General features: G+C 59.6%; 52 protein-coding genes (1 of these 52 only partly in view). 8 read left to right on the forward strand and 44 right to left on the reverse strand.

Annotation, left to right across the window (positions count from 1 at the left end; translation table 11 throughout):
* Positions 1-1,333 carry the 3' portion of an NAD(P)(+) transhydrogenase (Re/Si-specific) subunit beta gene (locus ACYQ54_RS26520; RefSeq protein ID WP_460087804.1) on the forward strand. It extends 101 nt beyond the left edge of the window, so 1,333 of the gene's 1,434 nt are visible here — the last part of the coding sequence; its start codon lies beyond the left edge, outside the window; it ends in the stop codon at positions 1,331-1,333.
* Positions 1,334-1,653: 320 nt separating this feature from the next.
* On the opposite strand, the gene ACYQ54_RS26525 is transcribed toward ACYQ54_RS26520, so the two are convergent.
* The 6 genes from ACYQ54_RS26525 to ACYQ54_RS26550 form a co-directional block, all read right to left on the reverse strand.
* Positions 1,654-2,652 (reverse strand): ABC transporter ATP-binding protein, encoded by a 999-nt coding sequence (locus ACYQ54_RS26525; RefSeq protein ID WP_460087806.1) that lies wholly within the window; start codon positions 2,650-2,652, stop codon positions 1,654-1,656.
* Positions 2,649-3,683, reverse strand: coding sequence for a Gfo/Idh/MocA family protein (locus ACYQ54_RS26530; RefSeq protein ID WP_460087808.1), 1,035 nt, complete (start codon positions 3,681-3,683; stop codon positions 2,649-2,651). The genes ACYQ54_RS26525 and ACYQ54_RS26530 overlap by 4 nt, the downstream gene beginning before the upstream one ends.
* Positions 3,680-4,519, reverse strand: a complete 840-nt coding sequence (locus ACYQ54_RS26535) for a carbohydrate ABC transporter permease (protein ID WP_460087809.1) — start codon at positions 4,517-4,519, stop codon at positions 3,680-3,682. The genes ACYQ54_RS26530 and ACYQ54_RS26535 overlap by 4 nt, the downstream gene beginning before the upstream one ends.
* Positions 4,520-4,532: 13 nt before the next feature.
* Positions 4,533-5,447: a carbohydrate ABC transporter permease gene (locus ACYQ54_RS26540; protein WP_460087812.1), complete on the reverse strand. Its 915-nt coding sequence runs from the start codon at positions 5,445-5,447 to the stop codon at positions 4,533-4,535.
* A gap of 103 nt (positions 5,448-5,550) precedes the next feature.
* Positions 5,551-6,804 carry an ABC transporter substrate-binding protein gene (locus ACYQ54_RS26545; RefSeq protein ID WP_460087813.1) on the reverse strand — a complete coding sequence of 418 codons (1,254 nt, stop codon included), beginning with the start codon at positions 6,802-6,804 and terminating at the stop codon, positions 5,551-5,553.
* A gap of 898 nt (positions 6,805-7,702) precedes the next feature.
* Complete coding sequence (locus ACYQ54_RS26550) at positions 7,703-8,473, reverse strand: GntR family transcriptional regulator (protein ID WP_460087816.1); 771 nt, start codon at positions 8,471-8,473, stop codon at positions 7,703-7,705.
* A gap of 236 nt (positions 8,474-8,709) precedes the next feature.
* Here ACYQ54_RS26550 and ACYQ54_RS26555 point away from each other — a divergent pair, with 236 nt between their 5' ends.
* From ACYQ54_RS26555 to ACYQ54_RS26570, 4 genes are all read left to right on the forward strand, one after another.
* Entirely contained in the window at positions 8,710-9,687 is a 978-nt protein-coding gene (locus tag ACYQ54_RS26555; protein ID WP_460087817.1) for a sialic acid TRAP transporter substrate-binding protein SiaP, read from the forward strand.
* Positions 9,684-10,292 carry a TRAP transporter small permease gene (locus tag ACYQ54_RS26560; RefSeq protein ID WP_460087818.1) on the forward strand — a complete coding sequence of 203 codons (609 nt, stop codon included), beginning with the start codon at positions 9,684-9,686 and terminating at the stop codon, positions 10,290-10,292. Before ACYQ54_RS26555 ends, ACYQ54_RS26560 begins: the two co-directional genes overlap by 4 nt.
* A 13-nt stretch (positions 10,293-10,305) precedes the next feature.
* Positions 10,306-11,583: a TRAP transporter large permease gene (locus ACYQ54_RS26565; protein ID WP_460087820.1), complete on the forward strand. Its 1,278-nt coding sequence runs from the start codon at positions 10,306-10,308 to the stop codon at positions 11,581-11,583.
* Between the two features lie 110 nt (positions 11,584-11,693).
* Entirely contained in the window at positions 11,694-13,106 is a 1,413-nt protein-coding gene (locus tag ACYQ54_RS26570; RefSeq protein WP_460087821.1) for a metallophosphoesterase, read from the forward strand.
* Between the two features lie 99 nt (positions 13,107-13,205).
* Here ACYQ54_RS26570 and ACYQ54_RS26575 read toward each other — a convergent pair whose 3' ends face one another.
* From ACYQ54_RS26575 to ACYQ54_RS26735, 33 genes are all read right to left on the reverse strand, one after another.
* Positions 13,206-14,267 (reverse strand): ABC transporter ATP-binding protein, encoded by a 1,062-nt coding sequence (locus ACYQ54_RS26575; RefSeq protein WP_460087823.1) that lies wholly within the window; start codon positions 14,265-14,267, stop codon positions 13,206-13,208.
* A 12-nt stretch (positions 14,268-14,279) separates the two neighbouring features.
* Positions 14,280-15,122 carry a carbohydrate ABC transporter permease gene (locus tag ACYQ54_RS26580; RefSeq protein WP_460087824.1) on the reverse strand — a complete coding sequence of 281 codons (843 nt, stop codon included), beginning with the start codon at positions 15,120-15,122 and terminating at the stop codon, positions 14,280-14,282.
* 9 nt (positions 15,123-15,131) lie between these two features.
* On the reverse strand, positions 15,132-16,064 hold the full coding sequence (locus ACYQ54_RS26585) for a carbohydrate ABC transporter permease (protein ID WP_460087826.1): 933 nt from the start codon (positions 16,062-16,064) through the stop codon (positions 15,132-15,134).
* Positions 16,061-17,317: an ABC transporter substrate-binding protein gene (locus ACYQ54_RS26590; RefSeq protein WP_460087829.1), complete on the reverse strand. Its 1,257-nt coding sequence runs from the start codon at positions 17,315-17,317 to the stop codon at positions 16,061-16,063. The genes ACYQ54_RS26585 and ACYQ54_RS26590 overlap by 4 nt, the downstream gene beginning before the upstream one ends.
* 44 nt (positions 17,318-17,361) lie before the next feature.
* Positions 17,362-18,525 (reverse strand): aminotransferase class I/II-fold pyridoxal phosphate-dependent enzyme, encoded by a 1,164-nt coding sequence (locus ACYQ54_RS26595; protein ID WP_460087831.1) that lies wholly within the window; start codon positions 18,523-18,525, stop codon positions 17,362-17,364.
* Positions 18,518-19,246, reverse strand: coding sequence for a FadR/GntR family transcriptional regulator (locus ACYQ54_RS26600; protein WP_460087834.1), 729 nt, complete (start codon positions 19,244-19,246; stop codon positions 18,518-18,520). The genes ACYQ54_RS26595 and ACYQ54_RS26600 overlap by 8 nt, the downstream gene beginning before the upstream one ends.
* A gap of 304 nt (positions 19,247-19,550) precedes the next feature.
* A complete protein-coding gene (locus ACYQ54_RS26605; protein ID WP_460087836.1) occupies positions 19,551-19,946 on the reverse strand; it encodes a RidA family protein in 396 nt (131 codons plus the stop codon).
* Positions 19,947-20,047: 101 nt separating this feature from the next.
* Positions 20,048-20,449, reverse strand: a complete 402-nt coding sequence (locus tag ACYQ54_RS26610) for an acyl-CoA thioesterase (RefSeq protein WP_460087838.1) — start codon at positions 20,447-20,449, stop codon at positions 20,048-20,050.
* Between the two features lie 3 nt (positions 20,450-20,452).
* On the reverse strand, positions 20,453-21,142 hold the full coding sequence (locus tag ACYQ54_RS26615) for an ABC transporter ATP-binding protein (RefSeq protein WP_460087839.1): 690 nt from the start codon (positions 21,140-21,142) through the stop codon (positions 20,453-20,455).
* Positions 21,139-21,888, reverse strand: a complete 750-nt coding sequence (locus ACYQ54_RS26620) for an ABC transporter ATP-binding protein (protein ID WP_460087840.1) — start codon at positions 21,886-21,888, stop codon at positions 21,139-21,141. Before ACYQ54_RS26620 ends, ACYQ54_RS26615 begins: the two co-directional genes overlap by 4 nt.
* Positions 21,881-22,864, reverse strand: a complete 984-nt coding sequence (locus tag ACYQ54_RS26625; protein WP_460087842.1) for a branched-chain amino acid ABC transporter permease — start codon at positions 22,862-22,864, stop codon at positions 21,881-21,883. Before ACYQ54_RS26625 ends, ACYQ54_RS26620 begins: the two co-directional genes overlap by 8 nt.
* Positions 22,861-23,781, reverse strand: coding sequence for a branched-chain amino acid ABC transporter permease (locus ACYQ54_RS26630; RefSeq protein WP_460087843.1), 921 nt, complete (start codon positions 23,779-23,781; stop codon positions 22,861-22,863). The genes ACYQ54_RS26625 and ACYQ54_RS26630 overlap by 4 nt, the downstream gene beginning before the upstream one ends.
* Before the next feature lie 57 nt (positions 23,782-23,838).
* On the reverse strand, positions 23,839-24,975 hold the full coding sequence (locus ACYQ54_RS26635) for an ABC transporter substrate-binding protein (RefSeq protein WP_460087844.1): 1,137 nt from the start codon (positions 24,973-24,975) through the stop codon (positions 23,839-23,841).
* Between the two features lie 136 nt (positions 24,976-25,111).
* Positions 25,112-26,731, reverse strand: a complete 1,620-nt coding sequence (locus tag ACYQ54_RS26640) for a benzoate-CoA ligase family protein (protein ID WP_460087846.1) — start codon at positions 26,729-26,731, stop codon at positions 25,112-25,114.
* A gap of 3 nt (positions 26,732-26,734) precedes the next feature.
* Positions 26,735-27,889 (reverse strand): acyl-CoA dehydrogenase family protein, encoded by a 1,155-nt coding sequence (locus ACYQ54_RS26645; protein ID WP_460087848.1) that lies wholly within the window; start codon positions 27,887-27,889, stop codon positions 26,735-26,737.
* A complete protein-coding gene (locus tag ACYQ54_RS26650) occupies positions 27,889-28,689 on the reverse strand; it encodes an enoyl-CoA hydratase family protein (protein ID WP_460087849.1) in 801 nt (266 codons plus the stop codon). The genes ACYQ54_RS26645 and ACYQ54_RS26650 overlap by 1 nt, the downstream gene beginning before the upstream one ends.
* Positions 28,679-29,161, reverse strand: coding sequence for a MarR family winged helix-turn-helix transcriptional regulator (locus tag ACYQ54_RS26655; RefSeq protein WP_460087851.1), 483 nt, complete (start codon positions 29,159-29,161; stop codon positions 28,679-28,681). The genes ACYQ54_RS26650 and ACYQ54_RS26655 overlap by 11 nt, the downstream gene beginning before the upstream one ends.
* Positions 29,161-29,904 carry an SDR family NAD(P)-dependent oxidoreductase gene (locus ACYQ54_RS26660; protein WP_460087852.1) on the reverse strand — a complete coding sequence of 248 codons (744 nt, stop codon included), beginning with the start codon at positions 29,902-29,904 and terminating at the stop codon, positions 29,161-29,163. The genes ACYQ54_RS26655 and ACYQ54_RS26660 overlap by 1 nt, the downstream gene beginning before the upstream one ends.
* On the reverse strand, positions 29,901-32,195 hold the full coding sequence (locus ACYQ54_RS26665) for a bifunctional salicylyl-CoA 5-hydroxylase/oxidoreductase (protein ID WP_460087853.1): 2,295 nt from the start codon (positions 32,193-32,195) through the stop codon (positions 29,901-29,903). Before ACYQ54_RS26665 ends, ACYQ54_RS26660 begins: the two co-directional genes overlap by 4 nt.
* A gap of 148 nt (positions 32,196-32,343) precedes the next feature.
* A complete protein-coding gene (locus ACYQ54_RS26670; protein WP_460087854.1) occupies positions 32,344-33,333 on the reverse strand; it encodes a LacI family DNA-binding transcriptional regulator in 990 nt (329 codons plus the stop codon).
* Between the two features lie 79 nt (positions 33,334-33,412).
* The gene (gene rbsK, locus ACYQ54_RS26675) at positions 33,413-34,339 is read right to left on the reverse strand and encodes a ribokinase (protein WP_460087856.1); all 927 of its coding nucleotides are present in this window, start codon (positions 34,337-34,339) and stop codon (positions 33,413-33,415) included.
* Positions 34,336-34,746 carry a D-ribose pyranase gene (rbsD, locus tag ACYQ54_RS26680; protein ID WP_460087858.1) on the reverse strand — a complete coding sequence of 137 codons (411 nt, stop codon included), beginning with the start codon at positions 34,744-34,746 and terminating at the stop codon, positions 34,336-34,338. Before rbsD ends, rbsK begins: the two co-directional genes overlap by 4 nt.
* Positions 34,743-35,741: an ABC transporter permease gene (locus ACYQ54_RS26685; protein ID WP_460087859.1), complete on the reverse strand. Its 999-nt coding sequence runs from the start codon at positions 35,739-35,741 to the stop codon at positions 34,743-34,745. Before ACYQ54_RS26685 ends, rbsD begins: the two co-directional genes overlap by 4 nt.
* On the reverse strand, positions 35,738-37,306 hold the full coding sequence (locus ACYQ54_RS26690) for a sugar ABC transporter ATP-binding protein (protein ID WP_460087862.1): 1,569 nt from the start codon (positions 37,304-37,306) through the stop codon (positions 35,738-35,740). The genes ACYQ54_RS26685 and ACYQ54_RS26690 overlap by 4 nt, the downstream gene beginning before the upstream one ends.
* Positions 37,307-37,383: 77 nt before the next feature.
* Positions 37,384-38,304, reverse strand: a complete 921-nt coding sequence (locus ACYQ54_RS26695) for a substrate-binding domain-containing protein (RefSeq protein WP_460087863.1) — start codon at positions 38,302-38,304, stop codon at positions 37,384-37,386.
* A gap of 334 nt (positions 38,305-38,638) precedes the next feature.
* Complete coding sequence (locus tag ACYQ54_RS26700) at positions 38,639-39,028, reverse strand: GFA family protein (RefSeq protein WP_460087864.1); 390 nt, start codon at positions 39,026-39,028, stop codon at positions 38,639-38,641.
* 84 nt (positions 39,029-39,112) lie between these two features.
* A complete protein-coding gene (locus ACYQ54_RS26705; protein ID WP_460087867.1) occupies positions 39,113-39,853 on the reverse strand; it encodes an SDR family oxidoreductase in 741 nt (246 codons plus the stop codon).
* 213 nt (positions 39,854-40,066) lie between these two features.
* Complete coding sequence (locus tag ACYQ54_RS26710; RefSeq protein WP_460087868.1) at positions 40,067-41,521, reverse strand: aldehyde dehydrogenase family protein; 1,455 nt, start codon at positions 41,519-41,521, stop codon at positions 40,067-40,069.
* 11 nt (positions 41,522-41,532) lie between these two features.
* Positions 41,533-43,122, reverse strand: a complete 1,590-nt coding sequence (locus ACYQ54_RS26715; RefSeq protein WP_460087918.1) for an ABC transporter ATP-binding protein — start codon at positions 43,120-43,122, stop codon at positions 41,533-41,535.
* Positions 43,123-43,133: 11 nt separating this feature from the next.
* Entirely contained in the window at positions 43,134-43,964 is an 831-nt protein-coding gene (locus ACYQ54_RS26720; RefSeq protein ID WP_460087870.1) for an ABC transporter permease, read from the reverse strand.
* The gene (locus ACYQ54_RS26725) at positions 43,964-44,911 is read right to left on the reverse strand and encodes an ABC transporter permease (protein ID WP_460087873.1); all 948 of its coding nucleotides are present in this window, start codon (positions 44,909-44,911) and stop codon (positions 43,964-43,966) included. The genes ACYQ54_RS26720 and ACYQ54_RS26725 overlap by 1 nt, the downstream gene beginning before the upstream one ends.
* Before the next feature lie 101 nt (positions 44,912-45,012).
* A complete protein-coding gene (locus ACYQ54_RS26730; protein ID WP_460087874.1) occupies positions 45,013-46,497 on the reverse strand; it encodes an ABC transporter substrate-binding protein in 1,485 nt (494 codons plus the stop codon).
* A complete protein-coding gene (locus ACYQ54_RS26735; RefSeq protein ID WP_460087876.1) occupies positions 46,484-47,809 on the reverse strand; it encodes an acetylornithine deacetylase/succinyl-diaminopimelate desuccinylase family protein in 1,326 nt (441 codons plus the stop codon). The genes ACYQ54_RS26730 and ACYQ54_RS26735 overlap by 14 nt, the downstream gene beginning before the upstream one ends.
* A gap of 86 nt (positions 47,810-47,895) precedes the next feature.
* Between ACYQ54_RS26735 and ACYQ54_RS26740 the strand changes: the two genes are divergently transcribed.
* Positions 47,896-48,450, forward strand: coding sequence for a helix-turn-helix transcriptional regulator (locus tag ACYQ54_RS26740; protein WP_460087877.1), 555 nt, complete (start codon positions 47,896-47,898; stop codon positions 48,448-48,450).
* 75 nt (positions 48,451-48,525) lie between these two features.
* Here the strand turns inward: ACYQ54_RS26740 and ACYQ54_RS26745 are convergent, their stop codons facing one another.
* The 4 genes from ACYQ54_RS26745 to ACYQ54_RS26760 all read right to left on the reverse strand — a co-directional run bounded on the left by ACYQ54_RS26745 (position 48,526) and on the right by ACYQ54_RS26760 (position 52,929).
* Complete coding sequence (locus tag ACYQ54_RS26745) at positions 48,526-49,677, reverse strand: ABC transporter permease (RefSeq protein ID WP_460087880.1); 1,152 nt, start codon at positions 49,675-49,677, stop codon at positions 48,526-48,528.
* Positions 49,674-50,597, reverse strand: coding sequence for an ABC transporter permease (locus ACYQ54_RS26750; protein WP_460087882.1), 924 nt, complete (start codon positions 50,595-50,597; stop codon positions 49,674-49,676). Before ACYQ54_RS26750 ends, ACYQ54_RS26745 begins: the two co-directional genes overlap by 4 nt.
* A 2-nt stretch (positions 50,598-50,599) precedes the next feature.
* Positions 50,600-51,688 (reverse strand): ABC transporter ATP-binding protein, encoded by a 1,089-nt coding sequence (locus ACYQ54_RS26755; RefSeq protein WP_460087884.1) that lies wholly within the window; start codon positions 51,686-51,688, stop codon positions 50,600-50,602.
* Positions 51,689-51,789: 101 nt separating this feature from the next.
* Positions 51,790-52,929 carry an ABC transporter substrate-binding protein gene (locus ACYQ54_RS26760; RefSeq protein ID WP_460087886.1) on the reverse strand — a complete coding sequence of 380 codons (1,140 nt, stop codon included), beginning with the start codon at positions 52,927-52,929 and terminating at the stop codon, positions 51,790-51,792.
* 260 nt (positions 52,930-53,189) lie between these two features.
* Between ACYQ54_RS26760 and ACYQ54_RS26765 the strand changes: the two genes are divergently transcribed.
* A complete protein-coding gene (locus tag ACYQ54_RS26765; RefSeq protein ID WP_460087887.1) occupies positions 53,190-54,671 on the forward strand; it encodes an aminotransferase-like domain-containing protein in 1,482 nt (493 codons plus the stop codon).
* Positions 54,672-54,710: 39 nt separating this feature from the next.
* On the opposite strand, the gene aptA is transcribed toward ACYQ54_RS26765, so the two are convergent.
* Positions 54,711-56,027, reverse strand: coding sequence for an omega-aminotransferase AptA (aptA, locus tag ACYQ54_RS26770; protein ID WP_460087889.1), 1,317 nt, complete (start codon positions 56,025-56,027; stop codon positions 54,711-54,713).
* A 188-nt stretch (positions 56,028-56,215) separates the two neighbouring features.
* Here aptA and ACYQ54_RS26775 point away from each other — a divergent pair, with 188 nt between their 5' ends.
* Positions 56,216-56,965 (forward strand): SDR family NAD(P)-dependent oxidoreductase, encoded by a 750-nt coding sequence (locus tag ACYQ54_RS26775; RefSeq protein WP_460087891.1) that lies wholly within the window; start codon positions 56,216-56,218, stop codon positions 56,963-56,965.
* Positions 56,966-56,999: the final 34 nt, after the last annotated feature.

Consider the following 56,999-nt stretch of genomic DNA (forward strand, 5'->3'; position numbering starts at 1 on the left):
CTGGTATGGCATCGCCGGCATGGGACTGGCCGTTGTCGCCACCCTGATCGGACCGGGCTCCGGCCTTTGGCTGCTGTCCCTCATCCTGATCGCCGCTGGCGGGATCATCGGTTATTTCGTGGCGCAACGCGTCCAGATGACCGAAATGCCCCAGCTTGTCGCGGCCATGCACTCGCTTGTGGGTCTGGCCGCCGTCTTCGTCGGCTACAATGCCTATATCGAACTCGGCAACGTGCTGGCGATGGGCGAAGAAGAACGCCATGCGCTTGAAGGCTTCGCCGCTATCCTGGCGCACAAGACACCGATCGAACAGTCGATCCTGAAGGTCGAAGTGTTCCTCGGCGTCTTCATTGGTGCCGTCACCTTTACCGGCTCTGTCGTCGCCTTCGGCAAGCTGGCCGGCAAGTTGACGTCCAAGGCAGAAAAACTGCCGGGCGGTCACATGCTGAACGCGAGTGCGGCAGCGCTCAGTGTCATTTTGTTGCTGATGTTCCTGAACGGCGCCGGCATCTGGACCCTGGTCCTGATGACGCTGCTGGCTTTCTTCATCGGCTATCACCTGATCATGGGCATCGGCGGCGCCGACATGCCGGTGGTGGTGTCGATGCTGAACTCCTATTCGGGCTGGGCCGCGGCTGCCATCGGTTTCTCGCTCGGCAACGACCTGCTGATCGTCGTCGGCGCGCTCGTGGGTTCGTCCGGTGCGATCCTCTCCTACATCATGTGCAAGGCGATGAACCGGTCGTTCGTTTCCGTCATTCTCGGCGGTTTCGGCAACACCACCGGTCCGGCCATGGAAGTGGAAGGCGAGCAGATCGCCATCGACAGCGACGGCGTTGTCGCGGCACTCGAAGATGCCGACAGCGTCATCATCGTTCCGGGCTACGGCATGGCGGTGGCCCAGGCGCAGCAGTCGGTCAGCGAGCTGACCAAACGTCTGCGGGCCAAGGGCAAGGAAGTTCGTTTCGCGATCCACCCGGTCGCCGGTCGCCTGCCCGGGCACATGAACGTGCTCCTGGCCGAAGCCAAGGTTCCGTACGACATCGTTCTGGAAATGGACGAGATCAACGAGGACTTCCCGTCAACGGATGTCGTGATCGTCATCGGCTCCAACGACATCGTCAACCCGGCGGCCCAGGAAGACCCGAACTCGCCGATCGCCGGCATGCCCGTTCTGGAAGTCTGGAAGGCAAAGCAGGTCTTCGTTTCCAAGCGCGGCCAGGGAACGGGCTACTCCGGTATCGAGAACCCGCTGTTCTACAAGGAGAACACGCGCATGTTCTACGGCGACGCCAAGGCCAGCCTAGACAAGCTGCTCACCCAGATCGGCTAAGGTTGAAGGCAGAAAAACCAAAAGCCGCTCCGGGAAACCGGGGCGGCTTTTTTCGTTGACTGAACCCCGCCCCCCCCCTCACCGTCACTCCGGTCGAGTGCCACCATAGTTGCCCGCTGATCCGGCAATCCAGACATCAGAGTGAGCGCAGCGAATTCATCCCCTCGATAGATCGGGTTCGGTGTGCTGTTGAAACGAGCATGTCCGGATGTCGGATCGACGTTCGATTTCACTTCAGCTGTCCGGAATGACGGCCCTTAAAGACAAAGGCCTTCCGGATCTCTCCGGAAGGCCTTCAGATCGTCGGGTTTTCCTGAAACTTAAGCCCGCAACCGGGCCCCGTCCTTGTCGAAATAGAACGACTTGTCTTTCGAGATACCGAAGCTCAGCTCACTGCCCGGCTTGATGGCGTGCTGGCCGAACAGCCGTGCGGTGATCTGGTGTCCGTCCACCTTTGCGATCACATTGGTGTCCCCACCCAGCTGTTCCACATGCTGGACCGCGGCCTTGAGTTGCCCCTGCTCGCTCACAAACAGATCCTCCGGACGGATCCCGAGCGTACGGCTATCGCCTTCGCGCACGAGACTGGCAGGAATGAAGTTCATGGCCGGAGACCCCAGAAAACCGGCGACGAACTGATTGACCGGATTGTTGTAGAGTTCCATCGGACTGCCGATCTGCTCGACGCGTCCCGCGCGCAGGACCACAATCTTGTCCGCCAGCGTCATGGCTTCGGACTGGTCATGGGTCACATAGATCATCGAGGTCTTGAGCTGCTGGTGCAGGTTGGCGATCTCGAGCCTTGTGTTCATGCGCAGCGCCGCATCCAGGTTGGACAGCGGTTCGTCGAACAGAAACAGCTTCGGGTGACGCACGATCGCCCGGCCGATCGCAACACGCTGGCGCTGACCGCCGGACAGTTCCGAGGGATACCGGTCGAGATAGTCCTCAAGGTTCAGCATGCGGGTCGCTTCGGCAACGCGCTGTTCGATAACCTGCTTGCTCTGCTTTTCCTGCTTGAGCGCGAGGGTCATGTTGTTGCGCACGTTCAGATGCGGATAAAGCGCGTAGCTCTGGAACACCATGGCGATGCCGCGCCTGGACGGTGGGGTCGTATTGACGACGTCCCCACCGATGGTGACCTCGCCGGAGGAGACGTCTTCCAGACCCGCGATTACCCGCAACAACGTGGATTTGCCGCAGCCGGACGGCCCGACGAAGACGACGAATTCACCGTCTTCCACCTCGAGATTGATGTCCTTCAGGACATGAACGTTGCCGAAAGACTTGTTGACGTTGGACAGGGTTAGCGCCGTCATGGCGTTAGCTCCTTTAGCAAGACAGAATGACCGGTGCGGATGCTCTCGTCGGCGGCAAGGCAAATTGCCAGCGACCGGACGGCATCCTGCATGTGCCGGCTGAGATCGATATTTTCGGAAATCGCACGGAGCATGAACGCCTGCTCGGCGTCGCAGAGTTCCTGGTGGCCGGGTTCACCCGGCAGATCGATGCGCCGGTCGCCTTCAGATCGGTGAACCAGAAGTCCGCCTACCCTGGTGTGGCCGTCGACATCGGCGGATGCGCCCTTGTCGTCCTCGACAATCGAGACGGATCCAGAGGGCGAGACGACATCCTTCACGAAGAAGGCGGTCTCCGACATCATTGGCCCCCAACCGGCTTCGTACCACCCGACAGAGCCATCATCGAAGAAAACCTGAAACTGGCCGTAGTTGTACATGTCCGGCGCAATTTCATCGGAAAGCCGCAGTCCCATGCCGTGAACCTTCACGGGTTCGGCATCGGTGATCTGGCACCAGACATCGACATAGTGCACGCCGCAATCCACAATCGGTGCCGTCGTTTGCATCAGGGCCTTGTGAGTCTCCCACTCAGCGCCCGAGCTTTGCTGATTGAGGTTCATGCGGAAGACATAAGGCCCGCCGAGCCCCCGCGCCTCCTCGATCAGCCGAACCCAGGACGGATGATGTCGCAGGATATAGCCGACAGCGAGCTTGCGGCCGGTTTCTTCGGCGCAAGCGACCACCCGTTTGGCATCTGCAACTGTTGTCGCCAGCGGCTTTTCGACAAAAACATGCGCCCCTGCCCGCATCGCTGCGACCGCGTAATCCGCATGGGTGTCCGAATAGGTGGAAATAACCACCAGATCCGGTTTCGCGGTTTCCAGCGCCTGCGCGTAATCCGTGAAGACCGGATAGCCGGCGAGGTCCGAATGCGTGATCCGGCCCGACCGGTTGACGAGACCGACGATCTCCGCATTTTCGTGTTTGTGATGAGCCAGAGCATGGGAAAGTCCCATGTTGCCGAGGCCGACGATCAGAACCCGGATCATTTAACTGCTCCCGAGGTGATGCCGCGGATGAGCTGGCGGGAAAAGATCACGTATAGAATGAGTACCGGCAGGATCGCCATGGAGAGCGCGGACAGGACCGCGTTCCAGTCGGTGACGAACTGGCCGATGAAGACCTGGCTGCCGAGGGTCAGCGTCTTGGTTTCTTCAGCCGGCGCCAGGATCAGCGGGAACCACAGATCGTTCCAGATCGGGATCATGTTGAACACGGCGACCGTCGCCATCGCCGGACGCACGAGCGGCAGAACCAGACGGAAGAAGATCGTGTATTCCGACAGCCCGTCGATACGTCCCGCGTTCTTCAGATCGTCCGAGACCTGCCTCATGAACTCGCTCAGGATGAAGACGGCCAGCGGCAGGCCCTGCGCCGTATAGACGAGGATCAGGGCCATCAGCGAGTTGACCAGACCGGTTGCGACCATCATTTCCAGAATGGCCACTGTGCCGATCCGGATCGGGATCATGATGCCGAGCGCCAGATAGAGGCCCATCAGCATGTTGCCCTTGAAGCGGTATTCGCTGAGGGCAAAGGCCGCCATTGCCCCGAAGAGCAGAATGAAGGTCAGCGACACCACGGTGACGATCATGGAGTTCTGGAAATAGAGGAAGAAGTCCCCCTGCTTCATGACCGTCTGGTAGCCGATCAGCGAGAAACTGTCGGCATTGGGCAGCGCCAGCGGTTCACGGAAGATCGCCTTGCGGCTCTTGAAGCTGTTGATCAGGATCACGAAGACCGGGAAGAGCGCGATCAGCGTGTAGAGGATCAGAGCGCCGTGCATGGCGGCGGTGTTGAGCGGGTTGGTACGCGCCTTGTTCATGTGACGACCTCCCTTACAGCTGATATCTGCGCATCCGGGTCTGGATGCCGAACAGGTAGAGACAGACGCCGATCAGGATGATCGCGAACATGGCGCTGGCAATTGCCGAACCCATGTAGGGATCGCCCAGCTGAAGCTGGAACCCGAAGAACGTGCGATACATGAATGTGCCGAGAATATCGGTTGAGAAATCCGGTCCGGCCAGCGCTCCCTGCGCCGTGTAGATCAGGTCGAAGGCATTGAAGTTGCCGACGAAGGTCAGGATCGAAATGATGCCGATTGACGGCAGGATCAGCGGCAGCTTGATTTTCCAAAAGGCAGACATGCCGGTGATGCCGTCGATCTCGCCGGCTTCCAGGATCTCTTCGGGAATGGACAGCAACGCGGCGTAGATCAGCATCATGGGTATACCCACGAACTGCCAGACAGATATGAGCGACAGAGTGGTCAGCGCATATTCTTCCTTGCCGAGCCAGGGAGCGAAGAGGGCTTTCAGTCCGACCGCATCCAGCATGGAAGGAGCGATGCCCCAGATCGGCGACAGGATCAGCTTCCAGGCGAAACCGACGATCACAAAGGAGAGGATCGTGGGAATGAAGATCGCCGAGCGATAGAAGGCCGCGAACCGCAGCCGCGGATGGCTGAGAATGGCCGCCAGTGCGATGCCGATCGGGTTCTGAACCAGCATATGAATGATGAAGAACCAGAAATTGTTCCCCAATGCGTTCCAGAACTGCTCCGACCACCGCGGATCGCCCAGAAGCGTGGTGAAATTCTGCAGCCCCACGAAAACGCGCTCCTGGTCAATCTTGCTGTAAAGGGCAAGGCGAAGCGTGTTGAAGAGGGGAAAGATCATCACGGCCGTGTAGACAAGGACCGCTGGGGCCAGAAACACGACGATATGCCAGCGGAAGCGAGGCCTGCTCATAAAAAGCTCCGGTCAAATGCCCCGGGCAGACTGAAACCTGTCCGGGAATAGAGTTCCCGGGCGATCCGAATGCCGCCCTGGGAACCGTTTTCATTTGTGCAGATTACTTCTGCGGCTCGTACCAGCTTGCAAGGCCGTCCTGCAGCTTCTTGCCGAGAGCTTCTGGCGTTTCCGTGCCCTTGATGGCGGCAGCAGATGCACCCCAGGTTTCGTTTTCCAGGTTCGGCGTGCCGCGGGACAGAATCTGGTATGTGGACCGGATGGTGCTTTCGCACTCATTGCGCCAGCTGGCGAATTCCTTCGCAAGCGGATCTTCCAGTTCAACCGGCGTCTTGGACAGCGGGAAGAAGCCCGGCAGAGCATTGCCGAAGATGGTGGCGAATTCCGGAGATGCCACCCATGCCAGGAATTCCTTGGCCTGTTCGGGATGCTCGGTCTTGGCGTTCATGCCGATGCCGATATCGGTGTGATCGGACATGTAGCACTTGTCGCCAGCGTTGCGGAGCGGCGGCTTGAAGGCACCCATTTCGAAATCGGCCTGGGTGTTGAAACCGGAGATTTCCCAGCTGCCGGCCGGATAGATCGCGGCACGGCCGAGCGTGAACAGGTTCTGGCTGTCCGGATAGGTCTGTGCCTCATAGCCATCGCCAAGGTAAGGCGCCCATTTTGCCAGCGTGGCGTAAGGAGCGACCCACTGGTCGTCGGTGAGCTTTTGCTCGCCTGCGATCAGAGCCTTGCGGCCTTCCTCGCCCTTCCAGTAGTTCGGTCCGATGTTGTTGTAGCCCATCGTGGCCGCTTCCCACTGGTCATTGGTGCCCATGGCCATCGGGATGTAGGTGCCGTCTTCCTTGATCTTGTCGAGAGCTGCGAAGAACTCTTCCTCGGTCGTCGGAACTTCGATACCCAGTTCGTTGAACGCGTCCTTGTTGTAGATGAAACCGTGGATCACGGCAGCCATCGGAACACAGAAGCTGGCCGAACCGTCGTCCGTCTGCCAGGCAGCCTTGGCAACGTCGGAGAAGTTGTTCATGGCATCCATGTCGGACAGGTCCACCAGGTGGCCGGCGTCATAGAGTGCCAGGGAAGCGTCGAACGGGCGGCAGGTGATCAGGTCGCCCGCGGAGCCGGCATCGAGCTTGGAATTCAGAACGGCATTGTATTCCGTCGGTGCGGAAGGGGTGAATTTCAACTTGATGCCGGGATGGGAGGCTTCAAAAGCCGGAATGATCTTTTCCTGCCACAGAGCCAGATCGTCGTTGCGCCAGCTTTCGATCGTCAGCGTGACGTCTTCGGCGTAGGCTGCGGATGTAAAGAGCGCAGTGCTGGCCATCGCCAGAGCGAGAATATTGCGTTTCATAAGACACCTCCGAAAAGTTCCATCCATTGCTGGACGTTCAAAATTGTTCGCTCACGGCGTTGGATCCCGTCCCGCTTCCCGGCCCGGCCTGCCCTAATGGGACCTGCCGTTGCCATTCGCGTTTTTGTTTTACCGCCAGATGCAGAACAACATGCGCCGGAGAGCATCAGCTCTCCTGCTCGTTTCATATAATACCTATTTGATACCACTTGTCGACCTATTAGTTTGAAATCGTGAAAATCATTTTTCGCAGGTCGAATCGCCCCCTCAAGTGGTTTATTGGTATTATATTGGAGTTGTTTTTGCGTGTTTTCAGGCTCAGAGGTATTACTTCGCCGCGTCCCGCAACCGCTGAAACGCGGCGGTATTCGGTCTGTCCGGTATTGCCTTGTAAATAACTGGCATTAGAAGGCGTGGAACAAATACTTTAGCCTTCTCGTAAGCTGAGCCACTCAACGCCTGTACCGCCTATCGACGGGAACGGCCTTACCTGAGCAACACATCACCTACTCAGGGTAAGATACTGACCTAAAACTGTATTTTCACTTTTCCCGTGACAACAACATCGAAGACCGGACCAGAGTACCGATTAAATTGCGACCACCGTCACCGTGGACAGATCACACCTGAAAACGAAGCTACAGATGCAGTCCGCCCCCCCCCCCCTGTGGTCTTGAGCGCATCACCCAGAAAAACGTGCTGAAGGCGCTCATGGACTATTGCACCTGACAAAGTCATCTCTTGCCAGCTGCCCTGCCTTCCTGCTCCTGCCGACCTGTCATGGGTGGGCAAAGCTACTGAAAGCGAGCGGAATCAATTCCGGTGAAACGTCACCTCAGCCGAAACATTCGGCATCCGGATAAATGATCCCGATAAGCCGGGGCGCACCCGGAGGTGATCATCCCCTGTCGAACAGGAAATAGTCCGGCCACAGATCCTGAAACGTGCCGATGTCGATTTGCAGCTTGTTGAGATGACTGTTCATATTGGCAACGGCGGCATCTGCGTCGCCATTTTCCATTGCTTCCAGAACAGCAGCGTGTTCGCTGACGATAAGCTCCATTCGGCCTTCTTGCGGCAACGTCAGCCTGCGGTAACGTTCCACCTGAAGCCTGATTTTCTCAATCATGTTCCAGATCCCCGGATAGCCGCTCGCAGCGGCAATACCGGAATGAAAGGCGTTATCCGCTTCGTGGAAGGCCTGTTCGTCGCCGTTGTCAGCAAGTTCCTGCTCGTGCTGGACAATCGCCCTCAGGCCCATCAACTGGCTCTTGCTCGCCTTCATCGTGGCCTCGCGAACGCAGACTTCCTCCAGCGCCTTCCTGGCAACGATAGCCTCATGCAATTCCGAGACGGGAATCCTGGCAACGAAAGTGCCGGATTTGGGGAAGACGTCGACCAGGTTTTCTTCCGCCAGCCGCAGGATCGCCTCGCGAATCGGAGTTCGGCTGATACCGTATTTTTCGGTCAGGTCCTTTTCCGCCAGCGGTGAACCGGGTGGCAGCGTAACGTTGATAATCGCGGTGCGCAGGTCCTGATAGACGATTTCGGAATTGCGGGCTGCCCGCTTGACAGCCCCCGTCACAGTGCCGCGCGGCGGTGCATTTTTCGCCCTCGGCTTACGCGTCTTGCCTCCCGCAGAAGGCGTTTCATCCAGTGTTACGGCCATCGTATTACCAGAAACCGTGTGGTTCGCGCATGCAGGCGCGCTGCACTTATCTGCTTCGAATCTCTACGGTTTCGCCCCTTCTTCTTCGGTTTACTAGCAATCCTGCAAAGGGATGACCAGCCGAATTCGGTTGCATTCTTACTATACGTCATATACGTAAAATAACTTGTATACCAGTTATACAAGATAGGCCGATGGAGTGGAGGAGCTCGACACCGGCCGACGGGAGGACAGACATGATTGGAAGAACGATGAAGCGCGGCCTTCTGGCCGCCGCGATGACATTTGCCTTGGCCGGACAATCCTGGGCGGCGGACCTGAAATGGGCGCATGTCTACGAGGAAGGGTCCAGCTACCATAAGTGGGCGCTGTGGGCAGCAGACCAGATCAAGGAAAAGACGGACGGCCGAGTGACCATTTCGGTCTATCCGGCATCGTCTCTCGGCAAGGAAGCCGAAATCAACGAGGGCCTGACTATCGGGTCCGTCGACATGATCTATACCGGTCCCAACTTCGCCGAACGTGATTATGGCCCGATCGCCATTTCCGATTACCCTTTCATGCTGAAAAACTACGATCACTGGAAAGCCTACCGGGACAGTGATCTCTTCAGTGACCTGTCCGACGGTTACAAGGAAGCAACCGGCCACACGGTGATGGCGATCACCTGGTACGGCTATCGCCATGTGACCTCGAAATTCCCGATTACCAAGCCGGAGGACATGAAGGGCCTGAAGATCCGCGTACCGGATTCACCACTGATGGTTCTGTTCCCCAATGCCGTCGGTGCCAATCCGACGCCGATCGCTTTTTCCGAGGTCTATCTGGCCTTGCAACAGGGTGTTGTCGACGCCCAGGAGAACCCGCTGCCGACAATCAAGTTCAAGAAGTTCTACGAGGTCCAGTCGAACATCAATCTGACCGGCCATATCGGCAATTCGCTGATCATTGTCGTGTCTGAAAACGCGATGGGCCAAATTGGCGACGACGCAGCCATCGTGGACGCTGTCCTGAAGGATGCCGCCGCGCAGAATGCGGACGAGATCTATCAGTCGGAACAAGACCTCGTGCAGTGGTTCGTTGATCAGGGCATCCAGATCAACGAAGTCGACAAGGCCGCATTCCAGGCTGCTGTCGAACCGATCCTCACAGATGAATCCAAGGTGCCCTACACCCAGGAACACTACGAGCGAATGCAGGCTCTCGCTCAATGACACAAAGCGACGATGCCGTGGCAGAACGACCCGAACCGGCCACCGCACAAACGGAGCAAGGGCGCGCGGACAGCGCGCCCGAGCTGCTCCATTTTGACGAGACCGAAACCGACCTCAGCGCGCTGAAATGGATCGATGCCCCCGGCATCCTGGTCTTCTGGATCCTTGCCGTGGTCGTTTTCCTGCAGTTCTTCACCCGCTACGTGCTGAACGACTCCCTTGCCTGGACCGAAGAGGTGGCCCGCTACCTTTTGATTCTGGTCTGTTTTCTGGGGTCGATCACCGCCACACGGCGGGGCGCTCACATCACGCTGGAATTCCTGATGCGCATGGTGCCTCCGCGCCTCGCAAAAGGGCTGACCGTGTTGTCCCAGACGATCACGCTCGGCTTTTTCGCGTCGATGACCTGGATCGGTATCGGGCTGACCCAGAAAACCCGGCAGAAGATGATATCCCTGCCAATCCCGAAGGCCTGGATTTACACGATTTGCGTCATCGCACTCGGGTTGATGGCCTTTTATTCGGCCATTTGGCTGTGGCGGCGCTGTCGCCAAAGCCCTGACGAGCTCGTCCGTTCTCTGGACGACCACCTGCCCACCGATTGAAGAGTTTCCGCTAATGGCCGTCCTGTTCATGATGCTGCTCCTGTTTGCCCTGATGATTGTCGGGGTGCCGGTTGCAGCAGCTCTTGCCCTTGCCTCGCTGGCCTTCGTGCTTGTGGAAGGCCTGCCGCCCATGATCGTGCTGGCAAACATGGTCAACGGCATCAATTCCTTTCCATTGATTGCGGTTCCTTTCTTCATTCTGGCCGGCAACCTGATGAACTCGGCCGGCATCACGACCCGCATCTTCGCCTTCGCCCGCGCGGCGGTCGGCTGGATGCACGGCGGACTGGGTCATGTGAATGTCGGTGCGAGTGTCATCTTTGCAGGCATGTCCGGAGCGGCAGTGGCGGACGCAGGAGGTCTCGGCAATATCGAGATCAAGGCCATGCGCGAAAGCGGTTACGACACGGACTTTGCGGTCGGGATTACCGCCGCATCGTCCACCATCGGGCCGATCATTCCCCCGTCCCTGCCTCTGGTGATCTATGGTGTCATCGCGGACGCCTCCATCGGCCAGCTTTTCATGGCCGGCATCGTTCCCGGTCTGATGATGGCGCTGTCTCTGATGGCAATGGTCGCCTGGTATTCCCGGCGGCGGAATTACCCGCGCGATCTCAATTTCCGCTTTTCGCGGCTTGGCCAGACCTTTCTCGACGCCCTGCTTCCACTCATGACACCAACGATCATCATCGGCGGCATCATGTTCGGTATTTTCACTCCGACGGAAGCGGCGATCGCTGCCGTCGCCTGGTGCATTTTTCTGGGTGTCGGCGTCTATCGGACGCTGAATTTCAGAAAGATCCTCAAGGTTTCATTCGAGACGGTGGAGACGACCGCAGCCATCATGCTGATCGTGGCCGCTTCCACGATTTTCGCCTGGATCCTGACTGCCAACCAGACCGCACGCCACTTTTCCGAGCTGATGGTGGCATTGACGGACAACAAGGTCATTCTGCTCCTGATCATCACGCTGATCGTGCTGGTAATCGGCCTGTTCATGGAAACTATTGCCGCTATCACCATTCTGACGCCGGTGCTGCTTCCGGTGGCTGTCGGCCTGGGTATCGATCCGGTCCATTTCGGGATCATCATGATCCTGAACCTGATGATCGGCCTTCTGACGCCGCCTGTCGGCATGGTGCTTTACGTGCTTTCAAAAGTGGCGCAGGTGCCTTTCGAGCGATGCGTGACGGCAACGGCTCCCTTCCTCATCCCGCTGATCACGGTGCTGCTGCTGCTGACCTTCGTTCCGGCCTTTTCGATGTGGCTGCCGACACTGGTCTATCGGTAGGTGCAAATCGGCTCAATTTTCGGAAGTGCGGTTCACATCCATTTACCGTTGCCGTGTTTGACTGTGCCAATATTCCGCAAGGGAATTTTTGGCACAGCTAGGGGGCCGGAATGTTCGACAGGTTGGCTTTTTCTTTTGCGGCATTTGCAGCCGTCACTTTGACGCTCGACGGCGTTCGCGCCCAGTCCACGGAACCGGTGTTCTACCCGGGAACGAACGAGGGTTTGTTTCTGATCGTCACCGACATCCACTTCGACCCGTTCAGTGATCCGGCCCTCGTGCCGGCGCTGGACAAGAGCCCAGTCTCCGGGTGGACAGAAATTTTCAAGGAGGCTGCCAAAAGCATCAAGAGTTACGGCAATGATGCCACCTACTCGCTGATGATCTCCGCCCTGGATGCGGCGGCAACCCAAGGCATGACCTACGACTACGTGCTTTATACCGGCGACTACCTGAGCCACCACTTCAATGACACCTACCAGAAGACAGCGGGCGACAATCCGCAGGGCGTAACCTCGTTTGCCATCAAGACCACACAATATGTTTCCCAGCTTCTGGGCGATACGTTCGGCGGCATCCCGGTCTATGGCGTTCTGGGCAACGAAGATTCAGCCTGCGGTGACTACCAGCTCGCTCCCGACAGTGCATTTCTTGAAGGTGTCGGCGAGCAGTGGGCAAAGCTGAGCCGTCAACCCGACGGATTCCAGGCGTTCAAGCACGACGGTTTCTACAAGGTTACCCATCCGACGGTTCCGGATCAGGACATCATCGCTCTCAGCAATGTTTACTGGGCCAGGCATTATTCGGACGCCTGCAATACCAAAGAAAGCGACCCGGGCAAGGACGTGATGACCTGGCTGGATGACCAGCTTGCAGAGACACAACAGGCGGGCCGCAAGGCGCAGCTCCTGATGCATGTGCCACTAGGCGCCGATGCCCGCGATACGGCTCGCCATGCGGACAAGGATACGTGTGACGCCAGCATCCACCTCTTCTGGAAAGAGCACTATCTGAAAGACTTTCTGGCGTTGATGACCAAATATGCCGGTATCATCGACTACACGTTTTCCGGCCACACCCATATGGACGGGTTCACCGTTATCAATGATGGCTCGGGCGCACCGTTGATTGCGAACCAGATAACGGCTTCGGTCAGCCCCATCTTCGGCAACAACCCGGCCTTTGCGGTCTTTCTCTATGACAAGACCAACGGAACGGTGAAGGACTCGGCGACCTTCTATCTGACAAATCTGGAAGCTGCGTCGGCAGGCGCGAAGCCGGACTGGCAGCTCGAATACGACTATCGCTCCACATATGCGGTTCAGGACCTGTCGGCCGCAAGCCGCGCTTCACTGGCCAAGACGCTTCAGAACGACGAACCGCTGCGTCAGCGGTTCAGCGATCTCTATGCGGTGCAGTCAGCGAACCCGGAAATCGATCCCGTCAATTGGCAGGCTTACGGCTGCGCGCTCGACGCCACCAGCCGGGATGCTTACAAAGCCTGCTACTGCGGTGGAAACTGACCGCGCACAGCGTAGTACAGGCCGTGAAGTCGCAAGAGCAAACCCAAGGTCTTGCCGTGGAACGCCCCCTTTGAGATTGCCCCGTTCAGGTGGCCAGACTCAGGCGGCCAGGCGTCGGCCATCCGCATCGAACAGATGGGTCTTGTCCAGATCGAGTGCAATCCCAACCGGATCGCCGGATTTCAGAGCAAAGTGTCCATGTTCACGCACGAGCACCTGGCCGATGCCGGGCACATTGGCGTGAATGTTGGTGTCGGAGCCCAGGTGTTCGACCAGTTCGGCCGTTCCTGAGATGTGCGCGGCTTCCGGGGCGACGATGTTGAGATGTTCCGGACGGACACCCAACTCCCTTGCACCTGCCTGTCCATTGGTCAGGCCGAGGACGAGGCTCGCACCGTTCTTCAGCGAGACCCCACCTTCTTTCGGTTCGATGTCGAGGATGTTCATGGTGGGTGATCCAATGAACTGGGCAACGAACTTGTTGGCCGGAGTGTCGTAGAGGTCCAGCGGTGTGCCAACCTGCTGGATATCGCCGGCATTCAGCACCACGATCCGGTCCGCCAGCGTCAGGGCTTCCACCTGGTCGTGGGTCACATAGATCATTGTCGCCTTCAGCCGCTGGTGCAGCCTCGCGATCTCCAGGCGCATCTCGACACGCAGCGCGGCATCCAGATTGGACAATGGTTCGTCAAACAGGAATGCGCTCGGATCGCGCACGATGGCCCGGCCCATGGCAACACGCTGGCGCTGCCCGCCCGAAAGCTGTTTCGGCAGCCGCGCCGTCAGATTGCCGAGGCCAAGCGTCCTGGCAGCTTCCTGCACCTTGCTTACCCGCTCTTCATTGGCGGCTTTGCGGATTTCCAGCGAGAAGCCCATGTTCCGGGCAACATCCATATGCGGATAAAGCGCATAGGACTGGAAGACCATCGCCATGTCGCGGTCACGGGGCGGCACTTCGTTCATGCGTTTGCCATCCACGGTGAAATCGCCACCGGAAATCGGCTCCAGCCCCGCAATCATCCGCAGCAAGGTGGACTTGCCGCAGCCGGACGGGCCAACCAGCACGATGAATTCGCCATCGTCGATGGTGAGGTTGATGTCGCGCATCACCTCGACGGAGCCATAGGCCTTGGCGATGTTTCTGAGTTCGATACGAGCCATGGTCTGGGTCTCCTACCCCTTGACAGCGCCAGAGGTGAGCCCCTGGACCAGATAACGCTGGATGAAGATGAAGAACAGGCAGGACGGCACGAGTGCGAGCACGCCGGCGGCCATCATCTGCCCCCAGTCGACAGAGAATTTCGAAACGAAAGTCAACAGCCCGACCGGGAAGGTCATGGTGTCGTTGGAGTTGATCAGCATGAGCGCGAAGAGCAGCTCGCTCCAGGCCGCGGTAAAGACGAAGCCAAGCGTCGCCCCCAAGCCCGGCAGTGTCAGCGGCAGGATGATCTTGCGGAGCGCTTCGAAACGGGTGCAGCCATCGATCATGCCCGCTTCTTCCAGATCCTTCGGAATGCCGTCGAAGAAGGACTGCATCAGGAAGGTGGCGAAGGGAATATTGAAGGCCGTGTAAACGATGATCAGGCTGGTGAGAGAGTTCAGCAGGCCGACCGCGGCGACGATCTTGTAGATCGGCGCAATGATCATCAGGAGCGGAAACATCTGGGTGATCAGCATCAGCGCGATGATCAGCCGTTTGCCGCGAAAATCGAACCGCGAGAAGGCATAACCGGCAGCGGCCGCAACGGCCGTGGTGATCGCCGCTGTACCGATGGAGACGATGACGCTGTTCTTGAAATAGGACAGGAAGTCCGTCGCGATCAGAACGGTCTCGAAATTCTCGAAGGTGAACTCACTCGGAAAGAGCGCCGTTCCTTCCGTGAAGATCAGCTTGTCCGGCGTAACCGCAATCTTGGCGAGCCAGTAGAGCGGGAAAAGCGCAAAGGCGACGTAGAGCCCTAGTGCCAGATATTTGCCGGTGACCGCCAGGGGCGAGCTTTTGCGAAGGGCACTCATGGAAGCACCTCAGATCTTGACCAGTTTCCGGCGCAGCACCAGAAGGATTGCGGCATAGATCAGCAGCAGACCCAGGAGCGCGACCGCGATTGCGGAGGCATAACCGAAATCGAGTTTCCGGAAGGCGGTGGTGAAAATGTAGGTCGACAGGATCTGCGTCGAATTTGCAGGTCCGCCGCCGGTCATGACGAAGATGAGATCGGCGAAGTTCGCGATCCAGATCGTCCTCAGCATGACGGTGATTGCGATCATCGGTGCCAGGAACGGCAGCGTGATCTTGGTGAAGGTCTGCCAGGCAGTTGCTCCATCGATTTCCGCAGCCTCGTAAAGCTCTCCCGGAATGGATTGCAGCGCCGCCAGCAACGTGATGGCGAAGAACGGAATGCCGAACCAGACATTGGCGGTCACTGGCCCCCACATGGCGAGGTTCTTGTCACCCAGGATGTTGAAAGGTTCCGACAGGATCCCGAGCGCGGCCAGCCAATGCGGCAGTGGTCCGATGGTCGGGTTGAAGAGCCAGGCCCAGGTGAGCGCCGACAGGAACGTCGGGACGGCCCAGGGCAGGAACACCAGTGCCTGAACGATACGTTTGCCGTGGAACTGGGTATTCAGAAGCAACGCGAGGCCAAGGCCCAGGAAAAACTGGAAGAAAATCGACCCGAGCGTCCACCAGAAGGTGTTTGTGAGCGCCAGCCAGAATTTCCGGTCCGACCACAACGCCTCGAAGTTGGCAAAGCCGACCCAGCCCGACTGAAACGGACGCAGCAGGTTGACGGACTGGAAGGCATAGGAAACGCCGATCACCAGCGGCACCAGCATCACCAGGGCAATCAGCACGATTGCCGGGGTCAGGTAGAGATAGGGCTCTACCATGTAACGGAAGTAGAAGGTGGGCCGAGCCCGGGATTTCTTCCCGGGCTCGGCGGTGTCGATTGTGGTCATTGAGCGGCTTTCCAGCGGGCATATTCTTCGGTCAGGAACTCGGCCCATTTGTCGGCCACTTCCTGAGCGGTGATTTCACCCAGGAGCGCTTCCTGGCTGGATTCCAGTGCGATGGAATCCGCGAAATAACCGAACTGCTCCAGATAGGTTGGCATGACCGTCGGGACGTACTGGTCGCCGTTCAGGGTGTCGAACCAGCCCTTGAACTGCTCGGTCTTGAAGTACGGATCCTGTTCGGCACCTTCATGGATCGGAATAACGCCAACGCGCTTGGCCCATTCCTTGTTGGTGTCCGGACTGGAGAGATGCGCAATCAGCTTCCACGAAAGGTCTTCGTTGCTGGTCGTGTCGAACATCGCCCAACCGGCGAAACCAATGGTCGGGAAGGCCTTGCCTGCCGGACCGACTGGCATCGGCACCACTGCGAAGTCTTCCGGTGCCATACGCTCGGCAACGGCGATAAGCGCATCCGGATCCTGGTCGAGGAAAGCGCAGGTTCCAGAATAGAAGCCGGCCACGATCTCGTTAAAGCCCCAGCTGACGGAGTCCTTCGGGGCGTAGCCCTTCTGGTACATGTCGATCAGGAACTGAATGCCTTCGACGGAGCCCGGCTGGTTGAGCGTGCTCTTGCCGTCCTCGTCGAAGAAGGTGTTGTCTCCGTTCATGGTGGCGGCCATCATGATCCAGCCGTTGAGCCCACCAGGTCCGCCACGCAGACAATATCCGTATTTTCCGTCCAGTTCGGACACGGCCTTCGCAGCGTCCATGAACTCCGCCATGGTGCTCGGCGGGTTTTCGACACCGGCTTCGGCCAGCAGTTTCTTGTTGTAGAACATGGCGCGCAGATAGAAGCCGTAAGGGATCATCCGGGCGGTCTTGCCGTCTGTCTGACGGCCCATGTCCAGTGCCTTCTGGGTCAGCGTGCCGCCATATTCCCAGCCTGCGATCTTGTCGTTCAGATCGACCAGCCTGTCCTTGTAGATGCCAGCCCAGCGGTCCGGCATTTCAACGACATCCGGAATATCGCCACCGGCTACCATGGTTGCCAGTTTTTCAAAGGCCTGGCCCCAGGGCAGCGACACGATTTCAACTTCCGTGCCCGGGTTCGCAGCTTCGAAGGCGTCCACTTGCTTCTGCAGCACTTCCGTGCGCTCCGGGCTGGTGATCACTTCCACCAGCTTCAGGGTTTCCGCGCTCGCTGCCGAGCCAGCCAGAAACGCCAACGCGCTAATTGCTCCTATCAGTCCCCTCATGGTTCAACTCCGCTTCTTTCAGGTTTGGTTTGAATTGCGCCGTCTTATGTCCGGGCGCTTTTGCTCAGGGCCGTTTCGAAATCGGCCCAAAGATCGTTGGGGTCTTCCAACCCGAGGCTGAGGCGTACGATCCGGTCGGAGACGCCAAAGCGTTGCATTGAATTCTGTTCACCCGCCTGATTGAGCCCGATCCGTGTCGGCAGGATCAGGCTTTCGAAGCCGCCCCAGCTGACGCCAAGACGGAACAGCTTCAGGCTGTCGGCAAGGTTCGGAATATCGACGTTGTCGTTCAGTGCGACAGACAGCAGCCCCGAACGGCCGGTCAGGCCGGGCACGATATTCGGACCGGGCGAATGCACCGCACTGACATGCGGGTGGTTCGCCAACCGATCGACAAAGAGGTTCGCGGTCGACTGATGCTGACGCATGCGAGGCCCGAGCGTGCGCAGCCCCCGCGTCAACAGGAAAGCCTCGAAGGGGGCAAGCTTGCCGCCGAGCAACGGCAGGGTCAGATCCCGGATCCTATCGATAAGGTCCTTGCTGGCCACCACCACGCCGGCAACCGTGTCGGAATGACCGGACAGATATTTGGACGCCGAATGCAGGACGATATCGATACCGAGGGTCAGCGGACGCTGAAACAGCGGCGTTGCCCAGGAGTTGTCGATAACGGTGATCGTTCCGTGTTTTTTCGCATGAGAGGCGACAAGGCCGAGATCCAGCGTCTGAAAGACAACGGAGGTCGGGCTCTCCAGATAGGCGAGTTTCACGCCCTTGAGCAGGTCAGGATCCGACTGGAACTCCTCTATGGAGTGATAGGTGACGCCAACGCCGAAGGGGCGCAGGAGACGTTCGAACAGGCGGTATGCGTCCGGATAGACATGTTCGATGCAGGCGATGCGGTCGCCCGGCTTGACGAAGGCAAGAACAGTGGAGGAGATCGCCGCCATGCCGGATGCAAAACCGACCGCTGCTTCACCCTCTTCCGCCTCAGCCATCAGGTTTTCGAAGGCAGCCACCGTCGGGTTCTGAACCCGGGTATAAAGCGGCTCGTTCGAGCGGCCCGACATGCGGTCTTCGAAGGCCTTGTAATTGTCGAAGGTGAAGAGAGACGTCTGCACGATCGGCGGCGCCACCGCCCCCCCGGTTTCGTAAGCCGCCGCCAGCAGCGTCTCGATCGAATATCCACCCGGCACAGCGTCAGCCATCGTGTTCCTCTGAAATTTTCTGGGTCTCGGCACAGACCATGTCGATGATCGTTTCGGTCAGTTCCGCGGCCTTGTTCTCGTCACCGGCGATGATCGCGTCGGCGAGCGGGCGATGCAGCGGGATCGTGTCCTGGCCAAGATGCGGCTTGCCGAACGGAGTTTCGTAAATGTCGTGAAAGGCTTTCTGGATCTGTTCAATGAATTGCCTGAACAGGGGATTGCCGGTCGCATCGTGAACAGCGTTGTGAAAGCGATGGTCGGCCGGGCGCCAGTCTTCGCCGGCTTCGAACACCGCCATCAGCTCTGCAGCACGGGCGTTGATGATGCGGCGTTGCTCGGGCGTTGCAGATCTTGTTGCGATACGCACCGATTCGATTTCGAGCGGACGCCGGACCTGCTGCATGCGCAGCAGGCTGTCGGCTTCATGTTTGATGGTGAGGGCCACGCGCAGTGTATTTTTTGAAATTTCCGCGATGAGCCTTGTGCCGGCTCCTTTGTTGCGGCTGACGACACCCATGCTTTCCCAGGTCTTGAGTGTCTCGCGAATGGTCGACCGGCCAAAGCCGAGACGGCGTGCCAGCTCCAGTTCCGGCGGCAGACGATCCCCGACCTTGAGGCCTTCCTGTTCGATGAGGCTGATCAGGGCGCGCGGTACATCCCGCGGCTCGCTCGCCACTCCAGACCCCGTTTCCGGTTTCGGCTGTTGTGCATTTTCCGGCATGGACTGATGTCGACCTTCCTTGTTTGCCAATTCACGTTACCACTTTGTCTGACATTGTAAAGACATTGTCTGACATAATTATCCGATCAAATTCATTTTCTAGTAATTGGTTGATTTTGTTATGTTTTTCGAAAATTTCAGAATGCACAAAGAAAGACTCAGCGTGGCTTCCTCGGCGTGTCACACCGGCGAGGCGATGTGCGAGCCAGGAGGAAGACGGTTCTGTTTCGCCAGTCACAAAAACAAAAAGCCCGGCACGAGGTGCCGGGCTGCTGACAGTTCAAACTGGATTGGCTGGTGAGTATCACCCCACCTGGGCGGTTGCCTCGATTTCGATCAGGGCGTCGTCTTCGATGAGACCGGCCACGACTACGACGGACATGGCCGGAAAATGCCGCCCCATGACCCGGCGATAGGCTTCGCCGACTTCCCTCTGGCGGGCGAGGTATTCGCGCTTGTCGGTGATGAACCACGTCAGACGGGCAATATCGGTCACGGCTCCGCCTGCTGCCTCGACAATGGCCACGATGTTGGCAAGCGTCTGTTCCATCTGGCCGACGAAGTCGCGGGTCTCAAAAACCTGGTCCTTGTTCCAGCCGATCTGGCCGCCGATGTGGAGCGTCTTGCCCTCCGTCAGCATGCCGTTTGCATAGCCTTTTGCCGGGGCCCAGCCGTCGGGTTGAATGCTTTTGACCGTCATTGATCCTGACTTTCCTTGTCTTCCGGATCAGCAGAAAATCAATCCGACTGGATTGAACCTCTCAAGGCTGATCGTTCCCTACCTGTTGAACCGATCGACGCTCAAGTGAGCGCCGACTGGTCCAGAAATCGTTGTTTGACCTGTTCCGGCCATGCTTCCGGTTTGCCACCGTTGTCCACGTTGACGAGAGTAAGTTCGGTCTCGAACCTTGCCTCGCCATCGCACTGCGCAGTGATTGCCATCCCGCAACTGGAACGGCCAACCCTGCTTACTTCAAGCGCCAGAACCAGATGATCGCCCAGGCGGCTCGGCGCCAGGAAACGCGTGCGAATTTCCGCGGTCGGCACGGCCCCGGTCTTGTGAATGTCCTTGAACGGCCATCCGATGACATTGTCGAAAAACGCTTCGACGCAGTCGTTCATCATTTCGAAATAGCGGGGATAGAAGACGATCCCCGCCGGATCACAATGCTTGAACAAGATGGATTGCTCGAAACGGAACATCACTCAAACCCCGATATAGCTGGCAGTAATGTCGTCGGTCAGCGCATCGATGCCGCCCGTCCAAACGGACGCGCCGCGTTCCAGGATCGTCGCCCGGTCGCAAATCTGGCGCAGTTCCTTGATCGACTTGTCGATAACGAGGATTGCGAGGCCGGTTTCCGCCTTCAGTTTGCGGATTACAGCCCAGATTTCCTGACGGATCACCGGGGCAAGACCTTCGGTCGCCTCGTCCAGGATGAGAAGCTTCGGATTGGTCATCAGAGCGCGCCCGATGGCGAGCATCTGCTGCTCCCCGCCTGAAAGCGATCCCGCCCGCTGGCCACGCCGTTCGCCAAGCCGCGGAAACATGCCGATTACCCGTTCAAAGGTCCAGTCGCCACGCCGCGCCGCGGCGATCAGGTTTTCCTGGACACTCAAGGTACCGAAGCAACGACGGCCTTCAGGCACGAGACCAAGCCCCAGCCGGGCTGCCTTGTGGCTTGGCAGACGGGCAAGGTCGTGCCCGTCGAAGGTCAGCGTGCCCTGCGCGGCCAGCATCCGGCAGATGCATTTGACCGTTGTCGACTTGCCCATGCCGTTGCGGCCGAGCAGCGCCAACACTTCGCCCTCGCCGATTTCCAGATCAACGCCAAAAAGTGCCTGGCTGGCGCCGTAAGAGGCCGTCACGTTGGACAGTGTCAGAAGACTGCTCATGCTTCGTCTCCCAGGTAAGCTTCCTTGACGGCGGCGTTGGAGCGGATTTCATCGACCGTGCCCGTGGCGATCACTTCGCCATAGACCAGAACGCTGATGCGATCGGCCAGCGAGAACACCGCGTCCATGTCATGTTCGACGAGCAGGATCGGCGCTTCATGCCGGAGCTGGTCGAGAAAACCGGTGAGCAGCTTGGAGCCTTCAGAGCCCATGCCTGCCATGGGTTCGTCCATGACAAGCGCATTGGGTTTCTGCGTCAGCGCAACAGCAACTTCCAGCTGGCGGCGCTGTCCGTGACTGAGTTCGGCCGTGCGCATGCGCGCCTGATCCAGCAAGCCTACACGGCCGAGCGCTTCCTCGGCGGTTTCACGCAAGGAGGTGTCTCTCGTCACGTTGGAGAAGAACCTCCAGGGCCGGCCGCTGGCGCCCAGTGCCCCGAGCAGAACATTCTGAAGCACTGTGTCGTCCATGGCCAGCGAGGAGATCTGGAAGGTACGCCCAAGGCCGGCACGCGCACGAGCACGTGTCGGCTGATGCGTGACGTCCCTGCCCAGCAGGCGAACCGACCCGGCATCAGGCCGCAGTGTTCCGCAAATCTGCCCGATCAGGGTGGACTTGCCGGCACCATTGGGACCGATGATCGCGTGGATCTCTCCAGGCTTCAGGTCAATGGAAATGTCACGGCTGGCTCGCAAGGCACCGAAGCTTTTGGAAATGCCGTTTGTCTGCAGGACAGCATCAGTCATGAACAGCCTCCCGTCCGCAAATCATGCCGATCACACCGCCCTTGCCGAAGAGCACGATGACCAGCAGCAACAGTCCCAGATAGATATGCCAGAAGTCGCTCAGGGCACCGAGCCAGTGTTCCAGGGCGACAAAGACTAGCGCACCGACCACAGGCCCGAACAAACGTCCGACACCCCCGATAATGATGAAGATCATGATCTCGCCGCTGGTCTGCCAGCTGAACATTGTGGGGCTGACGAAGCGGTTCAGATCGGCAAACAATGCTCCAGCCAGACCAGTGATCGCACCGGAAACAACAAAGGCAACAAGCTTGAGCCGCACCGGATCCAGGCCTGCCGTCTCAACACGCAGGGGAACCTGCCGGGCGGCATTGAGAGCAAGACCGAAGGGCGATCCGGACAAACGCCATGCAAACAGCAGTACGAGGCAGAGCAGCCCCAGGCAAAGCCCGTAGAACTGGATCGGATCCAGCGTATTGAGGCCTGGAAACCCGTTGCGGACATAGATCGACAGTCCATCCTCGCCACCATATTCCGCCCAGGAAATGGCAAAGAAGAAGAACATCTGACCGAAGGCCAGCGTGATCATGATGAAATAGACACCTGCCGTCCTGAGAGACAGGATGCCGATCACCAGTGCCGCAAGAGAGGACACAACCACGGCCACAAGCCAGATCACCGGCATCGACTTCGTGCCTTCGATCAGGAACGGCCATTCGGTGAGGGCTGTATAGTTCTGGGCGTGGTAGGCCAGAATGCCCATGGCATAGCCGCCAAGGCCGAAGAAGACCGCGTGACCGAGGCTGACTAGCCCGCCAAGGCCAAGTGCGATGTTGAGACCGACGGCAGCGATGGCAAAGACGACTGCCCGTGTCATCAAGGTAATAGTGAAAGGTTCATCCGCCGTGATTGCCCAGAAGGGGATCGCGACGAACAGCGCCAGCGTCAGCGCATTGAGATAGCGTTCCCGGATCATGCGCGTGCTCCGAACAGACCGGCAGGACGCAGGATCAGCACTGCAGCCATGAGAATATAGATTGCCATGGAGGCGAGCGAGGACCCAACCGATGTGGCCGTCGACGGATCCAGAAAGAGCTTCAGGATCTCAGGCAGGAAGATGCCGCCGAGCGTATCGGTCAGCCCCACGAGGATCGCCCCCACAAGAGCGCCCTTGATGGAGCCGATACCGCCGATGACGATGACCACGAAAGCCAGGATCAGCACCGGTTCGCCCATGCCGACCTGCACGGACTGGATGGCGCCGACCAGCGCGCCCGCCAGACCTGCCAGCGCTGCACCAAGAGCGAAGACGATGGTGTAGAGCCGGGCGATGTCGATGCCGAGGGCTGCGATCATCTCGCGGTCATTCTCCCCTGCCCTGATCTGCACGCCGAGACGCGTTCTGGAAATCAGGATCCAGAGCCCGAGCGCGACGGCAAGACCGACCGCAATCAGCGTCAGCCGGTACAGCGGATATTCAATGCCGCCAGGCAAGGTGACCGGCCCGGACAGGAAGTCAGGTACGTCCAGGAACAGTGGAAAGGAGCCGAAGATCCAGCGCGTGCCTTCGGAGAAGATCAGGATCAGCGCGAAGGTTGCCAGCACCTGGTCCAGATGGTCCTTGGCATAGAGCCGGCGGATCACCACCAGTTCGACAAGAGCGCCTGCGATGGCAGCACCGGCAAGTGCCGCCACGAGACCGAGCAGAAAGGATCCGGTGGCAGCCGCAACAGCCGCCGCACAGAAGGCCCCGATCATGTACAGCGAGCCATGGGCAAGGTTGATCAACCCCATGACACCGAAGATCAAGGTCAGTCCGGCGGCCATCAGAAACAGCATGATGCCGAATTGCAGGCCGTTCAGAACCTGCTCTATGAGCAATATCAATGACATGAGTACCCCGCCCCTTTGGCCGGCGCGGATATCCACGCCGACCTTTGGGTCAATACCTTACATGCTGCACTCGGACCAGTAGGCATCGGCGTGGCTGGTCAGCGCCTTGCCGATGATCTTGTTGGTGTAGACGTCGCCTTCCTTGATCACTTCACGGACATAGATGTCCTGGATCGGATGATGGTTGGGGCCGAACTTGAAGCCGCCACGGGTGGACGCAAAATCAGCTTCTTCCAGGGCGGCGCGGAACGCATCGGCATCCTTTACATCTGCCTTGGCCATGGCCGACAGAAGCAGGTTGGCCGTGTCGAATCCCTGAGAAGCGTAAAGCGACGGAAGACGGCCGTATTCGGCCTGGAAGCTTTCAACAAAGGCCTTGTTGGCCGGTGCGTCGATGTCCTTGCTCCACTGACTGGTGTTCTTGACACCCAGAGCTGCATCGCCAACCGCCTGCAGGATGCCCTGGTCGAAGGAGAAGGCAGGTCCGATCACCGGAACATCGACACCGGAGTCCTTGTATTGCTTCAGGAACGAGATGCCCATGCCGCCCGGAAGGAAGAAATAGACACTGTCAGCGCCGGAAGCACGGATCTGTGCGATTTCCGCTGCATAGTCCGTCTGACCGAGCTTGGTGTAGATCTCGCCAGCCATCGCCCCCTTGTACATGCGCTTGTAGCCGGTCAGCGCGTCCTTGCCTGCCGGGTAATTCGGGGCAAGCAGAAAGCTGTTTTTCATGCCTTCGAAATTCGCATAGGCACCGGCTGCTTCATGCAGGTTGTCGTTCTGCCAGGCGACGTTGAAATAGTTCGGGTGGCACCCCTTGCCGGCCAGCGCGGACGGGCCAGCGTTGGGCGACAGGTAGAACTTGCCCTGGGCGGTTGCGGACGGGACCACTGCCATGGCCAGGTTCGACCAGATGATGCCCGTCAGCACGTCGACCTTTTCGGACTGGATCATCTTGTCGGCCAACTGCACGGCAATGTCCGGCTTGCGCTGGTCATCCTCGATGATCACTTCCAGATCCTTGTTGCCGGCCTGCTTCACGGCCAGCATGAAGCCGTCGCGCACATCGATGCCAAGGCCTGCCCCACCGCCGGACAGCGTCGTGATCATACCAACCTTGACCGGTTCCGCGTTGGCGCTGGAAAGGCCCACTGCCAGGGCGGCTGCGGCCGCCAGTGTTACAAATTTCATATGCTGCTCCTCTTGGTCTTGTGACCTGCTATTCCCATTCGTTTTTTTAGTTTGGCCTGCCATGCTTCGTTGTTCCGGCACGGTCAGAAAGGGGCTTGTTGTTTTAGTGTCCCGCGTGCCCCACGCGAAGGTCTGGTCAGGCGTCCGGACGCAGCCGGAAGCGCTGGATCTTGCCGGTTTCGGTTTTTGGCAAGGCGTCGGTGAAAATGATTGATCGCGGATACTTGTACGGCGCGATCGTAGCTTTCACGTGATCTTTCAGTGTCTTGGAAAGGTCGTCCGAAGCTTCATGTCCAGCCGCCAGCACCACATGGGCCTGCACGATGGAGCCGCGTTCCTCATCCGGTGCGCCGATGACGGCGCATTCCTGAACCGCCGGATGCGCAAGCAGCGCTGCCTCCACCTCCGGCCCGGCAATGTTGTAGCCGGCGGAAATGATCATGTCGTCGTTGCGGGCGGCAAAATGCAGATGGCCGTCCTCGCTCATGGAGAAACTGTCACCGGTGATGTTCCAGCCGTCCATCACGTATTGCGCCTGGCGATCATCTGCCAGATAGCGGCATCCGGTCGGCCCGCGCACGGCAAGGCGCCCCACTTCACCGGGTGCGACATCCTTGCCGTCCTGATCAAGAATCCTGACTTCGTATCCGGACACGGGCTTGCCTGTGCAGGCGGGCTTGTGATCGTCGAACCTGTTGGAGATGAAGATATGCAGCATCTCCGTGGAACCGATCCCGTCCAGCATCGGCTTGCCGGTCTTGGCCATCCAGGCGTCATAAACCGGAGCCGGCAAGGTTTCACCGGCGGAAACCGCGGCGCGCAGAGAGGACAGGTCAGCACCTTCCTCCATGGCCTGCAGCATCACCCGGTAGGCGGTCGGTGCGGTGAAACAGACAGTCGCCTTATATTTCTCGATGATCTCGATCATGTTCGGTGGCGTCGCGCTTTCCAGAAGCGTCGCCGCAGCGCCGAACCGCAACGGGAAAATCGCCAGTCCGCCGAGGCCGAAGGTAAAGGCCAGCGGCGGCGAGCCGACAAAGACGTCGTCCGGCGTGACGCCCAGAACTTCCTTGGCATAGCCGTCGGCAATGATCAGCAGATCCCGGTGGAAGTGCATCGTCGCCTTGGGCGTTCCGGTGGAGCCGGACGTGAAGCCCAGGAGGGCGACATCGTCGCGTCCGGTCGGCACCGCGTCGTAGAGCACGGATTTTTCAAGCGCGAGCCGGTCCAGTTCCGCGTCGTGGTTCGACGTGCCATCAAACCCGACCACCTTCTTCAGGAAGGATGACGTCTTGGCGCAGGCGACCATCTCTTCCATCAGGCGTGTGTCGCAGAGTGCGAACTCGATTTCAGCCTTGTCGACAATCTTGGACAGTTCTCCTGCCCGCAGCATGGGCATCGTGTTGACGACAACGGCACCAGCCTTGGTCGCGGCCAGCCAGCAGGCAACCATGGCCGGATTGTTGGCGGAGCGGATCAGCACCCGGTTGCCCGGTTTCACTCCGAGATCCTCGGTCAGGGCATGGGCCAGACGGTTGGTCCAGTCCGCAAGCTCCTTGTAGGTGCGGCGGCGGCCGTTGCCGATCAACGCGGTGTGATCGCCAAGCCCCTGTTCAACCATCCTGTCGGTGAGTTCCACACCCGCGTTGAGACGTTCGGGATACTCAAAGCCATCCAGCAGGAAGTCAGGCCAGCTTTCCACCGGCGGCAGGTTGTCCCGGGCAAAGGTATCGACATGTGCGGAGGGACCAAGCATGGATCAGTCTCCTTGAAAGGCGCCAAGGGTCTGGCGCGCGATGATGATTTTCTGGACGTCCGACGCACCCTCGTAGATGCGAAGGGCACGGATTTCGCGGTAGAGCTTTTCGACCTGCGTGCCCGAGCGGACGCCGTCGCCGCCGTGAAGCTGCACGGCCTTGTCGATGACCTTTTGCGCCTGGTCGGTGGCAAAGAGCTTCGCCATGGCGGCCTCGCGCGTTACCCGGGGCGCGCCGCTGTCCTTGGTCCAGGCAGCACGGTAAATCAGCAGGGCCGCTGCATCGACATCCAGCGCCATGTCGGCGATATGTCCCTGCACCAGTTGCAGATCGAACAAGGGCGAGCCCTGGATTTCGCGCGTCGTGACCCGTGAAAGTGCCTCGTCCAAGGCCCGCCGGGCAAAGCCCAGTGCGGCCGCGGCGACAGTCGAGCGGAAGATATCCAGGACCGACATGGCGATCCTGAAACCTGCGCCCGGCGTGCCGATCATGTTCTTTTTTGGAATACGGCAGCCGGTGAAACGCAGTGTGGCAAGCGGATGGGGCGCAATGGTTTCCAGGCGTTCGACGACTTCAAACCCATCAAGGTCCGGCGTCACGATGAAGGCGGAAAGCCCTTTGGCGCCCGGAGCTTCGCCGGTTCTTGCAAAGAGCGTATAGAGATCGGCAATACCGCCGTTGGAGATCCACGTCTTTTCACCGTCGAGCACAAAGGCATCGCCGTCGTCGGTGGCGGTCATGGTCGAGTTGGCAACGTCGGAACCGGATTGCGGCTCTGTCAATGCGAAAGCGGAAATCGCATTGCCGGTGCGCGTCAGCGGAAGCCACTCGGCTTTCTGTTCATCCGTACCGAACAGCGAAATCGCGCCGGTACCAAGGCCCTGCATGGCAAAGGCGAAATCGGCAAGACCATCGTGACGGGCCAGCGTCTCACGGATGAGACAGAGGCTGCGTACATCGAGCTTGCCGTCCGGTGCGCCACTATGCTGCAAAAAGCCTGCCTGGCCCAGAGCCGTGACCAGATGCCGGCAGGCAGCATCCGTGTCAGTGTGATCGATATGGGCCAGATGCGTTCCAGCCCAGATCTCAAGCTCCTCGGCAAGACGCCAGTGCTTGTCCTCGAAGAACGGCCAGTGGAGGAAAGATTTATCCGACATCAGTCGCCCTCGAACACCGGCTTTTCTTTCTTGACGAAGGCTTCGTAAGCCCGGCGGAAATCATTGCCCTGCATGCAGATTGCCTGGGCCTGGGCTTCCGCCTCGATAGCCTGATCAAGCCCCATGGACCACTCCTGCGCCAGCATGGTCTTGGTCATGGAATTTGCGAAGGTCGGCCCGGCGACGATGCGTCCAGCCATGTCCATTGCCGTCTGGTCCAGTTCGTCCGCGGGAACCACCGCGTTGAAGAAGCCCCAGGCATGGCCTTCCTCCGCCTTCATGGAACGGCCGAGATAAAGCAGCTCCGCTGCGCGTCCCTGACCGATGATGCGTGGCAGGATCGCGCAGGCGCCCATGTCGCAGCCGGCAAGGCCGACCCTGTTGAACAGGAAGGCAACCTTGGCCTCGGGAGTTGCAACGCGCAGATCGGACGCCATCGCCATAATGGCACCGGCACCGGCGCAAATGCCGTCGACTGCGGAAATGATCGGCTTGCCGCAATTGAGCATGGCTTTCACCAGATCTCCGGTCATGCGGGTGAAGGCCAGAAGCTCCTTCATGTTCATTTTCGTCAGCGGGCCGATGATGTCGTGAACGTCGCCACCGGAACTGAAGTTGCCGCCGTTCGGCAGGATCACCACCGCGTGGACATCGTCGGCATAGACGAGATCCCGGAACCAGTCGCGCAATTCGGCATAGCTTTCGAAGGTCAACGGGTTCTTGCGTTCCGGCCGGTCGAGCGCGATACGCGCAATGCCGTTCGCGATCTCACATTTGAAATGCGTCACGTCACTTCGCATTGCTGCTCTCCTCTTGGCTTTGACGTTTCAGGACCAGATCAAGGCGGCTCGAAAGCGCCGCGATATCTTCCGACGACCAGCCGTCCAGCAGCTCGTCGATCCAGGTTTCGTGATGGGTGGCAAGTTCCTCGAAGGCGGCCCGGCCCTTCGGCGTCAAGCGGGCCACCTGTGCCCGCCGGTCGCCCGGAACGGCAACACGCAGCGCCAGGCCTTCCTCGGTCAGCTTGTCGACAATGCCGGTGACATTTCCGTTCGACACCTTCAGGAAGGTGGACAGTTCCGACATTTTCAACCCATCGGGAAAACGGGCGAGCGCCGACATGACGTCGAACCGCGGCAACGTCGTTCCATGCTGATCGCGCAGGTTCCGGCGGATCTCGGCTTCGATGCCGTTGACGGATTTCAAAAGCTTCAGCCACAGGCGCAAGCGCGTCTTGGACAAGGCTTCCTGTTTCGCTGCAGTTTCCGGCATCACAGCTCCCCTCCCGAAAGTGTCAGCGCGTGGCCGTTGATCGACACCGCCCCGTCCGAACACAGATAGAGCGCAGCATCGGCAACTTCCGAAACCTGAATGAAACGCCCTTGCGGATTGTCCGCTTTCAGGCTGTCCGCCGCGGCTTCACGGCTCATGCCGGTCTTTTCGACGATCGTATCAATGGAGCGCTGCAGAAGTGGGGTCTCGATGAAGCCCGGGCAAATGGCATTGACCGTGATGCCGGTTCTGGCCAGTTCCCGCGCCAGCGAACGCGTCAAACCGACAACGGCGTGTTTGGCAGCGCTGTAGGCACTCACATAGGGATAGCCGCGCAAGCCGGCCGTGGAAGCAATCGCGACCATGCGCCCCCAGCCACTCGCCTTCATATCAGGCAGGACAGCCTGCCAGACGTTGGACACGCCGAAGAGATTGACTGCCAGCATGGCCTGAAAATCTTCCGGTGTGGTGCGGGCAAAAGGTTTGCTGCTGACGGCACCAGCGTTTGCGATCACCACGTCAACCGGACCGTTCACCTGCCTGGCTGCGGCAATAGCGGCCAAAACAGCGTCTGCATCCGTCACGTCGCAGACCTGGTAGGGCAGCTGCTGCGCGGCAAGACTTGCTTCCGTCCGGCCCAAAATGGTGACCTTTGCGCCCTTTTCGGCAAACAGATGAGCGCAGGCAGCGCCGACGCCGCTGCCGCCACCGGTGACAAGAATATGGCGGCCGTCGACACTCATACCTTCAGCATCTCCGCTTCCCGATCGGCCAGACGCCACATCTGGTCGCGGCCGGCGAGATACGGCAACGGCCAGTCAGTGGCGTTGCGATCGCCGATCTTCGCTGCTTCATGCAGTGTCCAGTAGGGATCTGCGAGATGCGGACGGCCGACGGCGACAAGATCCGCCCGGCCTGCCATGAGGATCGAGTTGGCGTGGTCGGCCTCGTAGATGTTGCCGACTGCCATTGTCGGAAGCCCGCCTTCGTTCCGGATCCGGTCGGAGAAAGGCGTCTGGAACATGCGGCCATAGACCGGGCGCGCCTTGGGTGTTGTCTGACCGGCAGAGACGTCGACCAGATCGACACCCGCGTCACGGAAGCGCCGGGCAATCTCGACCGCATCGTCCGGCGTGATGCCTTCTTCGCCCACCCAGTCGCAGGCGGAAATGCGGACCGACATCGGCTTATGATCGGGCCAGACAGCCCGCATGGCGTTGAACACTTCCAGCGGCCAGCGCATCCGGTTGTCCAGAGAGCCGCCGTATTCATCCGTCCGCACGTTGGAAACCGGCGAAATGAACGATGACAGCAGGTAGCCGTGGGCGGCATGAAGTTCGATCATGTCGAAGCCGGCGCGCTCGGCCATCTCGGCGGCCGCCACGAACTCGGCCTTGATCTCGTCCATCTCGGCCAGCGAGATCTCGCGCGGCGTCGCATTGCCATCGGACCAGGGGATCGCTGACGCGGAGACAAGTTCCCAGTTGCCGTCATGAAGCGGCTTGTCCATGCCTTCCCAACCGATCCGCGTGGAGCCCTTGCGGCCGGAATGGCCGATCTGGCAGCAGATCCTGGCATCTGTTTCGGCATGCACGAAATCGGTCAGCCGTTTCCAGGCCGCCTCGTGTTCAGGCGCATACAGCCCCGGACATCCCGGCGTGATCCGGCCTTCTGCACTGACGCAGGTCATCTCGATGAAGACGAGGCCCGCCCCGCCCTTGGCGCGCTCGGCGTAATGGACCATGTGCCAGTCGGTCGGCGTACCATCAACGGCCTTGTACTGTGCCATCGGCGAGACAACGATACGGTTCTTCAACTCCATCTCGCGCAGCTTGAACGGCGTAAACATCGGCGCGCGAACGGGAGAATTCGGGGACACACCGGCCTGGTTCATGAACCATCGTTCGGCGGACTCCAGCCATTGCGGGTCACGCAGGCGGAGGTTCTCGTGGCTGATGCGCTGGGAGCGGGTCAGCATGGAGTAGTTGAACTGGACCGGGTCCAGGTGGAGATACCGTTCGACGTGCTCGAACCACTCCAGGGAGTTGCGCGCGGCCGACTGCAGGCGCAGCACTTCCAGGCGCCGGTCTTCCTCGTACCGCTTGAAGGCGGCCGCCATGTCCGGTTCGGTGTGAAGGTATTCGGCCAGTGCAATAGCTGATTCAAAGGCGAGCTTGGTGCCGGAACCGATGGAGAAATGCGCAGTCGCTGCGGCATCGCCGAGCAGCACCACATTCTCGTGGCTCCACTTCTCGCACAGGACGCGCGGGAACCGGATCCATGCGGAACCGCGGATATGCTTGGCATTGGTCATCAGCGGATGGCCGCCAAGGTGATCCTTGAAGATCTCCTCACAGGTCCGGATGCTGTCGTCCTGGCTCATTTCGCCGAAGCCGAAGGCATCGTAGGTTTCCTGCATGCATTCCACGATGAAGGTCGCCGTTTCATCATCAAACTGGTAGGCGTGCGCCCAGACCCAGCCGTGCTCGGTTTCCTCGAAGATGAAGGTGAAGGCGTCCGCAAACTTCTGATGCGTTCCGAGCCAGACAAACTGGCACAGACGCCGGTCGATATCCGGCTTGAAGGTGTCCTGATAAAGCGTGCGGGTCTTGGAATTCAGACCGTCGCTTGCGACCACGAGATCGTAATCCTTGCGGTAGTCCTCGGCACTGTCGACTTCGGTTTCGAATTTCAGGTTGATGCCAAGTTCGCGCGCCCGCTCCTGAAGGAGCAGGAGCAACTTCATGCGGCCGATGCCACAAAAGCCGTGGCCAGTGGAGACCAGACGCTCACCGCGCATATGCAGGGCGATATCATCCCAATAGGCGAAATTCTCACCGATGGCCTTGGCGCTGACGGCGTCGTTGACGGCAAGGTTCTGCAAGGTCTCGTCGGACAGCACCACGCCCCAGCCAAACGTATCGTCGGCGCGATTGCGCTCGATCACGTCGATCTCGTGGGACGGGTCTCGCAGTTTCATCGAGATGGCGAAATAGAGACCGGCAGGTCCCCCGCCCAGACAAGCAATCCGCATAAGAACCTCCCCTGCTGTGGTACACTCAGCGAACCACAGGGAGATATTTATTTCAAGCCTAAAATTTCAAGCTTGAAATAAATGTCCGTATCTTTGCCAGTTGCCTGACACGTCTGGCGGACCCCGATTGGAAACACTCAATCAAGTTTCAGGAAGCAGAGACCTTCGCCGTCGATTCTCGCACGACGATCTCTCCGGCAATTGCCTCGTCAGCGGCCATCTCGCCGGCAAAGATCCGCTCAACTGCCGACCCTGCCAGCCGTTCGATGGGCTGGCGCAAGGTGGTGAGACGTGGAACGACGAGAGCTGCCAGTGCGATATCATCGAAGCCGGTGACGGAAAGGTCCGCGGGAATGGCGATCTTCAGATCGCGGGCGCAGCGCAGGACACCGATGGCCTGCTGGTCGCTGGCGGCGGCAATGGCTGTGGGGCGTGTCTCGCTGGAAGCATCTTTCAGGATCGCCCGGCCGATGTCCTCCCCGCTGTCGTAATCGAAATGGCCTTCGTGCACGGTGAGCGTGATCGGATCGTCCGGCGTCGACAGGGCCTTGATCCGGGCAACGAAACCTTCCTGCCGCTGGCGGGCAACCTCCATGGATTGCGGGCCGGCGATATAAGCGATGCGGCGATGTCCGAGACCGACAAGATGATCGGCAATCTTGCCCGATCCATCGAAATGATCGGTCGCTACCAATGGATATGGTCCGAAACGGCGGTCGAGCGAAACGATCGGTACATCGGCCTTGTGAGTCTGGCCGCCATCCGACGTTGCCACCACGATGACCCCGCAAACTGCCCTGTCGAGCAGAGCCGCGATCTGGGTCTGTTCGGCTTCCGCGTCGTCGTGTGAATTGGCCAGCATCACGGAGTGGCTGCGTTTCGCAGCCTCCATTTCGATGTTCTTGGCGAGCTGGGCAAAGAAGGGATTGGTGATATCCGGCACCACAAGGCCGATCACGTCGATGCTGTTGGTGCGCAAAGCCCTTGCGGCAAGGTTGGGCTTGTAATCCAGCTCCTGCATTGCCGCGAGCACACGCTCCTTCAGCGGCTGCTTGACGGTTTCGTTTTTGGACAGAACGCGCGAAACAGTACCAACGGACACACCGGCTTTGCGTGCGACGTCTTTGATTGTTGGCATGTTTTGCGTGTCTCCCCGCGCCCCAGGCGATGCCCTCTTGAACCACTCCTGAATGATCGGATCAAGCAATTGAATTCATTCAGGCGATGCGTTGTACGGGGAATGCCTCCATCTCGTCCAGACGCGGCAACGAGGTGGCGGCTCCCTTGCGGGTGGTCGCCAGCGCCGCCGCCTGCATGGCAAAGGCAATTGCATCGTCAATCCCGACGCCCGAAGCGATGCGAGCCGCAAATGCGCCATTGAAGCAGTCACCTGCTGCAACCGTATCAATGCTGCGGACCTTCGGCGCGGGCAAGGCGCCAGTGCTGCCGTCGATCGACCAGGCGACCCCGTCCGCCCCCATTGTGACAATTGCCCCGCGTAAACCAAGGCTCCGCAGGGCTTCGGCTGCCTCGCGTGCGTCTGCCAGCGTTTGCGGTTCATTGCCCAAAAGGCCACCGGCTTCGCCGGCGTTTGGTGTCAGAATATCGAAGCTGGACAGAACGTCGGCAGGCCAGGCCGGATCCGGCGCCGGCGCGGGATCCATGATGACCAGCGCACCGGCCTGGCGGGCCAGCCGAGCGGCAGCCAGAGAAGTTTCCAGACCGATCTCGTTCTGCAAAAGCAGAACACGGCTCTTGCCGAGAATTTCAGCATATTTTGATACATCTTCCGGCGACAACCGGCCGTTGGCACCGGCGGAGAGCCGGATGACATTCTGTCCATCCGGGCCGACATCGATAAAGGCAAGACCTGTTGCCGTCTTCGGCATTTCTTCCAGCAGCGTCGCGACCCCTTCGGGCCGAAGTGCAGCGGCAGCTTCCGCACCGAATCCGTCCCTGCCGACAGCTCCGATGAAATTGACGTCGGCACCAAGCCGGGCGGCGGCGACGGCCTGATTGGCCCCCTTTCCACCCAGCGAGGTGACGGTTTCGCGAACGGAAATCGTCTCTCCGATCTTCGGCCAGCGGTCGAGGTAACTGGTGAGGTCGATGTTGATGCTGCCGACAACGGTAACGAACGTCAAAACGCAACTCCGCTGATGAGAATGATGTTGGCGTAGGGCGTTACCTCACCGGTGCGGATCACGGCCCTGGCCTTCCGGGTCCTGTGCTTGAAGTCCTCATGCGAAAGCCTTGAGACCGTTAATTTCTTGCCCGTTTCCGACGCCCAGAAATCCACCTCGCTCTGCATCAGAGTGGAAAGCTGAACAGAGGCTTCCTCCGCCCAGACAGCCCCTTCAATGACGAGTTCGGATCGCAGCGCGGTGAGCAACTCGTGGAAGCCAGGCACCCCAGGAGTGACGGCAAGGTCGATGACCCTCACCCCGTCAGGCACAGGCAGACCGGCATCGGCAACAACGATTTCGTCCAGGTGCCCGAGAGAGGCGACAAGCGCACTCAGATGGCGGTTCAACAGGGCTGTGCGCTTCATTTGGCTGCGTACTTTGCACGGTAGTAGTCGAGAATGACGGCAACGATGATAACAACGCCGGTGATCATCTGGCGCATGAAGTCGCTGAGGCCGATCAGGATAAGACCGTTGGCGAGAACTCCGATGATGAAAGCACCGAGCAGCGTGCCGATGATCGAACCCCGCCCGCCACTGAGGCTGGTGCCACCGATGATGACAGCCGCGATGGCGTTGAGTTCAAAGCCGATACCGGCAATCGGGCTGGAAATGTTGAGACGCGCCATGTAGACGACCGCCGCAATGCCAGCTGTCAGGCCGCAGATGGTGAAAGCCGCGATCTTGTAGCGGGCTACCGAATGACCGGCGAGCCGGACGGCTTCCTCATTGTTGCCGATACCGTAGATAAGACGGCCGAACACCGTGAAATTCAGCACGAACCAGGCGATGAACACCAGCACGAGCGCCACCAGGAACACCACCGGCACGCCGTAGATCATGGCCGAGCCGAATTCCTCGAAGGCGAAAGGGAAGGAATAGATCGTCTGCGCTTCTGAAACCTGCAGCGCCGCGCCTCGGGCAATGTTCAGCATGCCGAGGGTGATGATGAAGGACGGCAATGACCAGTAGGCGCTGATGGCCCCATTGAGAAAACCGCAGAGGACGCCCGTCAGCGTTGCCGCGACGACTGCAAGCGCTATGGCTTCCGCCGGCCCGAAGCCGGGCAATGTGATCGCCTTGCCGGCAACGACAGCGGCAAAGGCCATCACCGAACCGACCGACAGATCGATGCCGCCGATCAGAATGACGAAGGTCATGCCGACGGCCAGCACCAGGTTGATTGTGATCTGGGTCAGGATGTTGGTGATATTGTTCGGCGTCAGAAAGTGCTCGGTGAAGAGCGAGAAAAAGACGATCAGCGCCAGCAGAGCAAGGCCGATACCCGCATTGTGCAGCACCGTCCGGATGGAGAATTTCGGCGCAGCGGCAGCCGTTTCAGTCAAGGTTTCGGTTGTCATTGGTTGTTTTCCCCGGCGCCCGGCGATTGCCCGTAGGCCAGTTTCAGGATGTTTTCTTCAGAGAAGTCCGGGCGTTTCACTTCGCCCTGGATCTCGTGTTCGGCAAGCACCAGAATGCGGTCGGCCAGCGTCATCAGCTCCGGCATTTCCGATGAGACCACAAGCAGCGCCACGCCTTCGCGGGCCAGATCCTTCAGGATGGCGTATATTTCCGCCTTGGCGCCGACATCGACACCGCGTGTCGGCTCGTCCAGCAGCAACACCTTCGGGTTGCGTGCCAGCCATTTGGCCAGGACAACCTTCTGCTGGTTACCACCGGACAGGCTCGAGGCAGGATCCGACGTCCGTCCGTATTTGAGTGTTAACCGGGCGGCGCTTGAGATGGCCTGGCGCGTTTCCTCCGCAAGCTTCAAAAGTCCCGTGCGGGAGACGGACCCCATGTTGGCCAGCGAGATATTCGCGGCAATGGGCATGCCCAGAATGAGGCCTTCGTCCTTGCGGTCTTCGGTAACGAAACCGATGCCGGCAGCAATGGCGTCACGCGGCCCCTTGAAGCGCACTTCCACGCCATCCCGGAAGATCTTGCCGGAACGCACCGGATCGATGCCGAAAATTCCGCGCAGGATTTCGGTGCGCCCTGCCCCGACAAGTCCGGAGATCCCGACAATCTCGCCATACCGCAGATCAAGGGAAACCCCGCTGGTGCCGGGATTTGCGACCGTCAGAAGATCTTCCAGCCGCAGCGCGCTTGCGCCAAGTTCATGGCCATCGGGCTGTTCGTCCTGCTCGGCGGCAAGCTTGCGCCCTACCATGCGTTGCACCACACCTTCCGGCGTGGTCTCGTTGATCAGGTCCGTTGCGATGGTCTTGCCGTTTCGAAACACCGTCACCCGGTCACAGATGGCAAAGACCTCGTCCAGATGATGGGACACGAACACCACGGTAACGCCATCCGCCTTGATGCCGGCGACGATATCGAACAGGCGTTTGGTCTCGCGCTCCGTCAGAGTTGCGGTCGGTTCGTCCAGGATCAGGATCCGGCTTTTCGACTGCAGCGCCCGGGCAATTTCGACAAGCTGGCGATGTGCGATGCCCAGCGATCGCACCGGCGCGGTCACATCGACATCCGTCAGTCCGATCGCATCCAGTGCCTTGCGGGCGCGCCTGTTCATTTCCTTGCGGTCCAACAGGCCGAAGCTGTTCTTCGGCAGATGCTCAATGGAGATGTTTTCAGCGATGGTGAGGTGTTCGAGCAGGTTGAATTCCTGATGAACCACCTGAACGCCATGATCCTTGGCCTCGTGCGGGTTCGACGGGCGATAAGGTTCACCTGCAAGGGCGATCTGGCCCGCGTCGTAGGGAAACACGCCGGACAGGATCTTGATGAGGGTCGATTTGCCGGCGCCATTTTCGCCAACGAGCGCATGAACCTCGCTTTCGTCCAGAGAGAAACTGACCCCGTCCAGTGCCTTGACGCCACCGAAATGCTTCTTCAGACCCTCGACCGTCAGAAAAGCACGGTCGGGTGCAGCGGCGGGCGCTGCGGCAAGCGATGCTGCTGCCATGATGCGTCCAGTCGTTTTTTGAAGGGGAAACAGCTCCCGCCCTAAAGCTGACCGGGCGGGAGCGTTCTTGAGACTGCTTACTTCGCAGTCACCAATTCAATCGGGGTCTTGACCCAGCCCTGAAGCTGTTCACCGGTTGAAACGACGTCGAGAGCCATATCGATAGCGTTGGCCGCCATGTCGGTGCCGAACTGATCGACGGTTGCCAGCATCCGGCCGTCTTCGATCATCGGACCGACAGCGGGAATATTGTCGAAACCGACCACTTCGATGTCGGTACGGCCGGCGCTTTCGAGCGCCTTGACGACGCCAATGGCCATGGAGTCATTGGCTGCCATCACGCCCTGAAGGTCGGGATGAGCCGTCAGCATGGTGGCGAAAACCTGGTTGGCTTCTTCGGTTTCCCAATGCGCAGTCCGGCTGTCGAGCAGGTCCAGCTTGTATTCGGCGACAGAGTCCTCAAAGCCCAGACGACGCTGTGTGGCATTGTCAGCACCCGGGTTGCCCTCGATGATGACGACCTTGCCGCCCTCACCCAGTTTCTTGCCAAGGGCATCGCCGGCAAGCTTGGCGCCACCGCGGTTGTCCGGGCCGACGAAGGCCAGCTCGACGCCCTGTTGCTTCTTGGCTTCTTCATCGAGTGCAACGTCGAAGTTGATCACTACGATACCGGCTTCCATCGCCTTTTTCAGCGGACGAACCATGGCACGGCTATCAGCCGGAGCAACCACGATGGCATCGACGCCCTGGGTGATGAAATTTTCGACCGCGTTGATCTGCGATTCAAAGTCGGTCTCGTTTTGCATGCCAACGGCCTTGAGCTCGTAGTCGCCACGACGCTTCTGATGCTCCTCGGCACCTACCATCATGTTCTGAAAGAACTCGTTGGCCAGCGATTTCATGATCAGGCCAACCACCGGCTTGTCGTCGGCGAGAGCGGTTCCACCAAGCAAAGCGAGGCCGGTCGCTGCCGCGGCAGCGATTTTCAATAACTTCATGATTTTCCTCCCAAAAAGGCTGCACCTCTCACGCCATTCCAAGGGCGCTATCAGGCTGCCCAATTGAAAGCACGGTCGAAATACGACGTCAATATGAAACGTTTCATTTTTTTGAATGCATTCATTTAGTGCATAGAAATATCGAGCGATTTCAGGGTGTTTCACCTGAATTTAAACGTGAGAAATTGTTTTCGAGAAGGTTCCTGAGCCGGCAAAAAGGATCGAATCCGCTTCCCTGCATCATGCCGGCCACAAGAAGCTCGGCCGTTCGCCGACCCGGAATCCGAATGTCAGCGCGCTGGATGACTCACGATTGACGATTGGAACGAAGACGCTATTCCTCGCGACCCTCGTTTTCCCGGTCGCGCTTGTAGTGCCTGGAAAGCGGAAGCTCCGGCAGCCAGGCTTCGCGGCGAATGGTCCAGAGCTCATAGGTCGGTGTCAGCTGGTCGGGCGCGTCCAGCGCCCCCAGATGCACCTCGGTTTCATCACCCGTTCGCGAAAAAACGGACGACCCGCACCGGGGACAGAAGCACCGCCCCTGGTACTCTCCCGTTTCTCCCTCGTGGCTCACGGCCTCTTCGGGAAAGACGGCTGACGCATGAAACAGCGCACCATGATGTTTGCGGCAGTCAAGGCAATGGCAAAGGCCGACCCGATACGGATCGCCCTCTGCCTCGAACCGGACATTTCCACAAAGGCAACCGCCGGTGTATCGTTTCATGGTCGATTTTCCTTCAGCCAGCTCGATGTCGCACAAGTCTGTTCGACCCTGCAGATACATGATCCAGCCGTGGCTTATCAATCCTCAGATGCAGCGGCCGCCGTCGACTTCCATGGCAACGCCAGTGATCATGCCCGCCTCGTCGGAACACAGGAAGCAGGCCGCATTGCCCATGTCTTCCGGGGTCGAGAAGCGGCCGATGGGGATGGTGGAGAGGAATTTGGCACGCATTTCGGGCGTATCCTCGCCCATGAAGCTTTTCAGAAGCGGCGTTTCACCGGCAACCGGGCAGATTGCATTCACCCGTACGCCCGAAGGGGCCAGTTCCACCGCCATTGTCTTCGTAGCGGTGATCATCCAGCCCTTGGAAGCGTTATACCAGTTCAGCCTGGGGCGCGGGCTGAGACCTGCGGTGGAGGCAACGTTCAGGATCGCACCCTTGCCGGCTTCCGTCATGGCCGGAACGAAGTGTTTCGCCGTCAGATAGACCGACTTGCAGTTGACGGCCATGACCCGGTCGAACTCTTCTTCAGTGACCTCCTGCATCGGCTTGGGCAGATGCGTGATACCCGCATTGTTGACCAGAATGTCGACAGAGCCGAGCAGCGAGGACGCTACGTCGGCCATGTGGCTGACACTGTCATTGCTGGACACATCCGTCTTGATGGCCAGCCCGCCGACTTCGGCGGCAATTTCCTCGGCTAGCTCCAGGTTCAAATCCGCGACCATTACCTTGGCGCCTTCAGCTGCAAACTTACGCACGATACCGGCGCCAAAGCCCGAGGCACCACCGGTAACAATCGCCTTCTTTCCTTCAAGTCTCATACAAACCTCCCGGTTACATTTGTTCGAACGAATTGCGCCATTGCTGAATTCTCAAGTCCTGGCCAAACCTCTTAGGTCGTCATTGCCAAGGTTGAGCCGTGGCATGACGATGCAGAATTCAAAGCCTCACCTTTCACTTCCTGCCGTTGCGGCCTTGAGCCGAGACAGGAGCGACAACGTCAGGATTTGCGAACTCCGCCGAAACCCCTTCCCTTACCCGTGAAACGCCGCCACGGTCTTCAGCGTCGTGAAGCCGTAAAGAGCCTCGAACCCCTTTTCCCGGCCGTGGCCGGATTTACCCATGCCGCCGAACGGCAACTCGACACCGCCACCGGCACCGTAGTTGTTGATGAAGACCTGGCCTGTGCGGATCGTTCTGGCGAGCCGCATCTGGCGCGCTCCGTCGCGGGTCCAAAGGCTCGCAACGAGGCCGTAGTCGGTGCCATTGGCGATTGCAATGGCTTCGTCCTCGTCGTCAAAGGGGATGATCACCTGCACCGGACCGAAGATCTCGTCCCGCGCCAGCACGTGACCGGGGGAAACGCCGGCAAACAGGGTCGGGCAGACATAGTTGCCGCCATCAGGTGCGTCCTGCAGCACGCCTTCCGCCACCTTTTGAAGATCCGCACCCCGGTCCAGAAAGCTGGAGACGATGCCCTTCTGCTTTGACGAGATCAGCGGCCCGACGTCGAGATCGTTCAGCGCCGGTCCGACCCTCAGCGCCCCATAGCGAGCCGCCATGCGTTCGGTCACCTGATCAAGGACAGACCTGTGAACCAGAATTCGCGAGGACGCCGAACAGGTCTGGCCGGCATTCTGGATGCCAGCGTTGACCAGAAACGGCAGGGCGGCATCGAGATCGGCATCCTCGAACACAAGCTGAGGCGACTTGCCGCCGAGTTCCAGCGTGACCGGAACAACGTTTTTTGCCGCTGCCGTCTGCACCTGAACACCGGTCGCGACCGATCCGGTGAAGGAAATGTGGTGAACGCGCGAATGAGCAGTCAGCGCTGCACCGGCTTCGGACCCGAGCCCCGGAACGACGTTCAACGCCCCGGCTGGCAAACCAGCCTGGCGAGCAAGATCCGCAAAGGCGAGTGCCGTCAGGCAGGCATCTTCCGCCGGTTTCAACACACATGCGTTGCCCGTTGCCAGGGCCGCGCCGACAGATCGGCCGATGATCTGCATCGGGTAGTTCCACGGTACGATATGTCCCGTGACGCCATGCGGTTCGCGCAAGGTGTAGACCGTGTAGCCGTCGAGATAGGGAATGGTTTCGCCGTGCAGCTTGTCGGCTGCCCCGCCATAAAATTCCAGATAGCGGGCAAGCGCCACGGCGTCTGCGCGAGCCTGTTTCAGCGGCTTGCCGACATCGATGGATTCGATCCGCGCCAGATGATCGACCTTCTCCAGCACCAGCTCGCGCAAGCGGAACAGAAACCGGCCGCGCTCGGCAGCGTTTGTCCGGCCCCACTCCCCTGCCATTGCGGCTTCTGCCGCATCGACCGCAGCATCTATGTCCGCAGCTCCACCGCGGGCGATCGCGCCGATACGCGCCCCGGTCGACGGATTGTTGAGCGGCAATTGCTCACCGCCGGCAGGGTCCACCCATTTTCCGCCGATCAGGCATTTTGACGGATCGAACCAAAGGTCCAGTTCCTGGGTCATGGGCTTCTCCCTCATGCAATACCGGCCGGCAGAACCGGCGCGGCGGCAACAAGTTGTTGTGTATATGGGTGGTCTGGCTGGTCAAAGACGGTATTCGTCGGACCTTCCTCGACGATCTTGCCGGATTTCATCACCAGAACCCGATCCGTGATCGAGCGCACCACGCTGAGATCATGGCTGATGAAGAGGTAGGTCAGGCCGAACCTGTCGGCCAGATCCGCCAGGAGGTCGAGCACCTGGGCGCGAACAGATACATCCAGCGCGGAGACCGCTTCGTCCAGAATGATCAGATCCGGCTTGATGATGAGCGCACGCGCAATCGCGATGCGCTGGCGCTGGCCGCCGGAAAATTCGTGAATGTACTTGTTGGCGTCTGCCGCGTTCAGTCCAACGCTTTCAAGCGCTTCGGCAATGGCGCTGTCGCGCTCGGTTCCACGCGGGGGATTTGACATGAGATGGAACGGTTCAGTGATCAGCCGCTCCACCTTCCAGCGCGGATTGAAACTGCCATAGGGATCCTGAAACACCACCTGCATGCGCCTGCGCACGATCTGATTTGCGTGGTGATGGGTAAACACCGGAAGGCCGTCGAACAGGATCTCGCCACCCTGAACTTCCTCCAGGCCGAGGATCGCCCGTGTGAGTGTGGATTTTCCGCAACCGGATTCGCCGACAAGACCCAGGCTTTCCCCCTTTCGGATCTCGAAACTGACACCGTCGACGGCGCGAAACTGCGTGGTCTTGCCCCACCAGCCGTGCGTGTGCCCGGTATAATCGCGCACGACATCACGAACCTGCAGCAGGGGCTGCTCCAACGCCTCGTTGCTGCGTTCCGGCACGTGGGCGGAGGCTTCCAGGAGTGCACGCGAATAGGGATGCTGCAGATTGCCGAAAAGATCCTTTGCCGGGCCGCTTTCGACCACCTCGCCCTGTCGCATGATCACCAGATCGTCGGCAAGGTCGGCCACGACGGCGAGATCGTGGCTGATCAGCATCAGGCCCATGCCATCCTCGGCGACAAGACGCTTCAGAAGATCCAGGATCTGGGCCTGGGTCGTGACATCCAGCGCGGTGGTCGGCTCGTCTGCGATCAGGAGTTTGGGCCTCAACGCAATCGCCATGGCGATGACCACCCTCTGGCGCTGGCCACCGGAGAGTTCATGCGGATACCGGCTGAGCGGAAACCGCTCCTGCGGCAGTTCCGCCCGCCGCAAGGCATCTGCCGCCCGCACCAGCGCTTCGGATTTCGAAACACGTTCGTGGATCAGGATGGTCTCCGCAACCTGGTCACCGATGGTCTTCAGCGGGTTGAGCGCGGTCATAGGCTCCTGAAAGACCATGCCGACATCCCGCCCGCGCAGGCCGCACATTTCGGCTTCACTCAGCGAGAGGATGTCCTTGCCTGACAGCGTGATTGACCCGTTGCAAATCGAACCACCCGGCAACAGCTGCAGCACGGAAAAGGCCGTGATCGACTTGCCAGATCCACTCTCGCCGATCACGCCCAGAATGCGACCCGGAGCCACCTCCATTGAGACGTTCTTGAGGATCGGCAGACCGTGGATGGTAAGCGACAGGTCCCGGATGGTCAGAAGGCTCATGCCAGGTTGTTTCATGTCCGGGCCCTCCTGAGTTTCGGATCGAGACTGTCGCGCAGGCCATCGCCCAGCAGGTTCAGGCCAAGCACGGTCAAGAGGATCGCGAGCCCGGGGAACAACGCCAGATGTGGCGCGAGCGATATCATCGTCTGACTGTCGGCCAGCATGCGACCCCAGCTTGCCGTGGGAGGCTGCGCTCCAAGGCCGACGTAGCTGAGGCCTGCTTCAGCCAGAATGCCGAGCGAGAACTGGATCGTGCCTTGAACGATCAGGAGATTGGCGACATTCGGGAGGATGTGCTCCAGCGAGATGCGCGCCGAGCCCTTGCCTGCGACCCGTGCCGCCAGAATGTACTCCCGGTTCCAGAGCGACAGGGCAGCGCCGCGTGTCAGGCGGGCAAACACCGGGATGTTGAAGATGCCGATGGCAATGATGGCGTTGAGCGCCGACGCTCCGAAAACGGCGGTGATCATCACAGCAATCAGAAGGCTTGGAAAAGCAAACACCAGATCGTTGGCGCGCATGATGATCTCGTCCATCAGGCCGCCTTTTCTGGCCGCGGCGGCAAGACCGAGCGGGACGCCGACGGCCATGCCGATGCCGACAGCCACCAGCGCGACGGCAATCGAGGTTCGCGCGCCCACCATGATCATGCTGAGGATGTCACGGCCGAACTGATCGGTGCCGAAGGGATGCAGCCAGCTTGGCGGCTTCATTCGGTTGGCAATATCCAGCACCGTGGTGTCATAGGGAACCCAGACGAGGCTGATCAGCGCGGCAGCCGTGAACAGCAGTGTCAGAACGGCGCCGGGAAGCAATGTGCGGCTGTGGAACAGGAGGTTCATCAACGACGCCTCCGCAGTCTCGGATCGACCCAGGCATAGGCCATGTCGACGGCGAAGTTGACAACGATGACCGCAAAGACCAGCAGCATCACCACGCTTTCGACCACGATCAGGTCGCGCGCGCTGATAGACTGAAAGACCAGCCTGCCGAGGCCCGGCAGGAAGAAGACGTTCTCGATGATGATCGCCCCCGCCAGCAGGAAGGAGAATTGCAGCCCGAGGATCGTCAGCACCGGAATAAGGGCGTTGCGCACCGCATGACGCCAAAGCGCCTGCCCCTTGCTGAGTCCCTTGGCCCTGGCGGTGCGGATGAAATCCTCCCCCAGCGTGTCCAGCAGACTGGATCGCATCACCCGTGTCAGGATGCTCGCCTGCGGCAGGGCAAGCGCGATGGCCGGCAAGGTCAGCGCTTTCATGGCGGCGAAGAAGCCTGCGTCCCACCCGGGAAACCCGCCGGCTGAAAACCAGCGCAGATTGATGGCAAAGACCAGCACCATCAGCATCGCAAACCAGAAATTGGGAATGGCAATGCCCAGCTGGGTGACACCCATGACGGCGCCATCGGCATGGGACCCGCGGCGCGAGGCGGCCCAGATGCCGGCCGGAAAGGCGATCATGGTGCTCAGCACAAGGGCATAGAGGGCCAGCGGCAAGGACACCCAAAGCCTGTCGGCAATCATGCCGCCAACCGGCGTGCGATAGGTGTAGGAGGTGCCGAAATCGCCGACCAGAAGTCCACCGGCCCAGTTTGCGTATCGCTCGACTATGCTGCCGCCAAGGCCCAACTCCTGGCGCAGGGCGGCCAGCGTGTCTTCCTGTGCATTGAGGCCGAGCATGTAAGAGGCCGGGTCACCCGGCACCACTTCCAGAGCCAGGAAGATCACCACCGACGCGGCCACGAGGCTGAGCCCCAGGGACAGAAGGCGTTTCAGGAAATATTGCAGCATGAAGGCGTCGCGTGCCTAACGGCATCAGGTACCGGCAAGAAGGATAGGAGTGAAGGTGGATGCCCGCACATGGGGTGCGAGCATCCACTTCGGTGTATGGGTCAGTCTTCCCAATAGACCGCCGTCAGGTCCGTTGCCTGGGTTGGCTGGTTCTCCCAGAGCCCCTTGATCTTGGCATCGGCGATAGTCGGGAAAGCGAGCTGGAACAGGTATGTGTTGACATAGTCCCTTGAAATCATTTCCTGGGCCTGTTTCAGAAGGCCGGAGCGTTTGGCCGGATCGTTCTCCGCCGTCAGATCGGCGAAGAGCTTCTGGAAATCCGGATTGTCATACTGGAAATAGTAATCCGGCCGGGCATAGATGCCGATGTCCATCGGCTCGGTATGGCTGACGATCGTCAGGCCGAAATCCTTGCCCTTGAAAACCTGCTCCAGCCACTGGGCCCATTCCAGATTGGTGATCTCGGTTTCAATGCCGACGGCCCGGAGCTGTGCCGCGATGATCTCCCCGCCCCTGCGGGCGTAAGATGGCGGCGGCAACTTCAGCGTGGTGGTAAAGCCATCCGCGTAACCGGCCTCGGCCAGCAGTTTCCTGGCAAGTTCCGGATCGTATTGGCTGTTGGCCGTCAGATCGACGTAGTCAGGATTATGCGGCGCGAAATGGGTACCAATCGGCGTGCCGTAGCCGAACATGGCACCATCTATGATCGCCTGCCGGTCAACCGCATGGGCGATCGCTTCCCGAACCTTGATATTGTCGAGTGGCGGCAGCTTGTTGTTGGCGGCAAGAATTGTCTCGCCTTCGGTAGAGCCGACAAGCACCTGGAAGCGAGAATCGGCTTCGAACTGCGGCAGGTTTTCCGGTGCCGGGAAACCGACAAAGGCGTTGACGTCTTCCGCCATCACGGCGGCGAAAGCTGCCGTCGGATCGGAAATGAACTTGAAGGTGACCTTGTCGAGCTTGGCTGGCTCGCCCCAGTAGTCCGCGTTCTTTTCCAGGTCGATACGGTCGCCCTGAACCCAGTCTGTGAACTTGAACGCACCTGTGCCGACCGGATTGCTTTTGATATCGCCGATGGATTCCGGCGCAACGATGACCGCATCGCCCCAGGCCATGTTGAACAGGAAGCTGCCATTCGGCTCCGTCAAGCTCACCTTCACGGTCAACGGATCGACCACCTCGACGCTTTCGATGCCGGCGAACAGGGCTTTCTGTGCGTTCTGGCTGTCATCGGCGCGGGCGCGGTCCAGGCTGAACTTGACGTCGTCTGCCGTCAGATCCGAACCGTCATGGAATTTAACGCCCGCGTGCAGCTTGAAGGTGTAAGTCTTGCCGTCCTCGGAAATCTCCCAGCTTTCGGCAAGGCCCGGATTGACCGAGCCATCGGGACCGAAGCGGGTCAGACCTTCAAAGACGTTGGAATAAAGAACAGAATCAATTGCGCCTGCAGCGGCACCTGTCGGGTCCAGATGCGGTGGTTCCAGTTGCATGGCAACCACGATATCGCTTTTCGCATGGGCCATTCCCATGCTCGCAGCCAACGCCAGGGCGCTGACCAGACCCAATCCAAACTTATGCAAACGCATGACTTCCCCCTTCATTGAGGCTGCTTTCGCTAGGCCTTGCCAAAAGCTCGATCAGCGAACGGCCCATCACCTTTGCAGAATCGAGCATGTCATCCACTCCGACATATTCGTCCGGTTTATGTGCCAGATCCAGAATGCCCGGGCCATAGGCGATACAATTTTTCAGTTTGCCGATACGGTCGATATGCTTCTGGTCGTATGTGCCCGGACTGACGACATACTCCGCTTCGCGGCCCATGGTCTCCGCAATTGCCTTGGCAACGGTCCGCACGACAGGCGCATCCTTTTCCGTCATGGTGGGCAGCACCCTGTGCAATTCGCGCAGGTCAAAGCGGAACTTGTCACGCCGTCCCTCCACCGTCTTCAGCACTTCCAGAACTTCGGCCTGCACGTCGTCGATGTTTTCTTCAAGCAGGAATCGGCGGTCTATCACCATCCGGCAACTGTCCGGCACGCAGGGGCTCGGAAGACCGGTGAAGTCCGCCTCCCCTTCCGACTGGCCGCCGTGGATGGAGTTGATGTTGAGCGTCGACTGTTTGGCCCCTTCCGGCACCACCGGCATTTCCGTGCGTTTCTGCGCCAGGGCGGGAAACAGGCTCTGCTCCATCTCGTCGATCACAGCGCCCATGTGCCGGACGGCGCAATCCCCCAGGAACGGCATCGACCCGTGGGCAATCTCGCCAAATGTTTCCACCTCCGCCCACCAGACGCCGCGGTGGCCCAGGCAGATCCTGTCCTTGTTGAGAGGCTCGGGAATGATGACGTGTTGAACCCGGTCTGGGCTGAAATAGCCCTTGCCGGCGAGATAGGCGACGCCGCCGTAGCCACCTGATTCTTCGTCCGCCGTGCCGCTGATCTCGATGGCCCCGGCAAAATCCGGACAGACGGCAAGAAACGCTTCGGCAGCGACGATGCTGGCAGCCAGACCGCCCTTCATGTCACAGGCGCCTCTGCCGTAGATCTTGCCATCGACGAGTTCCCCGCCGAAGGGATCCTTTGTCCAGCCGTGTCCGACATCGACCACATCGATATGACTGTTAAAATGCACGCATTCGCCCGGCCGGTCACCATCCCGGCGCGCGACAATATTCCAGCGCGGATATCTGTCACTGTCGCCCGGTGTGCCATGCGCCCGGATCAGCTCGATGTCAAAGCCGGACCTCGACAGGCGCTTCTGCAGATAATCGCAGATCTCGCGATAGTTCTCGCCGGGCGGGTTGAGTGTGGGAATGCGCAGAAGATCCTGGGTCAGCGCGATCAGATCATCGCGTCTTCCATCGATCTCCCGGATCAGGTCGTCTGCAAGCGGCATCCCGGCACGGCCTCCCATTGGTAAAACAGGATAGAACTATGCTACTGTCAAACTACGGTGCCAATACCGTAGGAACACGGTGAAACATGGAAGACCTCGATCAACTCGCATTTGAAAATGCGCCCATGGGCCTGGCGCTTACCGAGAACCGGATCATTCGCGCCTGCAACGAAACTTTCGTGGAGATGTTCGGCTTCAACAAGGACCAGCTGATCGGCCAGAGTTTCCGGCTGCTGTACGGCACGGACCAGGAATTTCACCAGATCCGCGATATCGGACTTGAGCCCCTGCGCCGCTCCCTTCCCTATACGGATGAACGGCTGATGCGGCGCTCCGACGGAACGCCGATCTGGTGCCGGTTCCGCGCCCGCACGCTGACACCCGACACGCCGCTGGCCCGGATCGTCTTGAGTTTTGCCCCGATCGACAATGCGGCGGCCGGCCCAAAGCTGACACCGCGCGAGCGCGAGGTGCTGTTGCTTCTCTCCCAAGGGCAAACCAGCAAGGAAATGGGTCGTATTCTCGGGCTTTCACCCAGAACTGTGGAAGACGTACGAGCCCGGCTTCTGAAGAAATTCCAGGTAAAAAGCGTTGCCGTGCTGCTGTCCCGTCTGTCCGGGCAGCCGGCAGTCAAACCGTAGGAGCGCCGCTCGCCATTGTGCCAAGCCACACTTTGTAGCCCTGGTCTCAAGTGCCCTTGTCGAAGCGGCCTTACGTCATTCAGCAGGTTTCAGACCGTTCGGATTGAAAGCACCACCGAAGGGAGACGGGTTTGCCTTGATTGGGGCCTCGGCCGGTGCGGTGGTTGCAGGCGTCTGGTTTTGCTGCTGCGCTTCCATTTTCCGGCGCTGTTCCTCCAGAAGTTCCTGCTGGCGTGCGCGTTTTTCGTCGAGGATCTGCTGTTTGCAGACACCCGCGTCATGGCGTGTGCCCTGGTAGGTGGCCAATCCGGCTATGCCCAGCAGAATCACGAAGATCGTAAGCGGATGAACGAGGGTGCGCAGCGCCGGATTTCCGTAAATGCGGGACCGAGCGGCGGCACCTGTCCGCATCACTTCCTTGCGCCGCATGTGCGCCTCGTGAACCACGGCTCCAATCAGCGTGATGCCGATGATGATGACCGCGAGCGCCGATAGGGAAGGATCGGTTCCGTGCCGGACCTTGGAGGCAAGTGCCGTGGTGAAGGTGTTGCCCGAGAGGATCGTGAAAACGGTCGTGTTGTAGTTTTCGAACGATGCCAGAAAGGTCAGGAACGCCGCAGACCCGATGGCCGGCCACAGGAAGGGTAGCAGGATCTTGCGAAAGGCCTGTCCCGGCGTTGCACCTAGATCAAGCGCGGCTTCTGTCAGGATCGGATCAAAGCGCTGCAGCCGGGCCAGGAATACCAACATTGCATAGGCGGAAATGAACGTTACCTGACCGGCAAGGGTCAGGAACATGCCGCTGTAGAAGATCGAGCCGTAGTCCGCCCCGACTGACCGTCCGAAAGCGCCCCAGAAAACGATGGTCGAGATACCGAGGACCACTCCCGGTATGAGGATCGGCGTGATCAGGACCGTATAGAGGGCCGCCCGAAGACGCGGGCTGAGCTCAGACAGCGCCAACGCCCCTGCAAGGCCGATGGGCACCGCAATGGTAACGACGCTGACGGCAATCACCAGACTGTTGGCAAGCCCGCTCATCAGCCGGTCGTTGGCAAACAGAACGCCGAACCATTCCGTCGTGAAGCATTCCCAGGGTGTGATCCTCGGGAAGGAGGAGGAGTTGAACGCCGTGATCACCATGATGATCAGCGGCCCGAACAGAAAGGTGAAGAAGAGCAGGGAAAAACCTGCCGCGATGGCGCCGCCGCCCGTGCCCCGGTTCATCGGCCGATCTCCCCGATGGAGACCTTGAAGACACGCATCAGCATCATGACGATGGATATGCAGACGATCAGAAGGATGACCGCATAGGCCGAGCCGCGCTGCCAGTTGGCGCTCTCGTTGAACCACTGGTAAATGAGCTGAGTGAACCAGAGGTTTGACGGTCCACCGAGGATCTGCGGCGCGGCCAACGCGCCCGCCGTCAGCATGAACACCATGGTTGCCCCCGAAGCGATGCCCGGTTTGGCGACCGGCAGCACCACCCGCCAATGCACCCGCCACCAGCTTGCGCCCATGTCCCTGGCCGCTTCGATCTGGTTACGGTCAAGTGCCTCGACCGCATTGAAGATCGGGAACACCATCAGGAGAATGTAGGCATAGGTCAGGCCGGAATAGAGCGCGACATCGGCCCGGATGAAATCGACGGGCTGGTCCCATAGCCCCACCGACATGCCAATGCCGTTGATCAGGCCCGTGGAGCCAAACAGGACACGGAAAGCGAAGGCGCGCAGGATCTCGTTGACCCAGAAGGGCACGATCAGGCCGATCACCATCATCCGCGCCGCCACCCCGGTGGCCGAATGAGCCAGGATGAAGGCAATCGGGTAGCACAGCAGAATGTCGATGCAGGTTACGAAGACAGCGGCAATCAGTGTCTTGAGCAGAATGCCGATATCAAGCGTGTTGACCGTGCCGTCATTGCCTTGAAAAAAGTAGGCATAGTTTTCAAGCGTGTAGACATCCTGCGGACCGCCGATATCGGCTGCCGGCAAGTTGAACCGGAACGAATAGTCGAGCATCGCGACCTGCGGCAGGGTGATCAGGCAGATCACCCAGAAGAGAACCGCAACGGCGACGAAGGACGCTGCGCCCAAACCATGTTTGCCGGAAATCGCGCGGAAGACGTTTTGAAGCCCCTTCATTGTCACGCCCCCGCCAACGCGCCCTGCGGCAGAACGATCGCCTGCTCGGGAGTGAAGCCGACCGTGACCGCACCGCCCGACAAATGTTCCGGAGATCCGCCCAGGTTGACCCGGGTCAACCGCAAGGCAACACCGTTTGCTTCCAGAAACACCTGGCGGGAGTTGCCTTCGAACTCTTCCTTCACCCAATTCGCCGTCAGCTGGTTGTGTGAACCACCTTCAAGGCTCAGCTGCTCGGGACGGATGAAAAGGATGCAGTTGTCGCCCGCTTTGTACTGTCGGCCGCCGGCAGCCCGTCCCTGCAACTGGCCGAGCGGCGTTTCCACGGAAACCAGCGCCTCCTTCTGTGCGGCGACCTTGCCCTCGATGGCGTTGGTTTCACCGACGAAGGACGCAACGAAAGACGTCTTCGGACGATTGTAGATCGTCTCCGGCGGATCGACCTGTTCGATCACACCGGCATTCATCACCGCGACCCGGTCGGACATGGTCAGCGCCTCGCCCTGATCATGGGTGATATAGATGAAGGTCAATCCGACGCGCTGCTGGATGGCGCGCAGTTCGGTCCGCATGTGGTGGCGCAGCTTCAGGTCGAGCGCGGACAGCGGCTCGTCGAGCAACAGGATATCGGGTTCAACCGCCAGGGCACGAGCAATGGCCACGCGCTGCCGCTGACCACCGGAAAGCTCGTGTACCTTTTTGTCACCGACGCCGGGAAGCGCGATCATGTCCAGGAGTTCGTCCGCCCGCTTGCGCCGCTCCTTGCGGCCAATGCCCCTGACCTCCAGCGGAAAGGCGATGTTGTCGGCAACGCTCATCAGCGGAAAGAGCGCCAGATTCTGGAAGATCAGGGCGGTCGGCCGCTTGTTCGGTCCGATGCCCTTCATGTCCTGTCCGCCGATCAGGACACGGCCTTCGGACGGGTCGGAGAACCCGGAAATACAGCGTAGCAAGGTGGTCTTGCCGCAGCCGGATGGCCCCAGAAACGAGAAGAATTCGCCACCCTTGATGACGAGATGTGCATTATCGACCGCGGTATAGGCCCCAAAACGAATGGAAACGTGATCCAGAACAATATCTTTTGTGGCCATGGCGCTCTCAGAAGGACGGCGGAAAAGGGAAATAGAAAAAGGAAGCCGGAGGCCGGACGGCATTGCGCCCGGCACCCGCCATTGAGAAAGCCGGAGAGGCCTTAAGCGGACAGGAACTTGTTGGTGTATTCGGTCCGCTTTTCCGAGTACCAGGGAGCTTCCGCCGGCCAGGCGTTGAGCTTGCCCAGCGCTTCGCCCGGATAGGCATCGGCAAAGTTCTTGGCGTAGACTTCGCCGCCGAATTCGGCAGCCCCGATCACCGGTGAATTGTAGCCGTGGGTCTTGATGGCTTCGCCGGCAAGTTCGGCATCGTAAGCCGTCTCGATGAAGGCGTAGATCTGATCGATATTCTTTGCGCCTGTCGGCATGGCAAGGCCGTCGACCCAGGCCATCGCACCTTCTTTCGGCGCCCGGTACATGACCGGCTCACCAGCGGTCTTCAATGCGAGCGGCGGTCCGTCCCAGGTCTGACCGACGATCACGCCCTCGTTCAGCAGGCCGTTCTTCTGGGTGTCGGCATCGTTCCAGATCAGCTTGATATTCGGCTTCTTGGCAATGGCGGCCTCGACGACCTTGGTCCAGACCTCGTCCATCTTTTCCGGGCTTTCGTATGCGGCCCACATGGAGCCCGGCTCCAGTTCGCCGCGGCCTTCCAGGCCAAGACCTAGACCAAGCAGCATGGAGTGTCCGCGGCCCATGGTCTTGCCCGCGTTGGCTTCATCCCAGACATCGTAGTAGCTCGGGAATTCTCCCCCCGGAACGAAGGCATCCGTCCGCCATGCAATGCCTTCCGTCCCCCAGATGTGCGGCAGCCAGAACACGCCCTTGCCGTCGAAATTCCAATGGGTTTCACCAAGCGCCATGGACGGGTTGACCTTGTCGAGCGCCACCTTGGACATGTCAAACGGTTGCAAAAGGCCGAGTTCGGCCCAAAGAAGGTTGCGGTTGACGGTCGGTGAAACGATGTCGAAGCCTTCGCCGTTGGTAGCCTTCAGCTTGTTGATGATCTCTTCGTTGGAGCCGATGCCGGTGAAGTTGATCTTGATACCCGTCTTGTCCGTGAAGCCGTTGACGAAGCTTTCCGGCAGATAGTCCGACCACATCATGATGTTGATTTCACCGGACGAGGCCAGCACGCTGGAGCTGACGATCGCCGGCATGGACAGACCTGCGCCCGCCGCTGCCGCGGTCTTAAGGAATTCGCGCCGCGATGCCGGTGCTCCCTTTTTAAAACTGATCATGACTTCCCCTTCACTGTTGGTCTCACCAAACTGTTCTCGCTCTGGCGCGTTACAGGTCGCATTTTTAAGGAAAGGGTCGCATTGCCCGGACGATCCTGCGCCGCGTTGCAAGAAAGGATATTGCGGTGCAATATTCACCCTTAGAGCCAGAGAGTGAAAACTATGGGGCCAGAGGACTTGACGGGCTTTGCAGATGCGGCAATCAGCTTCAGACTGTTGCTTGCGGGCTAACCGGCACCAGGGAAAATCTGTCAGAATAAATGCTTGCTACCTATTTCGAGACGCCCTTCGATCCGGGCAGACGATTGCAGCACCAGATTCAGGAACGGCTGATCGAGGCTATACTGGATGGCGTGTGGCCTTTGCACGAACCGCTGCCGGCAACCCGCGTCTTTTCCAGTGAGATAAAGGTATCCCGCAACACGGTTGCCATCGTCTATGAGCGGCTGGTTGAAGACGGCTATCTGAAATCTGTCAGCAGGCGCGGATATTTCATCAACGAACGGCACATCCGCGAGCAGTTGAACATCCGGGTGGACGATCACGCCAAGGACATCCTGCCCGCCGCCGAACACCCCTTCGATCCGCAAGCCTTTCTGACCTACAGCTACGCCGCCCAGGAGAATATTTCCAAACCGGTCGACTGGCAGTCCTATCCGTACCCGTTCATCTATGGACAGCTCGCCCCCGACAAGACCTCCGTTGCCCGTTGGCGCGATTGTGTCCGGCTGGCGGGAACCGCACAGCACGCACCAACCTGGATTGGCGATCTGGTCGACCAGGACGACCCGATGCTGGTGGACCAGATCATCCGCCGAATGCTGCCACAGCGGGGCTTCCGTGCCGACCCGGACGAGATCCTGGTGACTGTCGGCGCACAGAACGCCCTCTTTCTGGTGGCACAACTTTTTTGCCGACCCGGCGTCAGAACCGACATGGAAGAGCCCGGGTATGTCGACACGCGCAATATCTTCCAGTCCTTCGGGTCGGAGCTGAAATATCACCCGGTCGATTCAAACGGCATGCGGGTTGGAGACGAACTGAAAGGGGCACGTCTCGTTTACGTGACACCTGGCCATCAGTCCCCCACCAATGTCACCATGTCGATGGAACGACGCTTTCGCTTGCTGGCTCATGCCGAAACGCACGATTTCATCATTCTGGAAGACGACTATGAGCATGAGCTGAATTTCATCGGCTCACAGAAACCGTCCCTGCGCAGTTTCGACCGAACCGGCCGCGTCATTCACGTTGCCAGCCTCTCCAAGGCACTGTTCCCCGGGCTGAGGCTCGGCTTCATTGCGGCGGACAGGCGCATCGTCAAGGAGCTGCGGGCACTCAGGCGACTGATGTACCGGCACCCTTCGGCACTGGATCAGCGGGCAATGGCGATCTTCCTGTCAGAAGGCCATTATGATTCCCACATCCGCCGCCAGCGAAAGATCCTTTCCCAGAAATGGAAGAAGATCTTCAGGTTGATCGAAACGTATCTGCCGACCTGTCAGGCAACAGTCACGACCGGCGGATCCGGTGTCTGGATCAGGCTTCCGGACAGTGTCCGGGCAGCGGAACTGCAATCGAAGTCGGCGCGGCAAGGCATCCTCATCGAGGCGGGAGACGGCCGGTATTTTTCCCCGAACAGCCCGCGAAACCGCATTCGTCTGGGCTTCGGTGCGATTGCCGAGGAAAAGATGGAACCCGGCATCAGGCTGCTCGGCCAGGTTCTGGCGGACTGCGGGTAGCAATCCCGGCTCGAGGCCGGGCAGCCAGTCACTGACGGCTCAAAGATCCGCCTTGCCAAGGACCTTCTGGAGGATATCGACCATCATCGACAGGTCGTCTTCGGACGTGGTGAGTGCCGGTGCAAAGATGAGAGCATCGCCGGTTGCCTTCACGTGCAGGCCTTCATCGAACAGTTTCCGCTGCACCAGAGATCCCTTCGCTCCCGGCGTTTCGCCCGGCGTCAGCTGAATGCCGGCCATCATGCCATGACCGCGCAGATCATACACATGGGGCAAATTGCGCAGGCTGAACACGCCGTCCAGGAAAGTGGACGAGAGGCTCGCCGCCCGCTCGAAAAGACCTTCGGCCTTGTAGATGCCAAGCGTCGCCAAGGCCGCGGCGCAGGCAACCGGGTGGGCAGAATAGGTGTAGCCGTGCATCAGTTCCGGTCGATCCGCGGTGATGGAGTCGATGACGGCTTTCTGAATTTCCGTCTTCACCGCCACGGCGCTCATGGGAATAGCGCCGTTGGTGATGGCCTTTGCCATGGTCATGACGTCCGGGGTGACACCGAATTCCTGTGCCGCGAAGGCTGAGCCTGTCCGGCCGAAGCCGGTGATGACTTCATCGAACACCAGCAGAATACCGTATTTGTCGGCAATCTCGCGCAGCTTCTGCAGATAGCCGACGGGGGGCACGATGGTGCCGATGGACCCGGCAATCGGTTCGACGAAAACCGCTGCAATCGTCTCCCCGCCATAGGTCTTGCAAATCTCTTCCAGATCCTCCGCGAACCAGGCGCCATCTTGCGGCTGCCCCTTCGTGAAACGCTGATCCTCGTTCCATGTATGGCGCATATGAACGACGTCGCAGGTAACGCCTGAAAAATCCCGCCGGTTATTGACCATACCCGCCAGCGACGTGCCACCGAGATTGACCCCGTGATAGGCCCAGGCTCGCGAGACAAAGCGCGTGCGCTGCGGATCGCCCTTGGCCTTGTGATAAGCAAGGCAGATCTTGATGGCGGAATCGACCGCTTCAGAGCCGGACGACCCGAAGAAGATGCGGTCCAGTCCTTCCGGCAGAATCCCGCTCAACACCTCGGCAAGTTCGAAGGAGATTGGCGCCGCCCGCTGGAAGTGCGGTGAATAATCCAGAACCTGAAGCTGCTTGTAGACGGCCTCAGCAATTTCCTTGCGCCCGTGACCGGCTGCGCAGGTGAACAGACCCGAAGACCCGTCCAGAAGTTCCCGGCCTTCCGGCGTCCAGTAACGCACGCCTTCCGCCCGCGCAAACATCTGCGGTTCCTTGTGGAAGAGGCGGTTATTGGTGAACGGCAGCCAGTGGTGATCCATGTTGATCGGCATCTGGGTCATGGCGCAAGGTCCTTGAAATCGAAGCAATGCCATCACTCCTAGGACCAGTGGCAGGGCTGCCGTAGAGCCAGCGCTTGAATTCATAGGAGCCAGGGCCCCCAAGACGTGCTTTTAACATTGTGCTGGCGGACCGGCTGCCTAAGGTCCGGTCAAGCGACTGTTGCAGACACCTTCGGAAAGGCAGGCTCATGAGCGGCACAATCCTCATCACCGGAACGACCTCCGGCTTCGGTCAGGCCATGGCACGGCTGTTCGTGCAAAACGGCTGGAAGGTTATCGGCACCGGCCGGCGCGCGGACCGGCTGGAAAAGCTGAAGATGGATCTGGGGGACGCCTTTCATCCACTTGCCTTCGACGTCATGGACGAAGCTGCTACCACGGCAGCGCTTGCAGGCCTGCCAGTGGCGTTTCAGGAGATCGATATCCTCGTCAACAACGCCGGTCTTGCGCTCGGTACGGCCTCGGCACCGGCGACGAGGCTCTCCGACTGGAAGACCATGATCGACACAAACATCACCGGTCTCGTCACTATCACAGATCAGCTTCTGCCCAAGCTGATCGAGCGAAAGGGCGTGGTCGTCAACATATCCTCCATTGCCGCCAACTGGCCCTATCCGGGTGGAAACGTCTACGCGGCAACGAAAGCCTTCCTGCGCCAGTTCTCCTTGGGACTCAGGTCCGACCTGCATGGCAAGGGTGTTCGGGTCACCTCCATTGAACCCGGCCTTTGCGAGAGCGAATTCACGTTGGTTCGCACCGGCGGCAATCAGGAAAGCTATGACGCGCTTTACGGCGGCGCCAACGCGATCCAACCGGAAGACATCGCAAACACGGTCTACTGGATTGCGACACAACCGCCGCATCTCAACATCAATTCGCTGGAGCTCATGCCCGTCAGCCAGTCCTGGGCCGGTTGGCAGATCGCACGGGAGGGCTGAGGTGAACGGGTGGCGGCGCTGCTCGTCCACGGAC

This window comes from Roseibium sp. LAB1 (assembly GCF_054658235.1).

Coding starts and splice junctions, on each gene's coding strand:
- ACYQ54_RS26635 (WP_460087844.1), bottom strand. CDS start 24,975: ATGAAATTTGTAACACTGGCGGCCGCAGCCGCCCTGGCAGTGGGCCTT.
- ACYQ54_RS26555 (WP_460087817.1), top strand. CDS start 8,710: ATGATTGGAAGAACGATGAAGCGCGGCCTTCTGGCCGCCGCGATGACA.
- ACYQ54_RS26525 (WP_460087806.1), bottom strand. CDS start 2,652: ATGACGGCGCTAACCCTGTCCAACGTCAACAAGTCTTTCGGCAACGTT.
- aptA (WP_460087889.1), bottom strand. CDS start 56,027: ATGACCCAGATGCCGATCAACATGGATCACCACTGGCTGCCGTTCACC.
- ACYQ54_RS26775 (WP_460087891.1), top strand. CDS start 56,216: ATGAGCGGCACAATCCTCATCACCGGAACGACCTCCGGCTTCGGTCAG.
- ACYQ54_RS26535 (WP_460087809.1), bottom strand. CDS start 4,519: ATGAACAAGGCGCGTACCAACCCGCTCAACACCGCCGCCATGCACGGC.
- ACYQ54_RS26615 (WP_460087839.1), bottom strand. CDS start 21,142: ATGAGCAGTCTTCTGACACTGTCCAACGTGACGGCCTCTTACGGCGCC.
- ACYQ54_RS26570 (WP_460087821.1), top strand. CDS start 11,694: ATGTTCGACAGGTTGGCTTTTTCTTTTGCGGCATTTGCAGCCGTCACT.
- ACYQ54_RS26590 (WP_460087829.1), bottom strand. CDS start 17,317: ATGAGGGGACTGATAGGAGCAATTAGCGCGTTGGCGTTTCTGGCTGGC.
- ACYQ54_RS26755 (WP_460087884.1), bottom strand. CDS start 51,688: ATGGCCACAAAAGATATTGTTCTGGATCACGTTTCCATTCGTTTTGGG.
- ACYQ54_RS26735 (WP_460087876.1), bottom strand. CDS start 47,809: ATGCCGCTTGCAGACGACCTGATCCGGGAGATCGATGGAAGACGCGAT.
- ACYQ54_RS26595 (WP_460087831.1), bottom strand. CDS start 18,525: ATGGCTGACGCTGTGCCGGGTGGATATTCGATCGAGACGCTGCTGGCG.
- ACYQ54_RS26750 (WP_460087882.1), bottom strand. CDS start 50,597: ATGAAGGGGCTTCAAAACGTCTTCCGCGCGATTTCCGGCAAACATGGT.
- rbsD (WP_460087858.1), bottom strand. CDS start 34,746: ATGAAGCGCACAGCCCTGTTGAACCGCCATCTGAGTGCGCTTGTCGCC.
- ACYQ54_RS26620 (WP_460087840.1), bottom strand. CDS start 21,888: ATGACTGATGCTGTCCTGCAGACAAACGGCATTTCCAAAAGCTTCGGT.
- ACYQ54_RS26545 (WP_460087813.1), bottom strand. CDS start 6,804: ATGAAACGCAATATTCTCGCTCTGGCGATGGCCAGCACTGCGCTCTTT.
- ACYQ54_RS26655 (WP_460087851.1), bottom strand. CDS start 29,161: ATGCCGGAAACTGCAGCGAAACAGGAAGCCTTGTCCAAGACGCGCTTG.
- ACYQ54_RS26530 (WP_460087808.1), bottom strand. CDS start 3,683: ATGATCCGGGTTCTGATCGTCGGCCTCGGCAACATGGGACTTTCCCAT.
- ACYQ54_RS26610 (WP_460087838.1), bottom strand. CDS start 20,449: ATGTTCCGTTTCGAGCAATCCATCTTGTTCAAGCATTGTGATCCGGCG.
- ACYQ54_RS26705 (WP_460087867.1), bottom strand. CDS start 39,853: ATGAGACTTGAAGGAAAGAAGGCGATTGTTACCGGTGGTGCCTCGGGC.
- ACYQ54_RS26565 (WP_460087820.1), top strand. CDS start 10,306: ATGGCCGTCCTGTTCATGATGCTGCTCCTGTTTGCCCTGATGATTGTC.
- ACYQ54_RS26540 (WP_460087812.1), bottom strand. CDS start 5,447: ATGAGCAGGCCTCGCTTCCGCTGGCATATCGTCGTGTTTCTGGCCCCA.
- ACYQ54_RS26765 (WP_460087887.1), top strand. CDS start 53,190: ATGCTTGCTACCTATTTCGAGACGCCCTTCGATCCGGGCAGACGATTG.
- ACYQ54_RS26640 (WP_460087846.1), bottom strand. CDS start 26,731: ATGCTTGGTCCCTCCGCACATGTCGATACCTTTGCCCGGGACAACCTG.
- ACYQ54_RS26690 (WP_460087862.1), bottom strand. CDS start 37,306: ATGGCAGCAGCATCGCTTGCCGCAGCGCCCGCCGCTGCACCCGACCGT.
- ACYQ54_RS26650 (WP_460087849.1), bottom strand. CDS start 28,689: ATGCGAAGTGACGTGACGCATTTCAAATGTGAGATCGCGAACGGCATT.
- ACYQ54_RS26665 (WP_460087853.1), bottom strand. CDS start 32,195: ATGCGGATTGCTTGTCTGGGCGGGGGACCTGCCGGTCTCTATTTCGCC.
- ACYQ54_RS26575 (WP_460087823.1), bottom strand. CDS start 14,267: ATGGCTCGTATCGAACTCAGAAACATCGCCAAGGCCTATGGCTCCGTC.
- ACYQ54_RS26670 (WP_460087854.1), bottom strand. CDS start 33,333: ATGCCAACAATCAAAGACGTCGCACGCAAAGCCGGTGTGTCCGTTGGT.
- ACYQ54_RS26730 (WP_460087874.1), bottom strand. CDS start 46,497: ATGCGTTTGCATAAGTTTGGATTGGGTCTGGTCAGCGCCCTGGCGTTG.
- ACYQ54_RS26745 (WP_460087880.1), bottom strand. CDS start 49,677: ATGAACCGGGGCACGGGCGGCGGCGCCATCGCGGCAGGTTTTTCCCTG.
- ACYQ54_RS26720 (WP_460087870.1), bottom strand. CDS start 43,964: ATGAACCTCCTGTTCCACAGCCGCACATTGCTTCCCGGCGCCGTTCTG.
- ACYQ54_RS26695 (WP_460087863.1), bottom strand. CDS start 38,304: ATGAAGTTATTGAAAATCGCTGCCGCGGCAGCGACCGGCCTCGCTTTG.
- ACYQ54_RS26760 (WP_460087886.1), bottom strand. CDS start 52,929: ATGATCAGTTTTAAAAAGGGAGCACCGGCATCGCGGCGCGAATTCCTT.
- ACYQ54_RS26585 (WP_460087826.1), bottom strand. CDS start 16,064: ATGACCACAATCGACACCGCCGAGCCCGGGAAGAAATCCCGGGCTCGG.
- ACYQ54_RS26685 (WP_460087859.1), bottom strand. CDS start 35,741: ATGACAACCGAAACCTTGACTGAAACGGCTGCCGCTGCGCCGAAATTC.
- ACYQ54_RS26550 (WP_460087816.1), bottom strand. CDS start 8,473: ATGGCCGTAACACTGGATGAAACGCCTTCTGCGGGAGGCAAGACGCGT.
- ACYQ54_RS26580 (WP_460087824.1), bottom strand. CDS start 15,122: ATGAGTGCCCTTCGCAAAAGCTCGCCCCTGGCGGTCACCGGCAAATAT.
- ACYQ54_RS26600 (WP_460087834.1), bottom strand. CDS start 19,246: ATGCCGGAAAATGCACAACAGCCGAAACCGGAAACGGGGTCTGGAGTG.
- ACYQ54_RS26715 (WP_460087918.1), bottom strand. CDS start 43,122: ATGAGCCTTCTGACCATCCGGGACCTGTCGCTTACCATCCACGGTCTG.
- ACYQ54_RS26560 (WP_460087818.1), top strand. CDS start 9,684: ATGACACAAAGCGACGATGCCGTGGCAGAACGACCCGAACCGGCCACC.
- ACYQ54_RS26625 (WP_460087842.1), bottom strand. CDS start 22,864: ATGATCCGGGAACGCTATCTCAATGCGCTGACGCTGGCGCTGTTCGTC.
- ACYQ54_RS26645 (WP_460087848.1), bottom strand. CDS start 27,889: ATGTCGGATAAATCTTTCCTCCACTGGCCGTTCTTCGAGGACAAGCAC.
- ACYQ54_RS26660 (WP_460087852.1), bottom strand. CDS start 29,904: ATGAGTGTCGACGGCCGCCATATTCTTGTCACCGGTGGCGGCAGCGGC.
- ACYQ54_RS26630 (WP_460087843.1), bottom strand. CDS start 23,781: ATGTCATTGATATTGCTCATAGAGCAGGTTCTGAACGGCCTGCAATTC.
- ACYQ54_RS26700 (WP_460087864.1), bottom strand. CDS start 39,028: ATGAAACGATACACCGGCGGTTGCCTTTGTGGAAATGTCCGGTTCGAG.
- ACYQ54_RS26725 (WP_460087873.1), bottom strand. CDS start 44,911: ATGCTGCAATATTTCCTGAAACGCCTTCTGTCCCTGGGGCTCAGCCTC.
- ACYQ54_RS26710 (WP_460087868.1), bottom strand. CDS start 41,521: ATGACCCAGGAACTGGACCTTTGGTTCGATCCGTCAAAATGCCTGATC.
- ACYQ54_RS26605 (WP_460087836.1), bottom strand. CDS start 19,946: ATGACGGTCAAAAGCATTCAACCCGACGGCTGGGCCCCGGCAAAAGGC.
- ACYQ54_RS26740 (WP_460087877.1), top strand. CDS start 47,896: ATGGAAGACCTCGATCAACTCGCATTTGAAAATGCGCCCATGGGCCTG.